Here is a 56185-nt window from a genome sequence, read left to right on the forward strand (position 1 = left end):
CGCATGCAGATCACCCGAAGCTCGATCGCGACCACCAAGGGTCCGGCCGACTGGTTCACCGGCGACGTCTACATCGACGCCGTTGCCGCAGCTCCGACCCCGTCGCGGGTCTCCGCCAACCTGGTCCACTTCATGCCGGGGGCGCGTACGCACTGGCACCGCCACTCGCTGAGCCAGACGGTGTTCGTCACCGAGGGCGTCGGTCTGTGCCAGCGGCAGGATGGGCCGGTCGAGGTCATCCGTCCCGGCGACCGCGTGCTGTTCGAGGCCGACGAGGTGCACTGGCACGGCGCCGCACCGGATCGTCTGATGGTGCATCTCGCCATCAACGAGGGCGACGACGAGCACGACGTCGTCGTGTGGATGGACCCCGTCACCGACGCGGAGTACACCGCGCACGAGTGACGATCAGCGGGGGAGACGTCCCTCGATCCGCTCCACGATGGCAGGCCAGATCTCCGACCGTGGATCGACGACGTCGAAGTGCCCGCCCGGCCCCTCCACGAGATCGATGTCGTCACCCGCGCGGCGCGCAGCGTCCGCGTACTCGCGGCCGATGTCGTTCAGATTCGGATCGTCCGATGCCGCGACCACGACGATCTGCGGAACCCCGAGTGGAAGTCGCGCTCTGGGGGAGGACTGGGCGTGAGCATCCGTGTACCGCGAGCCGAGGGCGGCACGCACCGCGCCGTCACCCAGGCCGCGGTCGTCGGCGACCTGCAAGTCGAGGACTCCGGCGAGACTCACGGCCAATGCGGGACGGGAGTCGGCGGCCCAGCGCAGCGCGAGCTGCCCTCCTGCCGAATGGCCGATGACGGCCTGCGCACCAGCGTGCTTCAGGGCCGCGGCAACATCCGCCGTCGTCGTCTCCCACCCGTGCTCGTCGGGTGTGCGGTACTCGACATTCCAGGTGGTGTAGCCGCGGTCGGCGAGATCGATGGCCGCGGCGTCGAGCGAGTCGAGTCGCCACGGTGCCCGCCAGTACCCGCCGTGGATCAGAGCGACGACGGGTCCGCCGGTGCCGCGCACCTCGGCGAACTGTTCGGGGTGCGCCCCATACGACTCGACGGTCGCCGGGTGCAGTCGGTGATGGTGAATCCTGTCGACGGCGTAGCGCAGCCCGCCGAGTCCCCGTCCGCGAATGTGGGCGTGCAGGCCCGCCGAGAGGTCCGCGGCCACGTAGCCGTAGTCGACACGCACCACACACCGGTCGCTCGCCTGCGTGCCGACGCGTCCGCCCGGGGCCGGGACCACGATCACGTCACCGGATGCCACGGAGACGTCGTCCGACACGTGGACCTCGCCGGTGGCGCCGCGCGCAGCGAGCGCGGACTGCACCAGGTCGGTCACCGTGCCGAGGTCTCGAACGGCGTCCGGGTGCAGGACGACGTCGATTCGTTCCGAGGACTCGTTCATCCCTCGAATCTACGTCCTAGGCTCGGGGGAATCGACGGAAGAGGAGCAATGGACGAGCGCGCCATCGAGAAGGACATCGTCACCGATTTCCGCGAGCGGATGAGTTACGGGGCGTACCTCGATCTCGACACTCTGCTCAGTGCGCAGAAGCCGGTGAGTGTCCCGGAGCACCACGACGAGTTGCTGTTCATCATCCAGCACCAGACCACCGAGCTGTGGTTCAAGCTCGTGCTGCACGAACTGCTCGCCGCACGCGACGCGTTCGACGCCGACGACCTCGGGTTCGCGCTGAAGTGCGTCGCTCGTGTCAAGCACATTCAGAAGACGCTGACCGAGCAGTGGTCGGTGCTCGCGACACTCACGCCCACCGAGTACGCGCAGTTCCGTGGGTTCCTGGGAAACTCGTCGGGGTTCCAGTCCGCGCAGTACCGCGCGGTGGAGTTCGTGCTGGGCAACAAGAACGCGGCGATGCTGACGGTGTTCGAATCCGACTCGGTGGCAACCGAACTGCTGACGCGGGTGCACGGCGAGCCGAGTGTGTACGACGCCCTGTGGCGGTGCCTGGCCCGCGCAGGACTCGACGTTCCGGAGAGTGCGCTGCGGCGAGATGTCACCGCGCCGTACGCGCGCAACGACGATCTGATGCCACTGATCACGCACGTCTACGAGAACCCCACCGAGAACTGGGCCGCGTACGAGGCGTTCGAGGAATTCGTCGACCTGGAGGAGAACTTTCAGCTCTGGCGGTTCCGGCACATGCGCACGGTGCTCCGTACGATCGGGCACAAGAGCGGCACCGGTGGCTCCAGTGGTGTCGGCTTCCTCCAGCGCGCCCTCGAGTTGACGTTCTTCCCCGAGTTGTTCGCCGCCCGCACCGAGATCGGACAGCCATGACCGCAGCAGACCTCGACGCACGGGACTCCCTGCGCGAGTACCGCTCTCGCTTCCACACCGACGACGCCGATCCCGTCGTGTCCTATCTCGACGGCAATTCGCTCGGTCGGCCCACGACGGCGAGCATCGAGCGTGTCTCGACGTTCATGGCGCAGGCCTGGGGTGGCCGGCTGATCCGCGGGTGGGACGAGGAATGGTTCGAGCTGCCCATCACGTTGGGCGACACGCTCGGTCGGGTGGCCCTGGGTGCAGCACCCGGGCAGACCGTCATCGGTGACTCCACCACCGTCCTGCTCTACAAGATCGCGCGCGGGGCGGCGGCGCTGAGGCCGGGCCGGACCGAGATCGTCCTCGATCGCGACAATTTCCCGACCGATCGCTACGTCCTCGAGTCCATCGCGTCCGAACTCGGCCTGACGCTGGTGTGGATCGACTCGGACCGGCGGTCGGGCGTACGGACTGCGGACATCGCCGATGTCGTCACCGAGCGAACAGCTTTCGTGCTTCTCAGTCATGTCGCCTACCGCTCGGGCTTTCTCGCGGACGCGTCCGCGGCGGCCCGTGTCGCGCACGACGTCGGCGCCCTGGTGGTACTCGACCTGTCGCACTCGGTGGGATCCGTGCCGCTCCGTCTCGACGAGTGGGGTGTCGATCTCGCCGTCGGCTGCACCTACAAGTACCTGAACGGTGGTCCCGGCTCGCCCGCGTTCGCATACGTCCGCGCGGAGCATCTGCCCGAGTTTCGGCAGCCCGTATGGGGTTGGATGGGCCGCGCCGACGCCTTCGCCATGGAGCAGGGATACGTCCCGGCCGAGGGCGTGCGACGCGTCATCAGCGGCACCCCGCCGGTGCTCGGCATGATCGCGATGCAGGACACGCTCGCCATGATCGGCGAGGTCGGCATGGACGCGATCCGCGCGAAGTCGATCGCTCTCACCGAGTACGCGCTCGAGCTGGTGCGCTCGGACCTGGTGCCACTGGGCGTGGAGATCGCCTCGCCGGAGAACGCGGACGAGCGCGGGGGACACGTCACGCTCGATCACCCCGATTTCCGCGAGGTCACGGCGCGGCTGTGGAAGCGCGGTGTCATCCCCGACTTCCGGGCCCCGAGCGGCATCAGGCTCGGCCTGAGCCCGCTCAGCACCAGCTTCGAGGAGGTGCGCCTCGGCGTTCTCGCGATCGCCGAGGAGCTCCGGCGCTGACACCTGGCACTACAACACGACCGGTCAGATGGTTATGCTCTGACGACTTTGTGGCTGAGGGGGTCCGGTGGGGGTCGAACGTGCGCGAATCGGAATGGTCGACGATCACGAACTGATCGTCCGTGGTCTGCGGGATTCCTTCGCCGATCATCCCGATCTCGAGTTCGTCGCGAGCGCCCCCACGGTCTCCGAACTGTTCGACGTCACCACGGACCTCGATCTGGTCATCCTGGACCTGCGACTGCGCGACGGGTCGTCGCCGGTGGCCAACGTCGAGGCCATCCGCGCCCGCGGTCTCGACGTGCTGGTTCTCACCTCGGGCGAGGATCCGTTCCTGGTGCGCTCCGCCGCCCGCGCCGGTGTGCTCGGTGTGGTGCGCAAGTCCCAGCCGATCGACGCGGTGGTGGACGCCGTGCGGAGTGCAGCCCGGGGCGAGATGGTGCCCACCATCGACTGGGCGGCGGCCATCGACGGGGATCCCGACCTCGCCGCGGTGGATCTGAGCCCGCAGCATCGACGGCTCCTCACGCTCTATGCGGCCGGGGAGACCGCCACGCGGGTCGCGTCGACCATGGGTATCTCACCCGAGACGGTGAACGACTATCTCGGCCGCATCCGGCTCAAGTACGCCGACGCCGGCAGGCCCGCCCCGACCAAGACCGACCTCTACAAACGGGCACTGGAGGACGGGTGGTTGCCGTTTCCTCGTCGACGCAGGAAGTCGTGACGACGGCGGAGCGCAGCGCGGCCGATCAGATCCTCACGATGTTCGGCCGCTTCATCGGCGTGGGCTACGTCTTCTACCTGCTCGTGTCGATTCCGCTCATCCGCGATCTGGAGGGGGTGTCGGCGTCCTGGTGGACTCCGGTCGGGCTCGTCCTGTTCTTCGGACCCGGACTGGCGTTGGGCGCCGCGTCGTTCGGCCGGCGGGGTCAGCGTGCGCTCCGGCCACTGGCGGCGGCCTGCGCCGTGGTCTTCCTGCTCGGGTTGCTCACGTGGCCGCTCGGATGGACGGGCGAGACCCTGCCGGACGGGAAGGCTGCCTGGTTCTCCCTCTTCCCTGCCCTGGCCTCTCTGGGGGCTGCGGTGTCGATGAGGCCGCGCTGGGCGTTCCTCCATCTCGCGGTGGCCGTCACGGGTGTCCAACTGGTCAACCACTATCTGCGTGACGCCGGTGACCGGAGTCCGTTGGTGGCAGACATCGTCTACAGCTTCGGCTTCAGCCTCATCTTCGTCGCCGCGTCGATCACGGCGTCGCGCACGGGCTTCCTTCTCGATCGCACCCGCGAGTCCACCTACGCGCAGGCCGCCAGTTCTGCCGCGGTGCAGGCGCGGACGGTCGAACGTCGACGGTTCGACGGGTTGATCCACGACAACGTCATGTCCACGCTCCTCGCCGCGTCGCGCGGTCCGATGGATCAGCGTCTCGTCGACCAGGCGAGCGTCGCGTTGGCGGAGCTCGACACGTTGCGACGGGACGCGCTGCCGGTCTCGGACTTCGAGGTGCAGGACGTGGTCGCGCACCTTCGTGCCGCGGCCGCGGCAGTGGACGCATCGGCGACACTGAGCTTCCGGTTCGAGGCCGATGCGGCGGAACGGACGGTGCCGGCCGAGACCGTCCGCACCGTGGGCGCCGCCATGGCCGAGGCGATGCGGAACAGCCTGCGGCACGCGGGCCCCGATGCCCACCGGTCGGTCGTGGCTGCGCTCTCCCCACTCGGACTCCGGGTGACGGTGACGGACGACGGCCCCGGCTTCGATCTTTCGTCGATACCGGCACATCGCCTGGGCGTCCGGGTCAGCATTCTCGACCGCATGCACCGGCTTCCGGGCGGCTCCGCCGCGCTCCGCACCGCGGTGGGTCGGGGCACCGTCGTCGAACTGCGGTGGGAGGCACAGTGAGCAGAACGAACGATGTCACGACTCTGCTGGGCATGCACACGCGTGCAGCCTTCGTGGTGGTCGCCTTCAACGTCGCCGGTGTCGTTCTGGCCGCCGCCTCGACACTCGAGGGCGTCACCGAGCCGGCGCTCGTCGCGGTGGCGGTCGTCCTGCATGCCGTGTCCGTCGCGGCACTCCTCCGCGTCCCGGGCGATCCGATCCCCTTCGGCGCGACGGCAGCTGTCACGCTCACCGGCCCGCTGTCGTGTGCGATCGTCCTCGCCGCGCTTCCTGTGCCGATCGGGAGCCCTCTGCAGATGTGGCCGATCGGGACGGCGGCCGGGATCTACACCTTCCTCTGTGTCCGTGGGCGCACGTGGTGGGCGTGGGCCGGGTTCCTCGGCATCTTCGTCGTCACGCTCGTCTGGTGCCTGCTGACCGCGCAGAGCGCGGTCGACGCCGTGCTGTACGTGCTGCCCAGCGGCGCGCTGGTGTTGATGGGCACGTTCTTCGCGTTCGCGCTGCGCTCGCCCGTCACGGACATCTTCCGGCTACGGGAGGAGTCCACGAGACAGGCAGCGGAGGAAGCCGCGGCCGCCGCGGCACTGCACGAGCGGGACCTGCAGCTGACCCGGCTCGACGAGCTGGCCCGCCCTCTCCTCACCAGGATCGCCTCGGGTGAGCCGCTGTCCGACGACGAGCGACTGAGCTGCCGTCTCCTCGAGTTCCATCTGCGGGACACCCTGCGTGCTGCCGGACTGGCCGATTCCGAGGTGAGCAGTGCGGCGCGGGCAGCGCGGAGTCGGGGAGTCGACGTGGTCCTGCTCGACGACCGCGGCGCGGACGCGACCGGCGTGGTCGATCGCGACATCGTGACCTCGGTGATCACCGCCCTCGAGAGCGACTCCACCAGCGCGGTGACGGTGCGTCTTCTTCCGCAGGACCGGGACTCGGCGGCGTCCATCCTGGTCACAGGAGCGGACGGAACGCACCGGGCCGAGTTCGACCGATCGGGCACCCGGCTGTCCTCCTGAGAGTCACGCCCCGTTCAAGTCCGTGCGGCACGGTGCGGAGCATGCAGATGTCGCGACGCTCCCTGTTCCGCTACGCCGCGCTCGGTGCCGCGGCCACGCCGTTGCTCGCCTGCAGCACCGGGCCCACCCTGGTGCGGGCGCGCCCGTCGCTGACCCACGGCGTCGCGAGCGGCGACGTCCGTGCCGATGGTGCGCTCGTCTGGGCACGGTCGGACACGCCCGCGACGATGATCGTCGACACGTCGGCCACCGACGCGTTCTCCTCCGTCACGACGACGCGGGGACCTCTCCTCACACCGCAGTCCGACGGTACCGGCGTGCTGCGCCTCACGGGTCTGCCGGCGGGACAGCGAGTGCACTACCGCGTGACGCTGGAAGGCGAGGACGGCGCCACGTCGGAGCCCGTCACCGGGGTGTTCTCCACGGCTCCCGACGGGCCGTCGAACATTCGCCTCCTGTGGGGCGGCGACACGGCGGGCCAGGGTTACGGGATCAACCCCGACATCGGCGGCATGACCATCTTCGGAGCGATGGCCGATCGGGAACCGGACCTGTTCCTGCACAGCGGCGACGTCATCTATGCCGACGGTCCGCTCGAGGAGAGTGTCACGTTGCCCGACGGCCGGGTGTGGCGGAACACGATGTCCGAGGCCAAGTCCAAGGTCGCGGAGACTCTCGACGAGTATCGCGGGCAGTACGCGTACAACCTCACCGACGACAACTACCGGCGCTTCAATTCCTCGGTCGCGCAGGTGGTGCAGTGGGACGATCACGAGACCGTCAACAACTGGTATCCCGGTGAGATTCTCGACCTCGAGCAGTACACCGTGAAAGATGTGAACCTGTTGTCGCAGCGGGCCTTGCAGGCATTTCACGAGTGGCTCCCGGTCGTTCCCGCCGAGGCCGTCGACGGGCGGGTGTACCGGAAGATCGCCTACGGTCCGCTGCTCGACGTCTTCGTCCTGGACATGCGGAGCTACAAGGATGCGAACAGTGCCAACACCGCCCCGACCGGGGAGATTCTCGGAGATGCACAGCGGCGGTGGCTGATCGACGAGCTGTCGCGCTCGAAGGCCACGTGGAAGATCATCGCCAACGACCTCCCGCTGGGACTGGTGGTGCCGGACGGGAAGACGGCGCAGGAGGGCGTCGGCAACGGTGACCCCGGTGCCCCGCTCGGCCGGGAGACCGACATCGCGCAGGTACTCACCGCGATCGACCGGAACGACGTCACCGGCACCGTGTGGCTCACCGCCGACGTGCATTACACGGCGGCGCATCGGTATTCACCCGAGCGCGCCGCCTACCAGGAGTTCCGTGAATTCTGGGAATTCGTCAGCGGGCCCCTCAACGCGGGTGCGTTCGGGCCGAACGACCTCGATCCCACCTTCGGCCCGGAGGCTGTGTTCGTGCACGCACCGCCGGAGCCGAACGCCTCACCACTCGATACCTTCCAGCACTTCGGTGAGGTGCTGATCGACGAGGACTCGCGGTCGCTGACGGTGAACCTGTGCGACGGTACCGGGGCGGTTCTCTTCACACAGGTGCTGCCGGCGCCCTGACCGCGCGATCAGATCTTCAGGCCCAACAGGTGGTAACTCAGCGCCTTGCCGTGCCCGTCCAGCTCCGCCGATCCTGTGACCCCACCGCCCAGCTGGCCTGGCAGCTCGAACACGAGTGCCGAGACGCTGTCCAGTGCCGTGCGCCGCGGCGCACGGGTGGTGCGATCGCCGTAGTGCGCGACCACCACATCGAGGGTGAGCTCACGTTCGAGCGTCTCGAAGGCCGCCCGGTCCCGTGCGAAGACCGAGAGGATGAGGGTGTCGCCTTTGTCCCCGGTGCGGACGTCGGCCAGGTCGTCGACGATCATCGTGTGCCCTCCATCAGGTGAACCTCGGTGTGTACGAGGTGCCGTGGAAGCGATGTCGATCGGATGCACAGGACCTCCGCATGAGATCGTCGTGCACCGCCTCCACCGGCAGGACCGTTGGTGTACAGACTCTCCACCTCCCACCCGACCACGTCGGCATCCTCCCGTGACCCCGCCCGCCCGGTGACGCGGAGCCGCACCTCGGTCGGTGCGGTGTCGGTGGCGAGGCCACGGAAAGCCGCTCCGGCACCGATCAATTCGACGGTCACACCGTCGGGGTCGAGTCCGTGGACGTCGGCGAGGCGCTGCGTGACGATGTCCGCGGCGAGTCGGGCGCGCTCGTACGCGCGAGGTCCCGCGTAGCTGATCTGGCCCTCGCCGATCCACCCGTCGAGGAAGCCGAGCGTCACCTTGAGCTCGTCCGGTCGGGTGCGACCGGTGGCGCCGGTGAGGGACACCCTGTCGGGGGCCGACCTGCTCGAAGGTCACCGCCCCGAAGTCGGCCGTGACGTCGGGTGTGAGGTACGTGGTGGGGTCGCCGACCTCGTAGAGCAGCTGCTCGATGGCCGTGCGCGTGGTGAGGGTCCCGCCCGTGCCGTCCACCTTGCCGAAGACGGCGTCCGCGTCGGCGGACACGTCCGCATACGGGAAGCCGAGGTCGGCCATGCCGGGAACCGGTTTGGTGACGGGGTCGGCGTAGTAACCGCCCGTCAGTTGACCGGCGCACTCGAGCAAGTGCCCCACCGCGGTCGCGGCACCGATGGTGCGGGCGTCGTCGAGGTCCCAGCCGAACTCGTGGACGAGCGGCGCGACGTACAGCGACGGGTCGGCGAGTCGGCCCGTCACGACGATGTCGGCACCGGCGCTCAGTGCCGGAAGCACCGCGTCCGCTCCGATGTAGGCGTTGGCGGACACCAACTTCTCGGGATGAGCGGAGAGGGCCTTGCCGGTCTCCCACACGAGGGGATCGAGTGTGCGGACGGCGTCGAGGACGTCGTCGCCGGTCACGGCGGCGACTCGAGCCCGACCGCCGACGAGGTCCGCGATGCGCCGCGCCGCTGCGAGGGGATGTGCTGCGCCACCGTTGGTCACCACTGTGGTTCCGCGGCGAAGCACGTGCGGCAACACCGCTCTGATGCGGGCGAGCAGGAGGGGGTCGTACCCGGTGTCGGGATCGGCGAGCCGTCTCGCGTTGCCCGCGGCGACGGTGCGTTCCCCGAGGCACTCGAAGACGAGGTAGTCGAGGTCAGCGCGATCGGCGAGGGTCACGGCCGGGTCGATGCGGTCGCCGGAGAAGCCGGAACCGGCGCCGAGGCGAATCGTCTTTTTCACAGCGAGATCGCTCCTGTCAGGAGGGCCACCACGGTCATGACGATGGTGGTGCCGAACGCCCACCCGAAGATGAAGCGCTGGTGCTTGCCCAGTTCCACCTTCGTCATGCCGATCAGCACGAACGTCGCGGCGGTCAGCGGACTGAGCGGGAAGCCGGTGGTCATCTGGCCGAGGATGGCGGCGCGGCCGGTCTCCATCGGGTCGCCGCCGAACGAGGCCGTGGTCTCGGCGAGAACCGGGAGCACACCGAAGTAGTAGGCGTCGGGCGTGAAGACCAGGCTCAGCGGCATCGATGTGATCGCGGTGATGACGGGGATGGAGGAACCGAAGGAGTCGGGGATCAAGGACACGAAGGTTTCCGCCATCGCGGTGATCATGCCGGTGCCGTTGAGGACTCCGGTGAGCACGCCCGCAGCGAGGATCATGACGACCACCATCGTGACGTTGCCGCCGTGCTTGGCGAACACTTCCTGCTGCGCCGACCACCTCGGCTTGTTGACCAGGACCGCCAGGGCGAAGGCGATGGCGAACGCCACCTGCAGCGGGGCCAACTGGAACAGGAGGATGACCAGCAGCACCAGTGTCAGCACGACGTTGAATGCCATGACGGCGGGATGCACTGTGGCGCGGACCGGCAAGTCGTCGACATGGGGCGTACCGGGGCCGGCTTTCACGGGCGTGGCGGTCTCCGTCAGGGCGCCGATCCGCTTGCTCTCCATGCGGCCGATCATGAACGCGGAGAACAGCACCCACACGATGCCCGCGGCCATGGCCGGGATGACGGGCGTGAAGATGTCGGCGCTCGTCGCGTCGAGGGCCGCCATGGCGCGCACCGTCGGGCCGCCCCACGGGATGATGTTCATGATGCCGGCGGACAGGGCGATGATGCCGGTGAGTGCGAGCGGCCGCATGCCGATGCGCTGATAGATCGGCAGCATCGCGGACACCATGATGAGAAAGGTCGAGGTGCCGTCGCCGTCGAGAGCGACCATGAGGGTGAGCACCGCGGTGCCGACAGCGATCTTGGTGGGGCTGCCTCCGGCCCACCGCACGACGCGGCGGATCGCGGGATCAAAAAGCCCCTGGTCGACCATCAGGCTGAAATACAGCACCGCGAAGGCGATCATTATCGCGACCGGCGCGACCTTGATCAGCCCCTCCGCGATCATGTCGCCCAGGTCGGCGCCGAAGCCGCCGATCAGCGCGAAACCGATGGGTACCAGCACGAGTGCGACCAACACCGACACCCGGCGGGTGAATGTCAAGGCCAGAAACGTGATGATCGTGGCGAAGCCGAGCGCGGCAACCATGTGACCTCCTCCAAGGACTTCGTCACATGTTGCTCACATCACAATTGCAAGTCCAATATCAATTGCCGATGCATTGATGGCGCCCATGCATAGACTTGGCGGGTGAACCTCAACCTGGGGATGACGCACCTTCGTTGCATCGTCGCGATTGCCGACCACGAGAGCTTCACGGCCGCAGCGTCGGCACTGGGCATGGTGCAGTCTTCGCTCAGCAGATCGGTCGCAGAGGCGGAGCGCCGACTGGACGTCACGCTGTTCGAGCGCACGACGCGCAGGGTCGTCGTGACACCCGACGGTGTCGCCGTGACGCAATACGCCCGGAAGATGGTGCAGGACTTCGACGAGGGGCTCGCGCAGATCGGCCGTTTCGTCACTGGGGATCGCGGCACCGTGTCGGTCGCCTGCCTGCCCTCGCTCGCCGCCACCTTCCTTCCGCCCTATGTGGTGCAGTTCCGCCGCGACCACCCGGATGTTCTACTCGAGATCCGTGACGGGCTGCGTCAGGAAGCGCTGACCGCCCTGCTGACCGGCACCGTGGACATGGCACTCGTCTCGGCGCCGACGACCGAACCTGGACTGGTCCACCGAACTCTCACCGCTGACTCGTTTCACTGTGCGTTCGCAGCCGGCCACCCCTTCGACGGCCGGGAGCACATCGACTGGGCGGAACTGGCCGGCGAGCCGTTCATCGCGTTCGGGTCCCAGAGCAGCATCGCCGGACCCGTCGCCCGTGCGCTCGGCGACGCCGACGTCCGCACGGGGCCGGTGATGCACGCGCAGAACGTCGGTGCGGTCGCCGGTCTGGTCGCGGCGGGTCTCGGTGTCACCGCCGTTCCGCAGTTGGTCCTGCCCATGATGGAGTTCGCGGGGCTGCGTCACGCCCCGTTGTCACCGACCGTCGAGCGGACCATCTCGCTCGTGCGGGTCGAGGGCCGACACGAGACGGCGAGCGTGAAGAACTTCGTGCGGTGCCTGACCGCGTGACCGGCTACTTGCGCCCGGCTGCCCAGCGCATGCCCCAGCCGTACTTCTTGTCCAGGTCCGCCTGGCTGCCCTGGATGTACTCGACCTCGCGCGTGACCGTGATGCCCTGGCCGGTGTTCTGGATCAGCGCGATGGAGCAGATGCGGGCGGAGTTGTTGTCGGAGTCCAGACGCACCTCCACCTGCGGGCCGCTGGTGGGGAACAGCGTGACGACGCCGTCGACCGCGGCCCAGTTCGGGGCGCCGTCGTAGATCATCGCGAAGATGAGGATCCGCGTGAAGGCGTCGGGCCGCGCGAGGTTGATGTGCATGTTCTCGCCGCCCGTGACGGACCCGGAGCGGTCGTCGCCGTCGAGCTGGATGAACGGTGCGCTCTCGAGGGCACCGAAGCTCTTGCCCAGCGCCTGGATGACGCCCTTCGACCCGTCGGCCAGCTCGTACAGGCAGCCGAGGTCGAGGTCGACGCCGCCGGTGCCGTACGACGCGGCGGCGAGCTTCGCGAGGAAGCCCTTCTTCCTCGGCTCGGGTGCGACCGCGCCCTGCGACCAGTTGAGGTTGACGCGCATCGCGCCCTGGCTCTCGCCTTTCTTGGCCAGATTCACCGTCGGCGCGGCCTTCGACAGCGTCACCTTGCTCAGATTGACACCGCCCGCTGCCGGGGCGGGGGTGGACGGCCTTTTGGTGTAGTCGATCGCCATGGGTGGGAGGCCTTTCTTCCGGAAACGGCGGTGTCCGTTTCGCGCACTTCCCTCAGCGTAGTCGCCGTGAGCGGGCCGCACCTACCGTCGACCAGTCCTGCACTGCGAGAGCAACTTCGGCCAGAAAAGTTTCTGGAGGGTACTTGGCACTCTCGGGTGGGGAGTGCTAAATTCGGTGTCACGCACAGAGGAGCCGAGCATGACGGGCTCGGTGTCCACGAGATACAGGAGGTGTGTTGCTGTGCTTCGCTTCGATCCTTTCCGTGACCTCGACGCCATAACCTCGAGCTTGCTGGGAGCCGGGTCGGGCACCGACCGTTCGCCGCGGTTCATGCCGATGGACCTGTACAAGGTCGACGACCATTACGTCCTCGACGCGGACCTCCCCGGTGTGGATCCGGGCTCGATCGACCTCGACGTCGACCGTGGAACCCTCACGGTGACGGCCCACCGTTCGGCGCCGAGCGACGACTCCCGGCAGTGGCTCACGTCAGAGCGCTTCACCGGCACCTATCGTCGCCAGCTCGCGCTGGGGGACGGCATCGACACCGAGCGCATCACCGCGTCGTACGACAACGGTGTTCTCTCCGTACACATCCCGCTGTCCGAGCGCGCCGCGCCGCGCAAGATCAGCATCGCGCAGTCCGAGAACACCGGTGAGCAGACGACACTGGAGGCCTCGGCGTCCTGACGCTGCGCTCGACTCAGCGCTGGGCACTCCCACCAGGGGGTGTCCAGCGCTGTCGTCGATTCGGGGGTCCCGCGGTACACCGCGCCCAGTAGGTTCGTCCCATGACCGACTCCACGGCAGCCGCCCATGCCCGCGCCGCGTACCGCACGTTCGAGCCCTTCCACATCTCGGCGTACTTCAATCCCGAACTCGGAGCGGCGGGCCGGGACACGGGTCTCGACGGACACGCCTGGTACGTGGGCTCGCGCGCCGAGCCGATGGCGCCCTGTGCCGCCGGGGTGGTCGCCGCCGCGTTCTACAGCTTCAACACCACGCTGATCGAGCGCTCCTGGCCCGCGGCGATCGCCGCCGGCCTCGACACCGTGGCTCGGCGCCGATGGGACGCGCTGGACACCGTCCTCGGAGGTGCGCTGGGTGAGTCGGTGTCCGACCCGGGCCTCACGTCGCTGGCCGACCGCCTGCACGGCATCGGCGACACGCTCACCTTCGCCGGCCGCCCACTGTCCGCAGCGTGGCATCAGTCGTCGGCGCCCGACGTCCCGCACCTGCAGTTGTGGCACGCCATCGCGGTTCTGCGGGAATGGCGCGGCGACGGCCACCTCGCGGCTCTCCTCGACGCAGACCTCGATCCGACGGAGGCCGGTGTCTTCCACGAGGCCCAGCACCCCGAGCCCGGTGCTCGTCGGGTGCTCGGGCGTCGCATCACCCAGCTGACGCGCGAGTGGTCGGACGAGCAGTGGGACTCGGCGGCCGAGCGTCTCGCCGCGCGCGGTCTCGTCACGACAGCCGACGGCGTCGAGACTCTGACGGACGACGGTGTCGCACTCGACCGCCACATCGAGGGCCGCACCGATGCGATGGCCGCCGCCGCGTGGCGCGGTGTCGACGACGCGGAGGAGCTCATCTCCTCCGCGCGCCCCTACGTCAAGGCCGTCATCTCCGCGGGCATCCTGCCGGGAACGAAGAAGAAGGGCTGACTTATGCCTGCAGCAGGGTCGCCGCGCTGAGGTCGTCGATCACGAGATCGGTGACGATCTTTCCCGCGAGGGCCGCTCGCAGCGCGGTGAGCTTGTACTCGCCGGCGACGATGCACACGCGTCGCGGCACGGCTTTGAGTCGGTCCAGGCGTGGGCCGCTTGCACGTTCGTTCAGCGCGATGCGGTCGTAGCTGCCGTCGGAGCGGAGGAAGACGGTGGCGATGTCGCCGACGACGCCGTCCCGGTCGAGTTCCTCGAGATCCGACTTCTCCAGGTATCCCGCGCTGTAGACGTGGCTCGGTACAGCGCCGCCGTGCACGCCGATGCTGAACACGGCGAGGTCCATCCGGTCCTGCAGGTCGAGCACGCGTTTGATGCTGCGTTCGCGCCACAGCATCTGCCGAGTCTCCGGGTAGTCGAAGAACGCGGGAACCGGAAAGCCCTGGGGGAGAGCGCCGTACGCGTCGGCGACAGTGCGGACGATGTCCGTCGCGTAGGACACTCCGGTGGTGCGCGTGTTGGCTGCGCCGTTGAGTTGAACCACGTGCGAGTTGTGGGTGCGCTTCGGGGCGAGGTGTCGACTGACCGCGCTCACCGTCGTGCCCCACGCGACGCCCATGACCATGTCGGAGGCGAAGAACGTCGTCAGCAGGCGGCCCGCGAACATGGCGACCCGGTCCAGGCGATCGACGTCGCTGACGGTCTCCGGAACAGGCACGACGTGGGCACGGACGCCGTACCGATCGGCGAAGGCGCGCTCGAGCCCGGGTGCCTGGCCGAGAGCGGTGCTGATCTTGATCTCCACGAGTCCCGACGTGCGGGCGAAGGTGATCAGCCGCGACACCGTGCTGCGGGAGACGCCCATCTCGCGGCCGATCGCGGCCATCGTCAAGTCCTGGAAGTAGTAGAGCCGCGCCGCCTGCACAGCGTCGATCGTGCGCGGATCCGTCGCGTCGGGGAGCAGGTGTTCCCCGTAGATCTGCAGCTCCGACATGAGCCCACGCTAAACCACATCTGGACCGCCGCGGTATCGCGATCCGGTCCGAGTTGCACATATGTGCACGCGGTTTGCGACAACGTGCATGTCACCTAGCATGGCTTCCAGTTGCTCTTTATGGCCTGGATCACAAACACGAGGGAGATGGCGTGACGGACAAACGCGCGAAGTGGGGGCTGCCCGCAGAGATGGCAGCCGAGTTCGCGGGAACGATGATTCTGATTCTGTTCGGTGCCGGCGTCGTGGCGCAGGTGGTCTCCGGCGGTGAGTCCGGGAGCCTCGGGGACCACGACTCGATCGCCTGGGCCTGGGGCCTGGGTGTCATGTTCGGCATCTACGTCGCCGGCCGCGCCACCGGTGCGCACCTCAATCCGGCTGTTACGCTGTCGTTCGCGTTGTTCCGGGGCTTCGCGTGGTCGAAGGTCGCGCCGTACGCGCTCGCGCAGACTCTCGGTGCCTTCGTCGCCGCGCTGCTGGTGCGGTGGAACTACAACGACATGCTGAACGCGATCGATCCCGAGCACACCACCGCGACGCAGACGATCTTCTCGACGCTGCCCGGCAACGGCACGCTGCCCGTCAGCCTCGGCTCCGCGCTGATCGACCAGATCATCGGTACCGCGATCCTGCTCTTCCTCATCGTCGCCGTGTCCGACTCGCGCAACAGCCCGCCGCTGTCCAACATGGCCCCGTTGATCGTCGGACTCATCGTCGTGGCCATCGGCTTCGCATGGGGCACCAACGCCGGCTACGCGATCAACCCGGCTCGTGACTTCGGACCCCGCCTGGCGTCGTTCATCACGGGATACGGTGGGGCATGGCGAGATCAGTACGGCAGCCTCTACTTCTGGGTGCCGATCCTCGGGCCCATCATCGGCGGCCCCATCGGCGTCCTGCTGTACGACAACCTGGTGGGTCGGTTCCTGCCGGCCGATCCCGACGGCGACGACGAGCAAGAGCCCAGCCGTCTGCCCGAGAAGTCCGCATGATCGTCCACTCCACTACCCAGGGGAACCTCTCATGACCGAAACCCGTTACGTCGCAGCGATCGATCAGGGCACCACCTCGACGCGGTGCATGATCTTCGATCACAAGGGCACCGTCGTTGCCGCCGATCAGCGTGAGCACCAGCAGATCTTCCCGCAGGCCGGCTGGGTCGAGCACGACGCCGTCGAGATCTGGAACAACGTGCGCAGTGTCTCGGCCGGAGCCCTCGCCGCTGCCGACCTCACGCCCAAGGACATCGCGGCCGTGGGCATCACCAACCAGCGTGAGACCGCGCTGGTGTGGGAGCGCGCCACCGGCAAGCCCGTCTACAACGCCATCGTCTGGCAGGACACCCGCACCGACCGCATCGTCACCAAGCTCGGCGGCGGCGACGCCACCAAGTACACCGCGAAGACCGGCCTGCCGCTCGCGACCTACTTCTCGGGCCCCAAGGTCAAGTGGATCCTCGACAACGTCGAGGGCGCGCAGGAGAAGGCCGACGCCGGCGAGCTGTGCTTCGGCAACATGGACACCTGGGTCCTGTGGAACATGACTGGCGGTGTCGACGGCGGTCTGCACTACACCGATCCCACCAATGCCTCGCGCACGCTGCTGATGGATCTCGACACCCTGTCCTGGGACGAGAGCATCTGTGCGGACATGGGCATCCCGATGTCCATGCTCCCCGAGATCCGCAGCTCCTCCGAGGTGTACGGCAACGTCCGCGAGCGCGGTTCGCTCAGCGGTGTCCCCATCGCCGGCATCCTGGGCGATCAGCAGGCCGCCACGTTCGGTCAGGCGTGCCTGTCGCCCGGTGAGGCGAAGAACACCTATGGCACAGGCAACTTCGTGCTGTTGAACACAGGCACCGACAAGGTGATGAGCAAGAACGGACTGCTCACCACGGTCTGCTACAAGATCGGCGACCAGCCGACGGTGTACGCCCTCGAGGGTTCCATCGCCGTCACCGGATCGCTCGTGCAGTGGCTGCGCGACAACCTCGGAATGATCTCCACCGCAGCAGATATCGAGACCGACGCCCGCTCCGTCGACGACAACGGCGGCGCCTACTTCGTGCCCGCGTTCTCCGGTCTGTTCGCCCCGCACTGGCGCTCCGACGCCCGCGGCGCCATCGTCGGACTCACCCGTTTCGTCAACAAGGGCCACCTGGCGCGGGCCGTTCTCGAGGCCACCGCCTACCAGACGCGCGAGGTCATCGAGGCCATGAACGCCGATTCGGGCGTCGACCTCGAGGTGCTCAAGGTCGACGGCGGTATGGTGGTGAACGAGCTGCTGATGCAGTTCCAGTCCGACATTCTGAACGTGGATGTCGTCCGGCCGGTGGTCGCCGAGACCACCGCGCTGGGCGCGGCGTACGCAGCGGGCCTGGCCGTCGGTTTCTGGGCGAGCGAGGACGAGATCCGCGAGAACTGGGCCGAGGACAAGACATGGACACCGTCCATGGATGACGCGGAGCGAGACAAGCTCTACGCCGGTTGGAAGAAAGCCGTCACACGAACACTCGATTGGGTCGATGCCGAATGAATTCCACCACAACAGCTCTCAGCCCCGAAGCACGCAAGGAAGCACTCCGTCGTCTCGCCACGGAGGAGATGGACGTTCTGGTCATCGGCGGCGGTGTCGTCGGTACCGGAGCGGCACTGGACGCGGTCACCCGTGGCCTCAAGGTCGGTCTGGTCGAGGCGCGTGACTACGCCGCCGGGACGTCCAGCAGGTCCAGCAAGCTGTTCCACGGTGGCCTGCGCTACCTTGAGCAGTTCAACTTCGCGCTGGTCTTCGAGGCGCTCAAGGAGCGGTCGCTGGTCCTCAACGACCTGTGCCCGCACCTCGCCCGCCCCGTGCCGTTCATCTACCCCCTCGAGAAGCTGATCGACCGGCCGTACGTCGGCCTCGGTATCGGCGTCTACGACGTGATGGGTGCCGGCCGCGGTGTGCCCTCGCACCACAAGCACCTGGGCAAGAAGAAGACGCTGGAATCCTTCCCGTCGGGCAAGCGCTCCGCCATCCGCGGTGCCGTGCGCTTCTACGAGGGCCAGGTCGACGACGCCCGCCACACCATGATGATCGCCCGCACCGCCGCGGCCTACGGAGCGTTGTGCGCCAACAGCACTCGCGTCACCGGCTTCCTGCGTGAGGACGACCGCGTGATCGGCGTCGTCGCGACGGACCTCGAGTCGGGGGAGTCGTTCGAGATCCACGCCAAGCAGGTCATCAACGCTGCCGGTGTGTGGACCGACGAGATCCAGGAGATGGTCGGCGGCCGCGGGCAGTTCCAGGTTCGCGCGTCCAAGGGCGTGCACCTGGTGGTGCCGCGCAACCGCATCAACAGCTCGACGGGCATCATCACCCGCACCGAGAAGTCGCTGCTGTTCGTGATCCCCTGGGGGAGCCACTGGATCATCGGCACCACCGACACCGACTGGAAGCTCGACCTGGCTCATCCCGCGGCCAGCAAGAGCGACATCGACTACATCCTCGGGCACGTCAACAAGCTGCTCCAGGATCCGCTGGACCACAAGGACGTCGTCGGTGTCTACGCCGGTCTGCGTCCGTTGCTGTACGGCGAATCCGACTCCACCAGCACGCTGTCCCGCGAGCATGCCGTCTCCAGCCCCGTACGTGGCCTCACCGTCATCGCCGGCGGCAAGTACACGACGTACCGGGTCATGGCGAAGGACGCGGTCGACTCCGCGGTGCACAACATGGAGCGCAAGGTTCCGGAGTGCGTCACGGAGAAGATTCCGCTCGTGGGTGCCGACGGGTACTACGGCGCCTGGAACGCGCGCCAGCTCGCAGCCGACCGCGCAGGGATGCGCGTCGGACGCATGGAGCACCTGCTCGGTCGCTACGGCACCCTGGTCGGTGAGGTCCTCGACCTGATCGATCAGAACCCGGAGCTCGGCAAGCCGCTGGAGAACGCACCCGACTACCTCAAGGCCGAGGCCGTCTACGCCGCGAGCCACGAGGGGGCGCAGCACCTCGACGACATCCTGACGCGGCGCATCCGCGTGTCGATCGAGTTGGCCGACCGCGGCGAGGCTGCCGCAGCCGAGGTCGCCGGACTGGTCGCACCCATCCTCGGGTGGGACGAGCAGCACGTGTCCGACGAGATCGAGCACTACCGTAAGCGCGTTGCGGCAGAGCGTGAATCGCAGGCGCAGCCGGACGACGAGACCGCCGATGCCGCACGGCTCGGGGCTCCCGACGTGCGCGTGGGCGTCGGCGGCTGACCCTCCGCACCCCGCACGACCAGAACACCCTCCCCAGTCGACTGGGGAGGGTGTTCTGCTGTCTCAGGCCGCCTCGTCCTTCCGTTCGGACTTCACCAGCTCTTTCGTCCGCACGAGGCGCAGGGCCGTCACCAGGAAGACGCCGCCCACGATGTTGAACGCCACCGTGTATCCGAACCACTCGATCCACTGCAGGTAGTCCACGTCCGCGCCGGCGTGGATCGCGCCGAAGATCAACAGCGAGTCGAGGATCGAGTGGAACAGCTGCAGCCCCGCCAACAGGAAGCCGGCCGCCATGGCAGCGATGATGCGGGCGACGTCCGACGTGGTTCCCTGCTGCATCCTGGTCAGTAGCGTCATGGTGCTGCCGCCGAGGATCGCCAGACAGATCGACTGCGTGTTCAAGGGCGCGTCGACGAAGTGGTGTGCCGCTTCGGACAGCACCATCAGCCATTGCGGGAACGCCTGCGCGACCAGCCACATCACCGCCCACCCGCCGACCAGGTTGGCCAGAAGAGTGCCGATCCAGAGCTTCGCGAGTTGTGCCGGGGTGCCGTCCTTCGAGACCACCGCGGCGATGGGCATGAGAAAGTCCTCGGTGAAGAGCTCGCTGTGCGCGAGATAGATTGCGACGAGGCCGATCCCGAACGCGAGCCCGGCGAGAAGATGGCTGCCCGTCTCGTCCAGCACCGCGAGATAGGCCATCACGCCCAGCGCCACCTCGAGTCCGCCGAACAGTCCGGTGACAATCACGGCGCGGACGGTGCGGTGCAGACGCTCGGCACCCTCGGTGACCACCGAGTCGAAGCTCTCTTCGAGCTCCTCTTCGACGGGACCGTCATTGTCGCCGTCGTTACGGCGCGCTTCTTCGCTCATCTCTCGGTGTACCCCGCACGGGCTGCCACCAGACGATCGTGGACGTTCACCCCCGCTGGGAAGGGGTGAACGTCCACGATCGAGAAGTCAGCGCTTCTTCTTGTTCACCGCGGCGGAGGCGTCGTCGGCAGCGATGTTCCCCGCGGCCTTCGTCTTCTTGTCGAGTCGCTTTTCCTTCAGCGACTTGCCCGATTTCTGTGTCATCGAGTTGCGCGGAGACTTGTCAGCCATGGTGTCAGCCCCTTGATCAAGGGAACCAGATGGCTCCGATACGGCGAACACTACGCCTGATGCAGCGTGAACAGCGCAAACGCTGACAGTGGAACGGGCTGCGCGACTGACGCGTCCTACCCCGCGAGGGGGTGGGAACGATGTTCGTCGTCGCTGATGTGGGGGCCGTGCGGGCCGCGAGCCGAGCTGTGCTCGGTGAGGTGGAGCAGATCGGTGTGGCGCCGCGAGGTGTGGTCGCGCTCCCCGGAGCGTCGACCGCGGCCGCACTTGCTCGAGCGGAAGAGCGAGCCGTCTCGGCACTCAACCATCTCGTCGCGGGCTTCTCTGCGACAGCGCGATCGCTGGATGTCGCTGCCGTCGGGTACGCCGACGCGGACTCGGCGAACGCCGCTCGGCTCGAGGGGGTCGGGCATGGAGGTCGCTGAGCTCGCGCCGCGTCGTGAGGTGGTGGCGTCGTGGGATCCCGACGCCGTCCGGATCGACGCGACGTGGATCGGTGACGGCGCCTCGGTTCTCGACTCTCGGGCGGCGGCAATCGACAGGAGCCGCGTCGATCTGCGCGAGGCGTGGCAGGGTGCGGCCGGCGATGCTGCGGTAGATCGTCTTGGTCGGGATCTTGCTGCAGCGCAACGTCGGACAGTTCAGCTTCGGGTGCTGGAGCGCGCAGTTCGCGACGGTGCATCTGCCATCGCCGTTGCTCGCGAGGCACTCCTCGACGCTGTCGTCGTGGCCGAGGCGGACGGTTGCCTCGTTGCACCGGACTGGTCGGTGGTCAGCAACGATGTCTCCCACGCGGCGATCATCGCGGCGCATGTGCAGGCGCTGATCGATGCGGACGAGTCGGCCGCACGGTCCATCGACGACGCGTCCGCTGCACTTCTCGACGGCGAACCACGGCGCTTCGTTCCCCTCGCGATCGGCCTGGCCTGGGCGGTGGAGGCGGCCGTGCACGCGATGATCGCGGCCGGAGTGCTGTCCGTCGGCGCGATGGCCTTCGCACTGGTCGACCGGTTCGGCATCGACGCGTGGGATGCGATCCACGACGCGCTGCCGGACAGCTTCTTCCAGGACTCGGGGCCTGTCGATGCGGCGGGTGTGGACGATGTGTTGAACGAGGCGACTGAACCTGGTCGAAACAGTCCCAATCGCCAGGTCGGCACCGACGACGACGTGCGTGCGCTCTACCGGCGACTTGTCGATGAGGGACGCGCGATGGACGCGGGAGTGAACCCCAAGATCCTCGAACGGTACGAATTACCCGACGGGACCAGTATTCAGTTGCGCGACGACAGCAAGTCGGGTGGGTTGACAATCGACGTGGTGGCGCGCGGAAGCAGAAGGGTGATCAAGGTGCATGTGCGATGAACGACGAACAACTCGAATTCAACCTCTTGGTCCAGTTGGACGACGACTGGATCACGTTCTGGGAATTCATGTATTACACGATCCAGTCCATCGGGCCGTCGACGACGTCGGAGCAGACGGCAGTCGTCATCAGGTCGCTCGTCGAGTCGGGGTTGATGACACTCGGCGCCCTAGCGGCCAACGAGGTCGGGTGGGAGGAATGGGACGTCGATCTGGATGAGGCCATGCGCCGCATCGCAGAGGGGCATGCAGGTGAGGTCGGCTACCTGACGGCGCCGGATCGAACGGCACTGACGATTTCCGAGGTCGTCCGGGCGTGCATCACCGAGAAGGGCGAGCGGCGCCTCGCCGAACTCGAAGCGCGCGGGTTCACGTTCGAAGGTCCCAGCGGACTGGTGTGAGATCCGGTGCAGGAATCGTCGCTGGGCGAGGGTTTCTGCACCGCATTCGTCGCAACGGTGCGCTCACCCGCGCATTCCGCGGCTCCGCGCACCTTTCAGCGCGTCGGCAGGTGACGTCACGTTCCCCTCCGGCCTGTTCTGCCGGACCTGGAGGACCGGGATCGCGCCGCGCTGTATGCCACACAGCATCTCTGGTAGGTCAGTGATCTACATCAAGAAACCGGGAGTTACTCGAGTGATCAAGGTGCATGGGCGATGAATGTCGAAGAGGTCCTGGAGTTTCGGCTGCTCAGCGAACTCGACGACGATTGGATGCCCTTCTGGGGCTCCATGGCAATGGTGACAGGATTTTGGGGGACGGACACTCCACCGGAGAAGGTCGCTGACGTCATTCGCTGGTTCGCCGAATCGGGTCTCGTGACGCTGGGCGCGCTGGCCGACAACGAGGTCGGATGGGAGGCATGGGATACCAGCATCGACGAATACATGCGACGCATCGCCGAAGGCTACGGCCGTGGTGTCGGTTACCTGACTGCACCCAACATCGGAGCGTTGATGGACACCGAGGTGGTTCGGGCGAACATCACAAAACTTGGCGAGCGTCGGCTCGCTGAGTTGGAGGCCGGAGGAATGACGTACTCGACCGCTCGGTGCCGCTACGAAAGCCCGCGCGCGCGATGATCGGGAGCGGGGGAGACCGCAACGTGTCTCGAGGTGCATCTGCCGGGAGCGTTGACGTCGCTCTGGAGTTCAGGCTCCTGTGCGATTTGGACGACGACTGGACGTCGTTGTGGAGCTTCGTCGCCAAGGTGCGCGCGTTTCGAGGATGGCACACCCCGCTCGACGAAGTGGCTGATGTCATCCGGTGGTTCGCCGACTCGGGGCTGATGACATTCGGTGCCCTCGCAGACAACGACATTGGTTGGGAAGAGCGGAAGGTCGACACCGACGAGTCCATGAGGAGGATTGCCGAGGGTTATGGCGCGAACAGCGGTTACCTGGCCGCCGCGCAAGATCTCGACCTGATGGGCTGCGAAGTCCTCCGCGCGAACATCACCGAGAAGGGTGAGCGACGCCTCGCGGAGCTCGAGGCGCAGGGCATGACGTGGGACAACACGATCGGCCCGTTCGAGACGCGCCGCGGCCTGTTGTGAAGTCCAGTGCAGAAATCGTCGCTGAACGACCATTTCCGCACCGCATTCACGCCGCCAGTGCTGATCAGTCGGCTCAGGCGTCGACATTCTCGCGCCGTGGCTAGTCGTGGACTCCTACCCCCACTGAGCGTGGGTGGAAGTCCACGATCACACGCATCGGAGACAGCCCGGGGAACGCCATGGCCCACGCGCACGTCCGACCTGGGCACACCACACGAGAGGGAAAGTCATGGTGAACACGACCGGAGGCGCACCAGTGGACCGCAGCGAGTTCCTGGAACCGCACATTCAGGAGAGGAAGGTGCTCCCCGACGGCACCACCGTTCAGGTCCGAACAGCCAGCAAGCGAGACGGACTCGTCATCGACATCGCGCCCGGTGACGGTGGGCGTATGCGCCGGGTGTCATCCACGCGATGAACGCAGAACTCGAGATGGAGCTGCTCGCCGACATCGATGACGAGTGGATGCCCTTCTGGGGGTTCCACACGATCGTCTCGTCGCTGACTCCCGAACCGGTGTCACCGGAGGACACTGCCGCCGTCATCGAGTCCCTGTTTCGGAGGGGACTCATCACACTGGGTGAGCTGGCGTGGAACGACGTGGGGTGGGAACGATGGGACGTGCCGGTGGAGGTCGCGATGAATCGGATCGCGCACGGACACAACGGGAAGTGCGGCTACCTGTCCGCACCCGGCCTGGAACATCTGATGACCACAGAAGTGGTGCGCGCCGATCTCTCTCCACTCGGCGAGCGGCGGCTTGCAACACTGAGGTCGACTGCATAAGCGGCGGATTGTGTGCAGTAATCCGTGGACAGCGCGGATTACTGCACACCATCACGGCATCGACGAATAGTCCAGATCCTGATGTCGGCCGGTGCTGGGTTCGATTGATCAGGGGTGGCGCACGCATTGAGCCATCGGGCGTTCACCTTTCCTGCCTAGCGTGGGCGTCATGGCGATGCGACGAGTGCTGCTGACCGTCTCGATGTGTATGGCTCTGGCGGCCTGCTCCACGCAGGAGACCGAGATTGCGCAGCCGCTCGACGGCTTCGACCTCCAAGCGCACCGCGGCGGCCTCGGACTGGTCACCGAGAGCACGCTCGCCTCGTTCACCAACGCCCTCGAACTCGGCGTCACCACACTCGAGATGGACACGCAGATCACCGAGGACGGCATCGCCGTCGTCACGCACGACCGAAAGGTGTCGGACGCGAAGTGCCGCGATACCCGGCCCGCGACCGACGACGATCCCGATTTTCCCTACGTCGGGAAGTACGTCAACACCCTGACGCTGGCGCAGGTGCGGACCCTGAATTGTGGTGTCACGCAGCTCGACGGCTACCCGGAACAGCGGGTGGCGACGGATGCCGGAATCCCGACCCTCGACGAGGTGCTCGCGCTGGTGAACTCGTACGACTCCACGGTGCAGCTGAACATCGAGACCAAGGTGGAGGCGGCGGCGCCCACCGAAACGGCGTCCCGTGAGCAGTTCGCCGACGTGGTGCTCGCCTCGGTCGGGGCGGCGGGACTGCTCGATCGCACGACCATTCAGAGTTTCGACTGGGGTGCACTGCGCGCTGTGAAAGAGGTCGACCCGTCGGTCCGTCTGGTGGCGCTCACGGAGCCCGACTTCCTCGAAGTAGGGGAACCGGGAGCGTCACCGTGGTTGGGCGGTCTCGACATCGACGAGTTCGACGGCGATCCGGTGGCGGCGGTGCAGTCGTTCGGCGCCCACGCTCTCTCGCCCGTCCAGGGCCGCCCGCAGAAGGGCGTCGTGGGGGATGCGGACTTCGAGCTCTACGTGACACCCGAGATGGTGGCGTCCGCGCATGCCGCCGGGATCCGCGTCGTGCCGTGGACGGTGGACGATCCCGCGACCATGGCGGCGCTGATGGACATGGGTGTCGACGGCATCATCACCGACTACCCCGACCGTCTGCGCGAGGTGATGGGGGAGCGAGGGATCGCGCTGCCGGAGCCCGCCAGGGTGCGCTGAGCCGGGTTTGTCCGGCTCGGAAATTGGTCGGGACGACTTTCGCGAAAACGCATGCGCAAGCGCTTTCCTTAGCCATAAGCTCCCGCCATCACGCGATGCGGTCGGCGTCGCAATGGGGACAAGGGAGTCCACATGTTCGAAAATCGCAGCAGAAGCACGCTCGCTCTCGGCACCTTCCTGATGGCCGGTTCGCTGGCTCTCGGCCTCACCGCGTGCGGCGGCTCCAGCTCCGACAGCGTCAAGGTCGGTCTGATCACGAAGACCGACTCCAACCCGTACTTCGTCAAGCTGCGCGAGGCGGCTCAGGCCCAGGCCGACAAGGACGGCGCCGAGCTCGTCGCTCTGGCCGGAGCCTTCGACGGCGACAACGAGGGCCAGGTCTCCGCGATCGAGAACATGGTCGGACAGGGCGTCAAGGGCATCCTGATCACCCCGAACAGCTCGACCGGCGTGCTCGACGCCATCCAGAACGCACGCGACGCCGGCGTCGTGGTCATCGCACTCGACACCGCGACCGACCCCGAGGACGCGGTCGACGCCACCTTCGCGACCGACAACAAGGCGGCCGGCGTCAGCCAGGGCAAGTGGGTCAAGGCAGCGCTCGGCTCCACGGCGCCGCAGGTCGTCATGCTCGACGGCACTGCGGGCGGCACCGTCGATTCCTTCCGTCACGAGGGCTTTCTCGAGGGCATGGGCCTGACGGACAGTTCACCGGAGATCGTCGGCCAGGAGAACACCAACGGCGACCAGACCAAGGCGCAGACCGCGATGGAGAACCTCATCCAGCGCGCCCCGCAGACCAACGCGCTTTACACCATCAACGAGCCGGCGGCCGCAGGCGCCTACCAGGCAATTCAGTCCGCGGGCAAGGCAGCGCAGGTCACGATCGGATCGATCGACGGCAGCTGCACCGGTGTCGCCGACGTCAAGTCCGGCAAGATCGGCGCGACCGTGATGCAGTTCCCCGCCAAGATGGCCGAGCAGGGCGTGCAGGCAGTCGTGGCCTTCGCCAAAGACGGCACCAAGCCGAGCGGCTTCAACGACACCGGCTCGCAGCTCATCACCGACAAGCCCGTCGACGGCCTCGAGTCCCAGGACACCACTTGGGCCGAAGCGAACTGCTGGGGCTGAGTCACTCCATGAGCACTGCCGCACCCGCGACAGCGCCGCAGTCGGTATCGAGCCGGTTCACCGCGAGCAACATTCTGCGTGAAACCGCTGCTCGGGCCGGTGGTGGCGTTGATCCTCGCGATCATCGTCTTCAGCGCGCTCTCGGACTCGTTCCTGAATCCGCAGAACGTGTCGCTGATCCTGCAACAGTCCGTCGTCGTCGGAATCCTCGCCGTCGGACAGACTCTCATCATCCTCACGTCGGGCATCGACCTCTCGATCGGCGCCGTCGCCGTGTTCGGCACCATTGTCATGGCGCAGAGCGCGGGGGCCAACGGTCCGGTCGTCGCACTCGGATCGACGCTGCTGGTGTGCGTCGCGTTCGGAGCGATCAACGGCGGCCTCGTGACTGTGCTGCGGTTGCCGCCGTTCATCGTCACGCTCGGCACGTTCACCGCAATCCAGGCAGCCACCCGGCTGCTCGCGGGTTCCGAGACGTACCGCGTCGAAGAAGGCCCGCTCACGTTCCTCGGAACATCCTTCAAGATAGGGACTTTCGCGACGACGTACGGTGTGGTCGCGATGCTGCTGGTCTACATCGTCATGTGGTACGCGTTGTCGCAGACGTCCTGGGGCAAGCATATCTACGCCGTCGGCGGTAACCCGCAGGCATCGGATCTGTCGGGTATCAAGTCCGGCCGAGTGCTGTTCTCCGTCTACATCGTCACGGGCGTCATCGCAGCCATCGCAGCGTGGGCAGCGCTGGGACGGATCCCGAACGCGGATCCGAATGCGTATCAGAACGCCAACCTCGAGACCATCACCGCGGTGGTCATCGGCGGCACGAGCCTCTTCGGTGGCCGTGGCGGCGTCGTCGGAACTCTGGTCGGCACGCTGATCGTGGGTGTGCTGCGCAACGGACTCACCCAGGCCGGTGTCGACAGTCTCTACCAGAACATCGCGACCGGCATTCTCGTGATCGTCGCGGTGGCTGTCGATCAGTTCGCACGCAGGAGGTCACAGTGAGCACCGCACCTGTTCTCGAAGCGCGCGGACTGGTCAAGAGATACGGCAACGTCACCGCCATCAACGGAGCGGACTTCGAGCTCCGGGCAGGTGAGGTGCTCGCGGTCATCGGTGACAACGGTGCCGGAAAGTCCAGTCTCATCAAGGCATTGGCCGGGGCGGTCGTCCCGGACTCGGGCGAGATCCTGATGAACGGCGAGGTCCAGTCGTTCCGCAACACGCGCGATGCGCGGGCTGCGGGGATCGAGACCGTCTACCAGGACCTCGCAGTGATTCCGGCGCTCGACATCGCCTCCAACCTGTACCTCGGTCGCGAGATCAAGCGGAAGGGCGTGATGGGCAGCCTCTTCCGCCGCCTCGACATGCCGAGGATGCGGGAGGAGGCGTCGCAGCACCTCGCCGACCTGAAGATCGGCATCAAGTCCGTGAACCAGGCGGTGGAGACGTTGTCCGGTGGACAGCGTCAGGGTGTCGCCGTCGCCCGCGCCGCGGCATTCGGTCGCGGCGTCATCATCATGGACGAGCCCACTGCTGCACTGGGCGTGCGGGAATCGGGCATGGTGATCGACCTGATCCGGTCGATCCGTGATCGCGGCATTCCCGTGGTGCTCATCTCACACGACATGCCGCATGTGTTCGAGGTGGCCGATCGCATCCACATCCATCGGTTGGGGCAGCGCGCCGGCGTCGTCGATCCGAAGCAACGGACGATGTCCGAGGTGGTGGCTCTGATGACCGGTGCGGCCGAACCCACCGAGTCGGAACGCGCTGGGCTGTAATGACGTCGACCTCGCTCGGCGTCTTCGTGGGCCTGGCGACACTCGATGTGATTCACCGGATCCAGGCACCACCGGCGGTCAACGAGAAGATCACGTCGACGGATCAGTTCGTCGCGGCGGGGGGTCCGGCAGCGAATGCTGCCGTCACCTTCGCCGCGCTGGGCGGTCGCGCGATCCTGGTGACGGCGCTCGGCGACGATCCGGTCGCCGGGCTCGTGCGTGCGGATCTCGACCGGTACGGCGTCGAGGTGATCGATGCTGCGGCGGGCACGGCAAGGCCCGTACCCGTCTCGGCGGTGTCGGTCGTCGGATCCACGGGTGATCGATCGGTGGTGTCGCTCGACGCGGTCGCGTCCGAGGTGGCACCACCGGCCGACCTGGACGCGGTGATCGCCGAGGCCGACGTCGTCCTGATCGACGGCCATCATCCCCGGATAGCGCGAGCAGCGGCGGAGAGTGCCGCTGCCCATGGCATCCGGGCGGTGGTCGACGCCGGACGATGGAAGCCGATCATGGCCGAACTCGCTCCCCGGGTCTCGGACATGGTGTGCTCCGCCGACTTCCGAATGCCCGGTACCGAGGACTCGGACGCCACCGCCGCAGCGCTGGTCGCGGCCGGCGTTCCCACCGTCGTCACGACGCATGGGGGTGCACCGATCCGGTGGTGGACCGGTGGTTCGTCCGGTTCCGTGGACGTCCCGGCCGTCACAGCGGTTGATACATTGGGTGCCGGAGATGTGTTCCACGGGGCCTATTCGTACTTCTCGACGCGAACCGAGAGGGGCATGGACGAGCGCCTCGATCGGTCGGCCCGCGTGGCCGCACTTCGCTGTTCCGTGGTGGGACCTCGGTCCTGGATGCGGGAACTTCCTTCCGACCAGACCCGAAAGCGGTGACCGTCATGAGCGGCCAGAGTGTGCAGGACGCCACGTTCGACGAGTTGGTCGAATGGGCGCGTGCACTGGCGATTCCGGGGCAGCGCCGCATGCTCGGCCTTACCGGAGCGCCCGGAGCGGGCAAGTCCACCGTCGCCGCCGATCTGGTGGAGGCGCTCGGGACCGACCTCGCAGTGCTGGCACCGATGGACGGGTTCCATCTCGCGAACGAGGTGCTCATCGACCTCGGTCGTCTCGACCGCAAGGGGGCGCACGACACGTTCGACGACGACGGCTATGCCCGTCTGATCGAGGCCGTACGTGGGCAGGGACCGGACGGGCCCATCGTGTACGCGCCGCGGTTCCGCCGGGAGATCGAGGAGTCGATCGGCTCGGCCATACCGGTGCTGCCGTCGGTCCCCCTCGTGGTGACCGAAGGAAACTACCTGTTGATGGAGATCGACGCGTGGCCTCGTGCTCACGCGCAGATCGACGAGGTGTGGTTCCTGGCTCCCGACACGGACGTCCGGCATCACCGACTGGTCCAGCGCCACGAGGCGTACGGGAAGACGCCGGAGGAGGCAGCGTTCTGGGCTCTCGGATCCGACGAACGCAACGCCGAGCTGATCACGTCGACGGCCGTGCGTGCCGATCGAGTGCTGCGCCTTCGATGATCACCTCGTCTGGGCGACCGGCCTGACATGGCAACAATGGACGACGTGGCACGCCGTGCGGGCGTGTCGGTGTCGACGGTCTCGCACGTCCTCAACGGCACACGGAAGGTGAACGAGTCGACACGGGAGCGCGTCGAGACCGCGATCACCGAGATCGGCTACCGCCGCAACGTCGTCGCGCGATCCCTCGCGGCCGGTCGGACTCACACCGTCGGCCTGTCGATCTCGGCGTTCACCAACCCCTACTTCGGCAGCCTCGTGCACACCATCGAGGCGATGCTGTCGGAGGCGGGTCTGGTCATGTTCCTCGGTGACTCGCACGACGACGTCGCCTCGGAGCGTCGGGTGGTCGACTCGCTTCTCGATCGCCAGGTCGACGGCATCATCGTCGCGCCGGCGGCCGGCGCCGAGCGCAACACCATTCCGGCGATCACCGCGACCGGCACCCCGCTCGTCCTCATAGACCGTGCGCTCGACGTGGCATGTGACCAGGTGGGTCCCGAGAACGAGGAGTCCGCTCGACAATTGACCGAGCACCTGCTCGGGCTCGGACACCGGCGTATCGCGGTGGTGCGCGGGATCGACGGCATCTCGTCGTCGGTCGAGCGCTACGCGGGATACGAACGGGCGCTGAGGGACCGCGGGCTGGAGATCGATCCGGATCTGGTTCTCGACGGTGCATCGAGCGTCGACGTGGCGGAGCGCGAGGTGCTTGCCGTGATGTCTCGATCGCCGCGACCCACCGCCGTCGTGACCATGAACAACTCGATGACGATCGGCTCGATGAAGGCGCTGCGCGGCTTGGGCTTGTCGATACCCGGAGACGTCGCGCTGGTCTGTTACGACGACTTCGAGTGGTCCGATCTCTTCGAACCCCGTCTCACCGCGTCAGCGCAGGACGTCGTGACGCTCGGCAGCACGGCGGTGGACATGTTGTTGGAGCGCATCGGCGGATACACCGGCGACCCCAGACGAGTCCACGTCCCCACCACGTTTCATCATCGCAACTCGTGCGGCTGTACCCCGGCCTGAACGACCCCACAGCCTAATTCACCCTCACCAGGACAGGACTCACCATGCCGATCGCAACCCCCGACCAGTACGTGGCGATGCTCGACCGCGCCAAGGAGGGCGGGTTCGCCTACCCCTCGATCAACGTCACCAGCTCGCAGACACTCAACGCCGCTCTGCAGGGCTTCGCCGAGGCGGAGAGCGATGGCATCATCCAGGTCTCAGTGGGGACGGCACTGTATCTGTCGGGCAACAAGGTTCAGAACCGCTTCGCCGGGTCGAAGGCGCTGGCGCTGTATGCGCACGAAGTCGCACAGCACTACTCCGTCTCGATCGCACTCCATACCGATCACTGCCCCGCGGAGAACCTGGACGACTGGGTGCGTCCGTTGCTCGCCGACTCCATCGAGCGGCGGGCCCGCGGGTTGGATCCGCTGTACCAGTCCCACATGTGGGACGGATCCGCCGTTCCGCTCGACGAGAACCTCGCCATCGCCCGTCAGCTGTTGGACGAGTCGGTCAAGGCCAACACGCTGCTCGAGATCGAGGTCGGTGTGATCGGCGGCGAGGAAGACGGCGTCTCCGCCGAGATCGACGACAAGCTGTATTCGACGGTCGACGATGCCCGCGCGACCATCGCTGCCCTGGGTGCGGGTGAGCGCGGTCGCTACCTGACGGCACTGACCTTCGGCAATGTGCACGGCGTCTACAACCCCGACTCCGTCCACCTGCGCCCCGAGATCCTCGACGAGATCCAGACCGTCATCGGCGCCGAATCGGGCAAGGACAAGCCGTTCGACCTGGTGTTCCACGGTGGGTCCGGATCCAGCGCCGAGGACATCGCGTCCGCCGTGCGCAGCGGTGTGGTGAAGATGAACATCGACACCGACACCCAGTACGCCTTCACCCGGTCGCTCGCCGGTCACATGATCAGCAAGTACGACCAGGTGCTCAAAGTCGACGGTGCCTACGGCAACAAGAAGGCCTACGACCCCCGCTCGTGGGGTAAGCCCGCCGAGACCGCCATGGCCGCACGGGTGGTCGAGGCGACGGAGATGCTGGGCTCGGCCGGCCGCTCGATTCGGTGATTCAGTCGAGCCGCATCAACCCGTAGAACCCTTCGATGTGCTCGCGCGCCAGGGTGGCGGCCTCGGCGCCGTGTCCTCGGCGTAGCGCGTCGACGATGCCGCGGTGCTCGCACCGAAGGTTCACGGCGACGGCCGACCAGTCGTCGAGCATCGGCACCGCGTCCATGACGTAGCCGTGGATGGAGTCGCGGAGCGAGGTCATCATCGCCTCGATCAAGACATTGCCGGCCAGCCCTGCGAACCGAACGTGCAGCTCGGCGTCGAGGCGGTGGAACTGATCGGGTTCCAGACTCTGGTCGTCCATCCGGTCGAGCAGTTCGTCTATGGCAGTGAGGTCCGGGGTGCGCGCCGCTGCTTCCCGTAGCGCCCACGACTCAAGGAGCACGCGCGTCTGCACCACGTCGGCGATGGGCAGGAACTGCGTGGCCATGTGCAGCCGCAGTGCCGAGCCGATGGACGTGGCGGGATCGGCCACGACGATCGCGCCCGCGTCGGGGCCGGACCCGACCGACGTCTTCACCACGCCCATCGCCTCCAGCACCCGGATGGCCTCACGAACCGAGCTGCGTCCGACGCCGAGTTCCTCCGCGAGTGCGCGCTCGGCCGGCAGCCGGTCGCCGACGCGGAGTCGGGCCGCCGCCAGGTCCTGTTCGATGCGGTGGAGAACCACCTCGTGTGCGCGCATTGTCGGAGAATAGCTGGTGTGGTCCGACCACAGGGGTTACTGTGGTCAGACCACACGCTCTGGAGGCTCCATGCGGATCGCCCTGTTCGCCACCTGTCTGGCGGACGCACTCTTCCCCGAGTCAGCGAAAGCGACTGTCTCACTGCTCGAACGGCTCGGTCACACCGTCGTCTTCCCGTCGGATCAGACATGCTGCGGCCAGATGCACGTCAACACCGGCTACCTCAAAGAGGCCGCACCCCTGGTGCGTCACCACGTCGAGGTCTTCGAGAAGTCGTCGTGGGACGTCGCCGTCGCACCATCCGGTTCCTGTGTCGGATCGGTGCGTCACCAGCACGCGATGGTCGCCCGCCGCGCCGGCGACGAGGATCTGGCCACGCGCGCCGAGGACATCGCCGGACGCACCTACGAGCTGTCCGAACTTCTCGTCGACGTCCTCGGTGTCACCGACGTCGGCGCCTACTACCCGCACCGCGTCACCTACCACCCCACGTGCCATTCGCTGAGAATGCTGCGCGTCGGCGACAAGCCCCTCGAACTGTTGCGCAACGTGCGCGGCATGACCTTGGTCGAACTGCCCCAGGCCGAGTCGTGCTGCGGCTTCGGCGGAACGTTCGCGTTGAAGAATTCGGAGACCTCGACGGCGATGTTGTCGGACAAGATGGCCAACGTCCTCTCCACCGGCGCCGAGGTGTGCAGCGCCGGGGACTCGTCGTGCCTCATGCACATCGGCGGCGGACTGTCCCGCCTGCGCACCGGCGTCAAGACCGTGCACCTTGCCGAGATCCTTGCGTCGACGGAGGCAGCATGACCACCTTCTTGGGTTCGCCCGGCATCGGTAACATTCGCGGCGAGGAGAGCTTCCCGAAGGCCGCGAAGCGCGCATTGCAGGACACGCAGATGCGGCGCAACGTCGGGGCCGCGACCAAGACCATTCGTGAGAAGCGGCTGGGAGCTGTTGCGGAGTGCGATGACTGGGAGGAACTGCGCCTCGCCGGTAGTGCCCTCAAGACCGACGTGATGTCGAGGCTGCCCGAGCTGCTGCAGCAACTCGAATCCAACGTCACCGCCCGCGGGGGAGTGGTGCACTGGGCACGCGACGCCGACGAGGCGAACCGCATCATCACGGATCTGGTCAAGGCCACGGGCAGTGACGAGGTGGTCAAGGTGAAATCCATGGCCACCCAGGAGACCGGCCTGAACGAGTACCTCGAAGCCGAGGGCATCGCCGCGATCGAGACCGACCTGGCCGAGCTCATCGTCCAGCTGGGTGACGACAAGCCCAGTCACATCCTGGTTCCCGCAATTCACCGCAACCGAGCGGAGATTCGCGAGATCTTCCTGCGGCGCATGCCCGGTGTCGACGCTGCCATCACCGACGAGCCGCGCGAATTGGCCATGGCCGCACGGGAGCATCTGCGACGGAAGTTCCTGTCGGCGAAGGTGGCCATCAGTGGCGCCAACTTCGGTGTCGCCGAGACGGGGACGCTCGCCGTCGTCGAATCCGAAGGCAACGGGCGGATGTGCCTGACGCTGCCCGACACCCTCATCACGCTGATGGGCATCGAGAAGCTGGTCCCCACGTTCGCGGACCTCGAAGTGTTCATGCAACTGCTTCCCCGCTCGTCCACGGCCGAGCGGATGAACCCGTACACGTCGATGTGGACCGGAGTGCACGAAGGCGACGGTCCCCAGAACTTCCACCTGGTGCTCATCGACAACGGCAGAACCAACGTGCTTGCCGACGAGGTGGGCCGCGCCGCCCTCAACTGCATCCGGTGCAGCGCATGCTTGAACGTGTGCCCGGTCTACGAGCGGACCGGTGGGCACGCGTACGGGTCGGTGTATCCGGGTCCGATCGGTGCGATCCTGTCGCCCCAGCTCACCGGCACTACCGGTCATGACGACCCCAATGCGTCACTGCCGTACGCGTCGTCACTGTGCGGGGCTTGTTTCGATGCGTGCCCGGTGCGTATCAACATCCCGGAGATTCTGGTGCACCTACGGGCCGAGCAGGTCGACTCCGAACGCGGCGGCATCCCCGGCGCGCGGGAGATCGCGATGCGGGCGGCAGGGTGGGCGATGAACTCGCCGAAGCGATTCGGGATGGCCGAGAAGGCTGCGGGTGTCGGACGCCTGCTGGCAGGGAAGAAGGGCCACATCGAGTCGCTTCCGTTCCCCGGATCGTTGTGGACCACCAGCCGTGACATGCCGGCCCCTCCGAAGGAAACGTTCCGCCAGTGGTGGGCACGAACGCACGAGGACGAGTCATGAACGCGAAGTCGGAGATTCTCGAGCGCATTGGTGCCGCGACCGCGGGCGGGGTTGCCGGCGTGGATGTTCCGCGCGATTACGACCGCGCTGCGTTGGTCGGCCGGGGGAACGTCGACCGCTTCGCCGAAACGGTCGACGACTACCGGGCTCAGGTATACCGGATCTCCGAGTCGGATATCGCCGGCACGGTGGCGTCGTTGCTCGGTGATGGTCGAGCGGTCGTACCCGTCGATCTGCCCTCTGCCTGGGTCGACGGCATAGCGGTGGTTTCGGACGAGGGCCTGTCGATCGACCAACTCGATGCTCTCGACGCGGTGATCACCGGCTGCGCGGTCGGGATCGCTGCCACGGGGACGATCGTGCTCGATGCGTCTGTCGCGCAGGGTCGTAGGGCGTTGACACTGGTGCCCGACCATCACATCTGCATCGTCCGCGCTGACCAGGTGGTGGACACGGTGCCGCAGGCCTTCGCGGTGCTGGACGCCACTCGGCCGCTGACCTTCATCAGCGGGCCGAGTGCGACCAGTGACATCGAGCTCAACAGGGTGGAGGGTGTCCACGGGCCTCGGCGGTTGGATGTGCTGATCGTCGAGTGACTCGCGGTCGTGGACTTCTACCCCCGCTCAGCGGTGGCAGAAGTCCACAACTAGCTGGATTCACGTCACCACTGGGGGATGACGTCGAGGATCCACACGACACCGAACTTGTCGACAAGCTTGCCGTACAACGGTGAGAACCCGACCGGCCCCAACGGCACCAACACTGTTGCCCCAGCGGACAAGCCCTCGAACGCGGCGGTGATCTCGTCCGCATCATGGCTTCACAGCGCGCTGTAGAAGGCGTTCTCACCAGCGTTGTAGGGAAGCGAGTCCTGGATGTCGTACGCCATCACGCGGAACCCGCCTGGTGTGCTGACCTCACCCCAGGCGATCTGCTCGGACTGGGTCGGTCCCTGGCCCGATTCGGTGTCGCCGTAGGGGAATGCGACCAGTTCGCCGCCGAAGACGGACTGGTAGAACTCCAACGCTTCACGTGCGTTGCCGCGGAGGTTGATGTGCAAGGCGGTGATGACGGTCATCGAGACTCCTCGAGTAGTTCGGTTCGGCAGGCTTTGCCAACCGGAACGACGATCGCAGGCCAATAGGTCAGATCCTGACCGCTTGGGCGTGCATACTCGACCCATGTCGGAACCGTCCTCACGCATGCTGACCCTGTTGTCGTTGCTGCAGGTCCGCCGCGAGTGGCCGGGTACCGAGCTGGCCGGGCGACTCGGTGTGAGCCCGCGAACGATCCGCCGCGACGTCGACCGGTTGCGCGTTCTCGGCTACAACGTTGCTGCGTTGCGCGGATCCGACGGTGGTTACCGGCTGGACGGGGGCGAAGCAGTACCGCCCCTACTTCTCGACGACGACCAGGTGGTCGCACTGACACTCGCCTTGCGGGTCGTGCCGGCCCTGGGTATCGACATCGCCGATGCCGCCGAGCGAGCCTTGGCAACCCTCCGAACTGTCATGCCTACCCGCGTCCGCAATCGGGTCGACGCGCTGGCGCTCACTGCGTTGCCTGCGACCGGAGATTCGATCGATCCCGCGGTGCTGCGCACGGTCGGAGAGGCGGCGCGCAATCACGAGGTAATTCACTTCGATTACGTTTCGACGGAACATGATTCAGAGATACCTCCGCGACGCGTGGAGCCGCACGGAGTAGTCGGAGCTGGAGGTCGCTGGTACGTCGTCGGGTGGGATTTGGACCGCGACGACTGGCGTGTGTTCCGTGTGGACCGCATGACACCGAAGATGCGAACGGGCGTGCGATTCACTCCGCGTCCGATCCCCGGCGGCTCGTCGGCCGAGTTGCTCCGTCGACGCTTCCGCGGCACGGTCTCGGGGGATTGGGCGTGCGAAGGGGAGGCGACGGTGCACCTTCCTGCGGCGGAGGTCGCTCCCTTTCTCGCGGACGGCACGGTCGAAGATCTCGGTGACGGCCGTTGTCGCATTCACACCGGCGCGTGGTCGTGGACGGGTATCGCGGCATCGTTGGCGCGGTTCAACGCAGAGTTGGAGGACTTACGTCCACCGGAGCTTGTCGACGCGGTGGAGAGAGTCAGCGAGCGCTTGCGGCGAGCGGTGGACTGAGTCGAGATGACAGCCAACCCTTGAATAAGGTTGGCCGCCGTCAGCGCCTTGAATCGATAGCGGCCGTCTGCCGGGGGCTGCAACGGCGCTCTGTGCTGCGAGATCCGTGGAGCTCAGGGGGCGCCGAGGCCATACGTGTAGCTACCGGTAGTCCAATTCATTGTCGCGTTGTATTTGTAGCCGCTCATGGTGCCATCCCCGTTATCTTCGTTCGCCGCAAAGCACTCGAAAACAGTGGTTGTTTCGGTGAGGTCATCTGTCGATCCACCGCTGACGGGCGAACACGTCACGTCGATGATCGGTCCGTCGACAAGTCCCTTTTCGACGTGACCTTCAGCCATCTGCTTGACACTCGACTCGATGCCGATAACAGACAGCGCGCGCCCAGCTCGCGCGGCGCCGTCCTTTTCTTCCTGTTCCGCTTGTATGTCAGCGATGCGTTGCGCCTCGAGACGGTCGGCGGTTTCACGAGCGTCCTGAGCAGCCTGTGCAGCTTCTTGTTGTTCTCGCACACCAGAATCATGTGAGATCTTCCATGACCCACCAGCGATCACCAGAACGATCAATACCGCGAGGCCGCTTATCGCGAGTCTTTTTCGAGATACGCGCGGTGTCCTTGTTGGCTGCTCGTTGCTGCTCGGATTCGGCAGGGACAGCCACTGGTTGCCATCCCAGTACTGTTGTCCGCCATCTGGAGTGGGGTACCAACCTGGTGTTGCGTTCTGTGGATTACTCATCGTGCATTCGCCATTCGCTCAGGAGAACTACCCTCGACAAGATCGGCGGCAGGTGCGGACGACGACGACCGCGATGCCATTTATACAGGAACAATGCTCAGAACCGTAACAATCGGTTTGCTTTACTAAGTATCGACTTCCGGGGGATTGCGTCAGACCACACCACGATCACTCGATTTTCTGTGGCGCCGTGCAGGTGACGGGGTAGTGCTGATGACGCGAAACAGTGTGACGCGCACCCCGCTGAAGGCCTTGCCCGCGAGGTAATCGAGGGTGGCTCCGCAGGCATACTGGGGGTTCGACGCGAACGGTCAGCCGTTCGACACTGCTGCGAGGGACGGTCATGCCGACTATTGCTGTCACAGGTTCGACCGGCTCGGTGGGAGGCGCTGTTGCAGCGCACCTCTCGAGGGCCGGCACGCCACAACACCTATTGGTGCGCGATCCCTCCAGAGCGCCGAAGTTGCCCGGTGCCACCGTGGGCGCCAGTTCCTACGGTGACGCGGACGCTGCCACGCAAGCCTTGGCAGGAATCGACGTGCTGTTCATGGTGTCCGGCGCCGAGAATGCGACACGGCTGGCGGATCACCGCACCTTCGTCGATGCTGCGGCGCAGGCCGGAGTTCGGCACATCGTCTACACGTCGTTCTTCAGGGCGGCGCCGGACGCGACGTTCACTCTCGCGCGCGATCACTACTTCACCGAGCAGCACATCCGTAGTTCCGGGCTGGCATACACGTTCCTACGCGACAACTTTTACAGCGACGTCATGGAACTGTTCGCCGGCGAGGACGGTGTCATCCGCGGCCCGGCGGGGGATGGACGGGTGTCCTTGGTGGCGCGCGCAGACGTTGCGCGAGTCGCGGCACGCGTTCTGACCGACCCCCAGCAACACGTGAACAAAACCTACGACCTGACCGGGCCGGAGGCGCTGTCGATGTCCGAGGTGGCCGCGACGATTGCCGACGTTCGAGGTCGTGCGGTGTCGTTCCACGACGAGACGTTGGACGAGGCGTACGAGTCACGCGCGGTATGGAACGCGCCGGACTGGCAGAACGATGCCTGGGTGTCGACGTACACCGCAATCGCCTCCGGCGAACTCAGCGCCGTGACCGACGACGTCGAGCGGGTGACCGGTCGACGTGCGATGACGCTGCGAGAGGTTCTTCAGAACGGATAGACGACCTATCCTGGGAGAGGTGTTCCTCCTCTTCGGCTTCGGCCTGAAACGCAAGTCCCTCGGCGCGGGCCATACCCGCACCTGCCAGCGCTGCCACAACACCACTCAGTGGGCTCGGATGCAGCAGTACAAGCAGTTCAGCGTCTTCTTCATCCCGCTCGCGCGCTGGAAGCGCACCGAGTTCGAGGAGTGTGGAATCTGCGGGGCGGCTGTGTACGCGTGATCTGTTGCCACATGCCGTCCGTCATCGCGACCTGACTTGCGCGGATGGATGTCGGATGTGCGTCAGCTGGACAGCTCGTCGCAGCGCGCGCTGATGAACCTGGTCATCCGCGACGTGGTCTTGTCGTCGAAGCCGATCGAGCTCACGGCGCTGGTCGCCGCGCGTACACCGGCGCACACGTCGTCCAGAACTCGCTCTACCGCTTTACGTGGAAGTCGATGGCGTGCCGCGCCGTCAACTATGTGGTCGCGCGACCACGTATTGTTCCGACCGTAGAACGTCAGTGCCATCGGATCGTTCCAGCCCATGTACGGCTGAGTGCACAGCAGGTCGTATGCCGGAGTGACTCCCCACATTCCGATGGTGTTCCGGCGAATGGAGTAATTCTTCCCGTGGAGATCTCCATTGCCGATCGCATACGAGTACACGGTGAGCCTGAGCAGTTCGAGCGCCGCCTGGCGCGCGGAACCTCCACCGAGTTCGACAGTCGAGGCGAGCGTGTCGAGCACCGTCTCGGTCTTCATCCGGTACTTCGACGATGGGTACAGCGAGTTGATCTGACACGCGTCCTCTTGCGCGAGCCTGCGATCACCGTCCCGATCGAAACGTTGGACGAGAAGTCCCGATACTCCACGGGCGTCGGTCACTATGTGCCGACGCGGTACGACGAGCCCGCAGCTCACGGCGACAGTCATGAAAAAGTTCTCGTTCTCGACCAGACGCGGAAAGCGGGTCGGCGGAGCCAGTTTCAGAATGGCTGCCCCTTGCGTCGTCGCTACGGGCGACGTGTACATCTGGGCGGACACCTTGCCTTGCACCCCGGGCAAGCTCGCGGTATCGACGTGCATCGAATCCGGCCCGGACAACTGATCGAACAACGTCCGCAAGTCCGGTGACGGGGATTCCGGATCGAAGGCGAGCGTTGCAGGCTGCAGCTCGGTTCCGTGGGGGACGACGCGCACGTCGCCGATAGTGTCCGATCCGACGCCCAGGAGAATGGTGAAGTGGTCGTCCTCCGACGTCTTCATCCCGGCGACCACACCGGAGAGACGAACACCTTCTGGGAGTAATCCTGCGAAGAAGGGCGGCACGCTCCCCGCTCCTACGCTGACGTCGACAGCGTCGGTGGGCAGCGACCAGGCAACCGGGTCCGCGCCGGGTCGCGCCAGGTAGTCATCGTCGTAGTGGAAGTTGATGTTGTCGCCGGACCTCGTCAGTGACCCTGCGCGAACGTTGCCCTTGTAGACGTCTGCTCGATCGATGTCGCGCAAGTCGGCTCCGGTGGTCATCGTTCCCCTGGTTCGACGATGGCTCCGGCGCGGGTCACAAGCGTCAGATCGCACCCCAACGCGTCAGCGACGGCGTTGACCCCGTCGAGTTGAGGCGCGTCCTTGCCGCCCTCGATAGCTTGCACAGTCGAACGGCCGACTCCGGCCAGCAGAGCGACCTCAGCTTGCGTCAGACCCAATTCGTGACGGCGTGCTGTGAAGGACCTGGCGAGATTGCTGACGTCGGTACGACGCGACTTTCGAGGAGGTGCCATGCGGGTTTCCAATGCTTGCCAGAGACAACTTAAGGTCACGTTACCGCCGATGGCGACGATTGAACAGTCTTATGTCGTTTGGAGCAAGCTTAAGGGCCGATGCGCGTAAATGGCCAGCTCGAATCCGGCTGAAGCATGCGTCAACAGGCGTAGCCTGACCCGAGGTCCTCAGACAACCAGTCCCGCACGGAACGCCATCAGCGCAGCCTCGACCCTGTTGGTGACGTGCAGCTTGTGATTGACCGCAGTGAGATGCGACTTGACCGTGGTCTCTGCCATGTAGAGCTGCCGAGCGATGTCGGCGTTCGTTGCCCCTGATGCCATGACCGACAACACTGTTCGTTCCTTGTCGGTCAGCGCTTCCAGCGTCACCGTCGGCCGTGGTGGTCGGGTAGTGGCCACGATCTTTCGGAGTGACTCTTCGGAGAACAGAGTGTTTCCGGCAGCGACGGCGCGGATCGACTGGTGGAACGTCTCCGGTGCCTCCGACTTGCTGAGGAAGCTGTGGGCTCCGGCCTCGATGGCCTGGACCACTAAGTCGTCCACGTCCATCGCCGTCATCGCGACGACCTTCGGTGGGTGTGCCGATGCCATCAGTGCTCGGGTGGCGTCGAGTCCGTCCACTCGGCGCATCTTCAGATCCATCAGGACGACGTCGGGCCGATGAGCGGCGACTGCGGCGGGTACCTCGTCACCGTCCGAGACCGATCCGACCACCACGATGTCCGTAGTGGCGGCGAAGATGTCTGCCACGCCGCGACGAACGAATGCGTCGTCGTCCACGACGAGAACGGTGATGACCGCATCGGAGTCCATGATGGGTCGACCGTATCGGGTCGCGCCGACACGCCACAGCGGACGAGGTGTTCTATGGAGTCGGACAGGGGGTGCCGAACCGAACCGGCTGAGAACACACCCGTCGAACCTGACCAGGTCATGCTGGCGAAGGGATGTCGAGATGCGCACAGTGCCGCTGGCCGAACAGATCGTGCTCGTGACGGGCGGTGCTCGCGGACTGGGTTCTGCGATCACGCGAGCGTTCCTGCAGCAAGGTACCCGCGTCGTGGTCAACTATCACCGCAGTGCAGCCGCAGCCGATGCTTTGGCATCCGAGTTCGGTCCTGATCGCGTTGTCGCGGTGCCGGCCGATGTCACGGACCGACACCAGGTCGACGCGCTGTTCGACAGGGCACGTGAACATTTCGGATCGACCGTCACCACCGTCGTCAACAACGCTTTGATCGACTTCTCGTTCAACGGTGACGACCGTGCCAAAGCCGACGAGATCGAGTGGTCGTCGTTCGACTCGCAGTTCCGCGGCAGCGTCGCCGGCGCTCTGCACACCACACAGGCAGCTGTGCCGGGCATGCGGGAGGCGGGATTCGGGCGGATCATCACGATCGGCACCAACCTCGTGCAGAACCCCGTCGTTCCGTACCACGACTACACGGCGGCGAAGGCTGCTCTGTTGGCGCTGACGCGGACCTTCTCGGCGGATCTCGGACCTGACGGCATCACCGTCAACATGGTCTCCGGTGGTCTGCTGCGAACCACGGATGCCAGCTCCGCGACCCCGCCCGCGGTGTTCGACATGATCGCCGAGAGCACCCCGCTGCGCCGGGTGACGACGCCGGCCGAGTTCGCGGATGCTGTGCTGTTCTTCGCGTCGCCGTGGGCGAGAGCGGTGACCGGACAAAACCTGGTCGTCGACGGCGGATTGGTGAAGGACTGACGCGTCAGGAGTACCAGGGGAGCCAGGCCGTCACGATGAATTCGCCACCCATCGCTGTCCACCGCACCCACCCGCCGGCGTTGTGAGCTTGCTCGGCGAGGCCGGCCAGTCCGGTTCGCGAACCCGGTACAGGTTGCGCTGTCGTCGAGATGTGGTTGCGCACAGTCAGGCTGATGCCATCGGTGTCCGCCCCACTCACTGTGATGTGGAGGGGGGAACTCGGGGCATGCTTCTGACTGTTGGTCAGAGCTTCCTGCACGATGCGGTACGCGGTATGACTGGTCAGATCGCCGACCACACCGGGATGAATGTCCTGGACCAGCGTCACCCGACACCCGGCAGAACGCGCTGCGTCGACAAGGTCCCCGATTCCCGCGATGCTTCGCCGACCAGCATCCTCTCCGCCGGTGTCGGACCCGCGGAGAACGCCGATGATGCGTTTGAGCTCGTCCAAGGACTCGTGAGCCGTCGAACGAATCAGGGCCGACGTGTTGGAGATCTTCTCCGGTCCGTCGTTGCTCCCGACCTGTAAACCGCCTGCCAGCAACGATATTCGACTGAGTCCTGCGGCCAGGGTGTCGTGCATATCGCGCGCGATGCGGGAGCGTTCCTGCTGTATCAGCATGTCCTTGTGCAGGCGCTGCGATCGCGCGGTCGCCTGATCGCGGGACTGCACGGCCACCACGAGATCGGACTTCGTACGGCGAAGCTGAGAGAGCGCCAGAACGACGGCGACGAGGACGGCAGCGACGAGCCAGGGCAGCCACCAGGGAAGCGACCACGTCGGCGGGGGAGTGCCCTCGATATGCCTGACACCCATCGTCAGGACCGAATAGTCGCGGCGGCGCCCTGCGTCGTACACGAGGGATATCGCGCAGGCCAGGTATACCGCGACTGCAGCACTGGCAAGAGTGCGACCCCGAGCGAAGACGCCCACCGCGTAGAGGGCTATCAGCGCGGCCGTCGCGTCGGTGGCGAAGAAGACCGGACCGACGACAGCCATCGCGAGGACGATCCACGGTCTGTCGTGTCGCCAGATCAACGCAATCGCGGCGGCCATGTTGAGGACGACGCCGAGCGCCACGTTCCACACCGGTGTTCCCGATGTGCCTGCGAGACCGGCAGCCATGAAGGTGCAGAACACGCTGAGCGTCACTGCGCCGACGGTCCAGGCGCGACGCCGAACCGTAGATGCAGTAGTGGTCACAGAGAAGACGGTACGGCCATGGTCCGACATGAGCCTCCGTTCTTCGGTCGCGAAGCCGACCGAAAGGAGGAGTGAGACCGGCCGAATCGACGAGGTGCCCGACGGGGTCACTGCGGTGTTCTTGGTGGGACGCACCGACCGGTGCCGGCACCACCGAAAGGACCCGCCATGACTCAGCCTCCCCAGAACCCGTACGCGCAGCCACAGCAGCCGCCGACCAAGAAGAACTGGTTCCTGCGGCACAAGATCCTCACGGCGATCGGTGCGGTCGTCGTCATCGCTGTCGGCGTCAATCTGGCGAGCGGTGGACAGGACTCGTCGACCAGTGGCACCACGTCCTCTTCGCAGGCCGCAACGGAGGGCAGCAGTGCGCCGGCCGAAGAGTCGGCACCGGGAATCGGTGCTGCGGTGAGGGACGGCAAGTTCGAGTTCACCGTGCAGAACGTCGAGCGGGGCGTAGCCAGTGTGGGGGATCAGTACACGTCGCAGACGCCGCAGGGCGAGTACGTGCTGGTCACCCTGAATGTCGCGAACATCGGCAACGAGCAGCAGCTGTTCGACACGTCGTCGCAGAAGCTACTCGACGGGCAGGGGCGCGAGTACTCGACCGACACACTCGCGACGGTGACCAACGACCCGAATCTCGGCTTCTCGCAGATCAATCCGGGCAACTCGCTCGTGGCGACACTCGTCTACGACGTGCCGGTGGGCACCGCACCGTCGGAGATCGAGCTTCATGACTCCTTGTTCTCCGGCGGAGTCACCGTCTCCGTCGCCTGATCGTCAGTTCATCTATCCGTCCCCCACGTCAGGAGTTCCCATGCCAGATTCTTCTTTGTCCCTCGTTGCAGCCCTACTCGACCGTTCCGGTTCGATGTCGTCCATCGCCGACGACACCCGTGGAGGATTCGACGCCTTCATCGAGGCCGAGCGTGGTCACGACGGCACGACCGTCGTAACGCTGGCGCAGTTCGATGATCAGTACGCGATGGTCTACGACTCGACACCGATCGACCAGGTCCCTCCGCTGTACTTGGTACCCCGCGGGATGACGGCGTTGTACGACGCGGTGGGGAAGTTCGTCACCGAGATCGGCTCGTCGCTTGCGGCCCTACCCGAGGAAGAACGGCCGGGATCGGTCACCGTGCTGGTGATGACCGACGGGCAGGAGAACTCGAGTCGAGAGTGGTCGAATCAGGCAGTTCGCGAGCTGATCGAGCAGCAGGAATTGCAGTACGGGTGGGACTTCGTGTTCCTGGGAGCCAACATGGACGCGGTGGACACTGGTTCGCAGATGGGCTTCAAGGCGGACAAGTCGCTGACCTACGACGCCTCGTCGGTGGGTGTGAGCGCGGCGTTCTCGGCGGTGGTGGATTGCCAAGATCGGAAGCGTGCGCACGAGATGCAGCAGGTGGATGGGTTTTCGGAGGTGGATCGGCGGCGGGCGGGAGGTAGCAGTCTGGGTTCACCCAGCTTGAGAAGCAATCGAGGCAAGCCACCGCACGAGTCGACTGGTATTGAGTGAACATTCGCGACGGACAGTCCTGTCATTGACAGTGACAGCCAGTAACGCCAACCTCTTTCGCCGGGACGGGGCGCTCGCCGCCGTGGAGTTCCGGGGCAAGGGCGCACATGACTGACGCCGCCCGGCACCCTCATCACGCTGATGAGCATCGAGAAGCCGGTTCCCACGTTCGCGGACCTGGAAGTGTTCATGCAGCTGCTGTCACGGCCGTTCACGGCAGAGTGCGTGAACTCTGGCAGCTGGATGCGGACCGGCGTGCGTGAAGGTGCAGAATTTCCACTTGGTGCAGGCCATCGCACGGTTCGGGGTCGGAGGTGTGCCCACGGCGGCGCGGCCTCGGTACGACTCCCTAAGCACGACGTGACCATGGATTTGACCGTCGAGCAACGCGACATCATAGATGCGGTTCGGCGCGCGCTGTTCGATGTGCAGACCAGAAGACAGTTCGGCCGACCGCTCGGTTCTTTTCAGGCATTCAAGCATCAGCATGTCGACATGTCCATTGCCGCCGCGTTGGCTGAAGCGGTTGTTCTGGACGCAGCGACGCGGCGGTGGACCGAGACGAGGCCTCGAAATTCACGGCCGTGTCCATCGCACGGGTGTTGGCATCGCGAGCGGCGTCATTTGCTGCAGAGGAATCCATATAGGTTCACGGTGGTATCGGATTCACGTGGGAGCACCCGCTACATCACTATTTTCGACGCGCGAAGAGGGTCTAGATACTACTAAGATCGATGGAATCGCACCTCGACCACATCGCTGAGTCGGTGCTGGAACAGGCGTAGAGCGGAAAACGCGAATTAGCGAGCTCGCCTTTGTCGTGGAAGCAGCCACCCTCCGGGACTCAGGCGGTGCGCACTTGACGTACTGGGGCGAGCGTGAGCGGACTACGCGGCTACCGGCTCGTCCTAGGTGGCGCTCTGAGCCCGCAAGATTGGCTTGTTCGTGCTGGCTGGGTCCGAACGATGTCAGTCGCTGCCGGCGTCGATAACAGCCCCTTAGACGGCCTGTGGTGATATACCTCGACGGCTGGCATCAGGGCAACGTAAGGACCACACATGGCGAACACTGTAGAGATCACCGACCGAGTTGAACGTCTCGAGTCCCTGGAGGAACGCTTCAAGATCTCCCTCGAGGGATTGTATGTAGTTTATGAGGGGGGTAGCTCACCGCGAGTGCGAGCCAATTTTGACGTCGTGTCCCGAGGTGACGTGCCTGACTATCTGCAGGTTCATGTTTCTGCATACAACGAGAAGGGCCAGTTGATAGGTACTGGTCACACGTATGTGAATGAGGAGGATTTCGTTGGCCTTAAATCGTGCAGCGAGGACATAAAGTGCCCGGCTATGCCGGTGAGGGTTCGTATCTACCCCAGTAAGACCTAGGAGGCACCGTGCTGCATGTAGTCAGGAAGGCGCTACTAGAGGAAGCTGCAAATTCCCCCACAATGCTGCAAGACCTCGCGGGTCTGGAGCGATATGTAGCAGAGTCGTATTCGGCCCGTTCGCTGATTGAGTTACTGCAGAATGCAGACGATGCCGGCGCGATCCGAGTTGTATTCGAAATAGTTGACGGTTCACTGATATGCGCGAATGACGGTCGCGTCTTCACGGAAAGCGATCTTGCAGCTCTGTGTAGGAGCGCATCGTCCAACAAGAGGCGCGGTCAGGGTATCGGTTACCGCGGCATCGGTTTTAAATCAATCGTGGGTGTCGCGGATACAGTACATATTCTAAGTGGCAACCTCGAGTGTAGCTTCTCCCGCGTTTTGACGAGAAGGGCGCTCTCGGTTGACCATGACGTTCCGCTTGTGCGAGTGCCTCATGAGCTTTCGGTGGTCGAGGACTCGGTAATGCATCGGGTTGGATCTCTGAGGGCCGATGGGTTCAGCACAGTATTCGTGATGCAAGGAGTCAACGCCGCGAAAGTTCGTGATGAATTTGTCCAGTTCGACGGCGACTACATGCTTTTCTTGAATTCTGTAAGGTCAGTCGTCGTCGCAGATAAAATCTCCAGAATGTACGAGGTGGAGCGTGCTTCGAACCAAGGCGAACTAACTAACGTTGTCGTTTCGTCACCAAATGGTGTGGATCGCTGGGTGCTGCTCAACGGAAGCCAGGTTACGCTGGCATTCTCAGCGGATGAGCAAGGGCCCGTTCCGCTCAGGCCCGGCGAATGCTCGGTTCACGCGTTTCTGCCGACTTTAGAGCAAACGGGATTTCTGATTCGACTAAATGCTGACTTCAGTACCGACCCATCAAGGACTCGGGTCGTCTTGGATGAGCGCACGGACGAACTTGTGCAATCCGCGGCTGGTGTAATAGCGCAGATAATCGAAGGCACGTTCGATCAACCTGAGCAGCAGTTCGCGAGCGGTTTGCTGTCGGCGTTGACTCCGAGTATCGATGACGTCAGTCTGCAGTTAGGGCGACGAACGTTGGCGTCGGATTTGATCTCAGCAGTCAGGACGCGGTTGTCGTCACTCCCAGAGAGATACGTGCTTCCACCGACATGGTTGAACAGCGAAGATGTGTCACGACTAGCGCCGCCTCCCGGTAAACGTCTGTGTCCCGTCATAAGCGGAATGGTCGATGGTTCGACGGAACGAATCGCCCGTTTCGCAGGCGTCGGGTTTCTCTCGGCAGCCGATCTAATGGCGGCAGTTGGCGCGGGCCGCGTCCGGCTGTCGCTCGAAGGCTGCGCGGATCTGCTGTCTCACGTTTCAGGCGCTGTGGTATCCACGGACGTCACCCTGCGCGATGCGGCAACGGGTGCAGTAGAGGTCGACGGCGTGCTCGTTACCGCAACCGACTTGCTGCGGGGCGACTCGCCAGCGTCGGAGCGATTTGAGCAACTTGTGGCTTCTCGTGGAACCGATGTCATTGGTCTCAAGAAACGACTAGGTCTCATGGTTGGGACTAGCCCAAAAATCGATTCGTCGAGTGTCATAGAAGGCTGGAAGACGCCCGTTCCTGTTGAAGATCCGGCAAGGCCATTCGCAGGAATCGAGCTCGGAGCGAGGGGCGAGGGCTCGCATGCCGTCAATATTGCAGTCCCAACGAGTTCGAATTCATCGGCGTGGAGGTCCGCAGAGCTTCTGGTGCTTGACTTATTGAAGGAACTTGGTTATAAAGCGTCAGACCACAGTCGTCAAAACCTGGGATACGACATACTTGCGGTAGGCCCGACGAACGAGCTATACGTGGAGGTCAAGTCGATTAGTCATCCGGGTCAGCCGTTTGCGTTGACACCGAACGAAGACTCTTTCGCGCGTGATACCGGTCTGTCATACGTGCTGGCGCTTGCTTACCGAGCGGTTGACGTTGTTTATATTCAGTTTATCCCCGATGGTCGCAACGCTTTGCAGTATGTGAAACAGTGTCGGCAGTGGGCCTGGGAGTGCAGTGAGTATACGTTTCAGCCCACGCACGAGGTTAGACTTTAGTGCGTGCTGCAAGCATGAATAACTGAGGATTGAAAGTCGCAGCGTTTTCGGCGAAGGCGCACTATCGAAATTATAGTTGTAGTCGGGAACACGCGATGTAGCAGGTGACGGATTTCGGAGTGGGTCGGCGGTGGGCGGGAAGTGGGACCACAGTACTGAGCGAACCCGGACGAGGTACCGTCCGGTTCACGAACACCGGGTTGCGAAGGAGCGATGCAGTGGGTCTTTTCGACGGGATGATGGGCAATGCCGGACGTATCGATCCGCAGGCGGCTCAGCCGAGTACGGCCGGCTCCTCGGCAACGGAGAACAGATTCCTGTTCACCAACCGTCGTCTCATCATGGTGGACAAGCAGGGCATCGCCGGCCGGGAGGTGGAGGACCATTGCGTCCTCTGCCGCGCGATCACCCACTTCTCCGTCAAGTCAGCGGCAACGTTCGATCTGGACGCCGAGCTCAAGATCTGGATCTCCGGCAACCCGGCACCCATCGAAAAGCAATTCAACAAATCCGTAGACATCTACGAGGTGCAAGGGATCCTGTCGCACTTCGTCGCAGTGTGACGCTGCCTTTCCACATGCTTCTTGATGCGCATCCGGCGACTCATACCCATGCTGCGGCCGATCTTGGAGAAGTCGTTGCAGCGACGCGGACTCGAGCTACCCGTTAGGACGAACGTGGCGAGGTGGCCGTCGCGGAACCTCCTGCGATTCCCGGAGCCGATTGAGGCGCTCGGCTGAAGGCTCTTGATGCGGGCAGAGACGGATCCATCGACTGCTGTATCCATGATTGGCGTAGAACCACAGGTCGCTCGCCGTCGCGCGGATGACCCGCGGAACGTCAGCTCGGCATCCGGCACCCGTCGTCGGGTTTCGACTCAGGCGACGTCGACTGCGACCCTATCCGTGCTCGAGGCGGGCTGTACTCAATGAGTACCGACGTCGGGCCGCTGAGACATCACGCCGCCGATCGGACGATACCGGCAACTGCGCCACAGACACCTTGAGGGCGGTCGAGTCTTCTGTGGCCGCCCGGTGGCATATCTTGGACCGAACAGTCCGTACCGAGGAGGCCTCGCTCGACCATGATGGGCATCAATTCTGTGCCCCGCTCGGAGCTCAGTGACTCGATCTGGGTCGACCTCCTCCCGTGGCTAGATCTCTATGTCTCGAGCCGTGCCGCCCTGCTGGAGCCCCTGGCTCCGGGGGAAGACTGGTGGTTGTCCGACCCGCCTACTTTCACGGCTACCGAGGTCGATCTCGAGAAAGTGCTGCTCGGGCTGGCGGAGTTGTACGTTGCCCACCACAAGCACCTCCCATTCGCCGAGGCATTCCCAACGCTGACGGGTGACCTGCCAGTGGCGGTGCTCGGACTCGAAGCTCGCGCCATCACAGTGCTCCGCCGAATGACGAGCGACACCACGCTTGGAAGTATCCTGACGCACACCGCGCAAGACATGTTCGCAATCAAGGGCACGGCAGAGCGGACAGTCACAGAGGTCGCGTTGGGCCTCGTGATGTGCTCGGTCGCGAAGGACCCACGCTCGATGCTCGACCCCGACGATGCGCAGAGCGACGAGCCGCCGGTGATCACTCAACTCGTCGACGACCTGGCGCAGCTCGCGGTGTGGCAACGGGTGAGGGGACGAGACACCGCTCCACTACTCAGTGTGGAGATCGATGCCGAGTCGCCGGAAGCGATACAGGAAGTCGCCGCGCGAATCGGTGCAGTCACAGCAAGTGACCTGCCCGACCCAGGGTCGGGAGATGCAATCGACGAGATCGAGAATCTCGTGGCACAACTGGACACGCGTGAGACGACAGCGCTACGCGAACGATTGTTGGCGCAGAATCCGATATCTATCGGCGAACTCAGTACCAAGCTGCACCTTTCGAAGTCGGCCACGAGTGTTATCGAGGCTCGTGTGAAGGAAAAGATCAACGAGGCATGCGGCTATGGCACGGCAGTTGGGTTGTTGACGGCTAGTCTGCGGGTCGAGATTCAACCGGTAGCGTCGCTACAGCGCTTGCTGATGGTTCATCCGCTTCTCTCCGCGGAGGTTCCTACTCTCGGCGTGCCACTGTGGTTAGTTCTCGATCGGCTTGACGACTCTTTCGAAGTTGCCGACGGCTGGGCCGTCTCGCCGGATGTATCTACCGCGAAGACGCGTACGCAGTCGTTACTCGAGGACCTCGAATCGCAGAACGGGGTCGTCTCGCTCGACGAGGTGGCACAAGTTGCATCAATGTCTCGCGAAGACATCGAAGCTTGGTTCTCATGGTGTGGATTGACTGTGGTCGCAGGGTCGGTTCTGACGCGGGTCCGAAAGATGGCCGACCTTCTGATTGGAACATTGGAAGCCATCGGCAAGCCACTCTCGGCCGCGGACTTGGGAAACGCCGCGCAGTCGGGGCGGCCGGATACTGCGATCCGTCGTGCGCTCGAGAAAGACGACCGTGCCATCCTGGGCGATGACGGTCTCTACCGGATGACAACCTGGTCCGCAGCCCCCGGAGGACAGCTCGAAGTATCACCGACGACGAACGACATCAACGGGGAGAACTCCCGGCCGCGCCGGGGGCCGAAGTCGCCTGATGTCACTCGCCGGCTGTATCGAGTCGGATTCGAGTGGCGGTACCGGATGGTGGCGTCAGCGGACCACCTACGCGGTTCTGGTTTCGCGCTTCCTGCGGGAGTTGCCGCCACAGTGAGGTGTGATCGGGGCGATGTAGTGGAGTTGGACAGCCGCCTAGGTACACAGATGATCCGATGGACCGGCGCGCAGCCTACATCCGGAACTATCCGCCGCTTCCTCGCGGAGCTGTCTATTGCGGCGGGCGGTACTGTTCTGCTGTGTTTCGGGCCTGACCGCACCTTCGATGTGCTCGAACTCGCCGAGGTGGACCAGGAGGCCGACCCGCTACGCCGCGCCCTCGCGCTGGTCGGGACTACTGATCCGATGGCTATCTCTGAACGCCACGTCATTCGGGTTCTGTCCGACGCGATCGGCCTGCACGGTGAGACGCGTCCGCGAAGGTTGCTCAGCGCATACGAAGACCACGGAGATGATGCTGTTGTCGCGCTCCTGGAGAAGGCATGGGTAACCAAGATGGACTATCAGAGTGAGTGAACCGACCACAATCATGGTCGTCGATACCGTCACAGCGGTCCCCGACGCGTCGCTGTCCAGAGCTATCGGTCTTCACCACACGCTCGCGTCCGCTGTCGCCGATCTGATCGACAACAGCATCGACGCCGAAGCGTCACGGGTGCTGGTCAGATTCGTGCGGGACGGGACCGTAATTACTGGTCTGCGCGTGATCGATAATGGTCGCGGCATGGATTCGAGAACCATCGACGGCGCCATGAGGTACGGCGAGCGGCGCGAATACAGCGCCTCGGATCTCGGGCACTTCGGCGTCGGAATGAAGGCAGCATCCCTCAGTCAGGCCGACTCACTGATTGTTTGGTCGCGTACAACTGGAGAACCAGCGCAGGCGCGCATGATCGAAATCCCCGATCCATCCGAAGAACAGGTGATCTCGACGGTTGATGTCGCACAGGCGGCCGCCGAGCTCGACGCAACCAAACCTCGATTTCCCTTCACTACAGGAACCATCGTCGAATGGCGTGGCATACGAACGTTCCCAAAATCAATGGATGAGAGCGAACAGGTCAGCTGGCTGGAACAGACAGTCGACGACGTTCGCAATCACCTCGGTGTCGTGTTCCACCGGCACCTCGCGCGTGGTCTGGTCATCACAGTGGACGTGTTCGACATGGCGTTCGCGCGGGCGGGTGCGCAGCGAACGGTGACTGCAATAAACCCCTTCGAATATCCGACCTCTGGTCACGGGGACTATCCGAAGTCTGCAAATATCAACCTTGCTGATGACCAGTCTACGGTGGTGCTGCACGTTTGGCCGGCACGAAGCAATTCGCCTCAGTTCAGATTGTTCGGATCGCCGGGCCGAGAGCACCAAGGTCTGTATGTCTATCGAAATGACCGCTTGCTGCAGATTGGGGGATGGAATGATGTCGTGAAACGGCAGCCAGACTTCGGTCTGGCCCGCGTCTCGATCGATCTCGACGACATGTTGGCCAAGCATGTCGCGATCAACCCAGAGAAGCTCGGTGTCCGCTTGGACGCAACCATCACAGGTTCTCTGCACGCTGTGATGACCGACGAGTACCTCGCCGATGCCCTAAGCGCCGTCCGCGCTGCGCGCAGTCACCAGCCCAAGCCGATTACGGTGGTGCAGCCTGATCACGGGCTTCCCGAAGACGTTCTCGACAGTTTCAGCGACGCCTTCACATTCGCCGACGGCCGCGATCCCGTAGGTGTCGGGTGGCGGGTGCTCGCGCGCAACGCATTCTTCGAGGTGGACCTCGAAGACCGAACTCTATGGATCAACGCGCGCTTTCGGCGAGAGCTGTTAGGACATCGAAGCCGAGACAACAACGATGCACCAGTCCTGAAGACACTTACTTTCCTGCTCGTCCAAAGCATGTTCGATGTCGAGCGGCACAGCGTGAAAAATCGAGAACAGATGCAAGCATGGCAGGACGTGTTGATCGCAGCGGTAGTCGCGCGAAGAGAGCAGCTGGGGGACAGGCAGTGAGCGTGGACGTTGACAAGGCGATAGCGCGGGAGTTCGGCGACTTCGACCCAGACGAGCTGATCGGTCCGATCAATGCTCGATTGAAATCGACTTACGTCGTAGACGATATCGTCAGCATCCTCGTCGACGAGGATGCAGTGCTCTCCCAGGCTGCGGCCGCGGCGGCGATCCGAAGGTGGGACTCGGAGGAGACACCGAGCTGGGCAGCGACAACCATCGCAAGGTCACGGGAGCGTCGAGAGCGCATCTACGACTGCCTCGGTATACCTGCTGACGGACGGCCGCTGTTGGACAGTGCTTTTCCGGCCGAGCCGGGGCCCGTCGTCATTGCGGCGCCTCGACCGTGGCATCCGTGGTATACATCCGAGCGCCGTACCCAGCGAGACTTCTACTGGCGTGCATACAAAGGTGTGCTGAGTGCGAAGTTCGACGGCCCGACTCTCGGTCGCCTCGATGACATCACCAACGAGGTTGTCGGCCGGCTCGCCGACCCGACACGCAATGAGCCCTACCAGTCGAAGGGGCTGGTTGTTGGGTACGTGCAAAGTGGGAAGACGGCAAACTTCACTGGCGTCATAGCGAAGGCTGTCGACGCGGGATACCGGTTGGTCATTGTGCTGACCGGAACAATTGAACTTTTGCGAAGTCAGACTCAGCGACGGCTCGACATGGAGCTCATTGGTAAACAGAACATTGGAGCCGATCCCGACTACTTGAACGACGCGGAATGGGCGACCGGTTTTGTGGACCACGAACTCGATCCAAATGTCACAAACAGTGTTCCGGCCATCCGACGGCTCACCGGTCAATCGTTCGATTTCCAGTCGCTTGGCAAGGGACTACCCGCGCTGACATACGAATTCGTTGATCACAGTTTACCGCTCAATGATCCGAAGAACCTATTCGCCAGCGATATCCGCATCGCCGTAGTGAAGAAGAACTCTACCGTTTTGCGCAAGCTGGTCGAAGACCTACGCCGCATCCCGACGAAACTCGATCAGATACCGACCTTGATCATTGATGACGAATCCGATCAGGCTTCGGTGAATACCCTGAACCCGGACAAGTTTGCTGCCGACTCGATAGAGCGCACAGCCATCAACGGTCGAATAGCTGACTTGCTTGAAGTGATGAAGCGCGCACAGTACATCGGTTACACAGCCACACCGTTTGCAAACGTGTTCGTCGATCCAGTCGACAGCGAGAGTATTTTCCCGAAAGATTTTATTGTCAGCCTTGACCGGCCTGGACCCTATATGGGCGGTAGAGACTTTCACGACTTCGATGATGATTACCAGGATGAAGACAAGTCACCGACAACATCGAACGAGAAAGCATTCGTGCGGGACTTGGTTGCTGGATTCGACGAGGACGGCCGTGCGGACGAACAGCGAAGAGCACTCGACTCGTTCGTGATGGCGGGCGCGATCAAACTCTTCCGCGAGTCACGGGGGGCGAAGCCATACCGTCATCACACGATGCTCGTACACGAATCTGTGAAGCAAGCCGAACACAAGGCGCTGGCAGAGGAGTTCCGCACTCTGTGGGCAACTGGCGGATACAGCCAGCCCGGCGGATTGGTGCGCTTGGAGCAACTATGGGATTCGGATTTCAGTGTCGTGAGCAACGCCCGGATGGAAGCGGGTGTAGACACTCCCGCATCGTTCACGGATCTCGAGGACTTCATCGGCGCCGCTGTCGACAAGATCGCGCAGGGTACGAGCCCGGTGATTGTCGTGAACGGCGAGTCCGAGAAGGATTACACCCAGGATGCTCTCGACTTCCAGGGTCCCGGCGTATGGAAGATCTTGGTTGGCGGTGCGAAGCTCAGCCGGGGATTCACAGTCGAGGGTCTGACGATTACCTACTACACGCGGCGCACTCCGCAAGCTGACACGTTGATGCAGATGGGCCGGTGGTTTGGCTTCAGACAGGGCTATCGTGACCTAGTTCGCTTGTTCATCGGCCGGAACGTGCCGGGCCCTTCGGGCAAGCCATTCGACATGTATGAGGCCTTCGCGACCATTGTGAAAGACGAGGACGAGTTCAGGAAAGAGCTGGAACGTTTCGCTAGGTTCAATGAATCGGGAGAGCCGATGGTGACGCCGAAGGACGTACCGCCAATGGTGTTCCAGTCGCAACCTTGGCTGAAGCCCACATCAGCGAACAAGATGTACAACGCCGAGCAGGCCTACCGTGGTGTCGGCGGCGAGGCGTTCAGCTTCACGATGCAGCCGCCACGCGGTGCTGACGGGTATAACAATGCTCGGCACTTCGGTCTTGTCGAGCCTCTGCTCGACGCTCTCGGAGAGCAAGCGGGTGAGTTTACGCTGGTCGATGAGAAGGGTGTGTCAAGGCCGTTCAACGCGAGGTACGGCGTCGTGAGTGCCGATGCTGTCTACGATATGGTGACCCAATTCGTGTGGGACAAGAACTGGACTTTCGAACCGCATCGGAACGCGATGAAGTCTGCGATAGAACGAAACTTACTGACAGACTTCGTGATTCTGCTACCTCAGCCCAAGACCAGACCGCCAGTGCACATCGCGAGCTGGCCAGTCCCGCTGCCCATCGTCAATCGCAAGCGCCAGGATCGCGAGTACCGTACGGGCTTCACTGGTACTGCAGTTCGTGAACGCGATGCAATAGAGCACATCGCTGGCAGCAAATCCAAGAACGGCGGAATGTTGGCCGAGAGTCTGCGTCGCAAGACACGTGGCGCCATGATTCTTGTCTTCGCTAGTGACCCACCCAGTCGACGGCAC

56 protein-coding genes, 2 pseudogenes and 1 riboswitch (1 of these 59 running past the window's edge) are annotated in these 56185 nt (G+C 64.8%); of the genes and pseudogenes, 43 read left to right on the plus strand and 15 right to left on the minus strand.

What is annotated here, in order from left to right:
* Positions 1-3 precede the first annotated feature (3 nt).
* Complete coding sequence (locus QE449_RS05310; RefSeq protein WP_307108360.1) at positions 4-405, plus strand: cupin domain-containing protein; 402 nt, start codon at positions 4-6, stop codon at positions 403-405.
* 3 nt (positions 406-408) lie between these two features.
* Here QE449_RS05310 and QE449_RS05315 read toward each other — a convergent pair whose 3' ends face one another.
* Positions 409-1416 (minus strand): alpha/beta hydrolase, encoded by a 1008-nt coding sequence (locus tag QE449_RS05315; protein WP_307108361.1) that lies wholly within the window; start codon positions 1414-1416, stop codon positions 409-411.
* A gap of 48 nt (positions 1417-1464) precedes the next feature.
* On the opposite strand from QE449_RS05315, the gene QE449_RS05320 reads away from it, so the two are divergent.
* The 6 genes from QE449_RS05320 (at position 1465) to QE449_RS05345 (ending at position 7989) form a co-directional block, all read left to right on the plus strand.
* Complete coding sequence (locus QE449_RS05320; RefSeq protein WP_222639007.1) at positions 1465-2310, plus strand: tryptophan 2,3-dioxygenase; 846 nt, start codon at positions 1465-1467, stop codon at positions 2308-2310.
* Positions 2307-3512, plus strand: coding sequence for a kynureninase (kynU, locus tag QE449_RS05325; protein WP_307108362.1), 1206 nt, complete (start codon positions 2307-2309; stop codon positions 3510-3512). The genes QE449_RS05320 and kynU overlap by 4 nt, the downstream gene beginning before the upstream one ends.
* A 94-nt stretch (positions 3513-3606) precedes the next feature.
* Positions 3607-4239 carry a response regulator transcription factor gene (locus tag QE449_RS05330; protein WP_051613124.1) on the plus strand — a complete coding sequence of 211 codons (633 nt, stop codon included), beginning with the start codon at positions 3607-3609 and terminating at the stop codon, positions 4237-4239.
* Positions 4236-5414: an ATP-binding protein gene (locus QE449_RS05335; protein WP_222630612.1), complete on the plus strand. Its 1179-nt coding sequence runs from the start codon at positions 4236-4238 to the stop codon at positions 5412-5414. Before QE449_RS05330 ends, QE449_RS05335 begins: the two co-directional genes overlap by 4 nt.
* A complete protein-coding gene (locus QE449_RS05340) occupies positions 5411-6427 on the plus strand; it encodes a hypothetical protein (RefSeq protein ID WP_307108363.1) in 1017 nt (338 codons plus the stop codon). The genes QE449_RS05335 and QE449_RS05340 overlap by 4 nt, the downstream gene beginning before the upstream one ends.
* A gap of 41 nt (positions 6428-6468) precedes the next feature.
* A complete protein-coding gene (locus tag QE449_RS05345; RefSeq protein WP_307108364.1) occupies positions 6469-7989 on the plus strand; it encodes an alkaline phosphatase in 1521 nt (506 codons plus the stop codon).
* Between the two features lie 8 nt (positions 7990-7997).
* Here the strand turns inward: QE449_RS05345 and QE449_RS05350 are convergent, their stop codons facing one another.
* The 3 genes and pseudogenes from QE449_RS05350 to QE449_RS05360 form a co-directional block, all read right to left on the minus strand.
* Entirely contained in the window at positions 7998-8297 is a 300-nt protein-coding gene (locus tag QE449_RS05350) for a hypothetical protein (RefSeq protein WP_056442954.1), read from the minus strand.
* Positions 8294-9617, minus strand: a pseudogene (locus tag QE449_RS05355) (acyclic terpene utilization AtuA family protein). Before QE449_RS05355 ends, QE449_RS05350 begins: the two are co-directional and overlap by 4 nt.
* A gap of 8 nt (positions 9618-9625) precedes the next feature.
* Positions 9626-10939: a CitMHS family transporter gene (locus QE449_RS05360; protein WP_307108365.1), complete on the minus strand. Its 1314-nt coding sequence runs from the start codon at positions 10937-10939 to the stop codon at positions 9626-9628.
* A 102-nt stretch (positions 10940-11041) separates the two neighbouring features.
* On the opposite strand from QE449_RS05360, the gene QE449_RS05365 reads away from it, so the two are divergent.
* Positions 11042-11923 carry a LysR family transcriptional regulator gene (locus QE449_RS05365; protein WP_235578888.1) on the plus strand — a complete coding sequence of 294 codons (882 nt, stop codon included), beginning with the start codon at positions 11042-11044 and terminating at the stop codon, positions 11921-11923.
* 4 nt (positions 11924-11927) lie between these two features.
* Here the strand turns inward: QE449_RS05365 and QE449_RS05370 are convergent, their stop codons facing one another.
* Positions 11928-12620 (minus strand): tellurium resistance protein, encoded by a 693-nt coding sequence (locus tag QE449_RS05370; protein ID WP_307108366.1) that lies wholly within the window; start codon positions 12618-12620, stop codon positions 11928-11930.
* Positions 12621-12861: 241 nt separating this feature from the next.
* On the opposite strand from QE449_RS05370, the gene QE449_RS05375 reads away from it, so the two are divergent.
* Both QE449_RS05375 and QE449_RS05380 read left to right on the plus strand, forming a co-directional pair.
* Positions 12862-13311, plus strand: a complete 450-nt coding sequence (locus QE449_RS05375; RefSeq protein WP_307108367.1) for an Hsp20/alpha crystallin family protein — start codon at positions 12862-12864, stop codon at positions 13309-13311.
* Positions 13312-13412: 101 nt separating this feature from the next.
* Complete coding sequence (locus QE449_RS05380) at positions 13413-14288, plus strand: hypothetical protein (RefSeq protein ID WP_307108368.1); 876 nt, start codon at positions 13413-13415, stop codon at positions 14286-14288.
* Between the two features lies 1 nt (position 14289).
* Here the strand turns inward: QE449_RS05380 and QE449_RS05385 are convergent, their stop codons facing one another.
* A complete protein-coding gene (locus QE449_RS05385) occupies positions 14290-15282 on the minus strand; it encodes a sugar-binding transcriptional regulator (protein ID WP_051613126.1) in 993 nt (330 codons plus the stop codon).
* Positions 15283-15473: 191 nt separating this feature from the next.
* Between QE449_RS05385 and QE449_RS05390 the strand changes: the two genes are divergently transcribed.
* From QE449_RS05390 to QE449_RS05400, 3 genes are read left to right on the plus strand one after another with little or no spacing between them, the layout of a single operon-like run.
* A complete protein-coding gene (locus tag QE449_RS05390) occupies positions 15474-16274 on the plus strand; it encodes an MIP/aquaporin family protein (protein WP_051613174.1) in 801 nt (266 codons plus the stop codon).
* Between the two features lie 31 nt (positions 16275-16305).
* The gene (gene glpK / locus QE449_RS05395) at positions 16306-17817 is read left to right on the plus strand and encodes a glycerol kinase GlpK (protein WP_056442937.1); all 1512 of its coding nucleotides are present in this window, start codon (positions 16306-16308) and stop codon (positions 17815-17817) included.
* Positions 17814-19523, plus strand: a complete 1710-nt coding sequence (locus QE449_RS05400) for a glycerol-3-phosphate dehydrogenase/oxidase (RefSeq protein WP_027504787.1) — start codon at positions 17814-17816, stop codon at positions 19521-19523. The genes glpK and QE449_RS05400 overlap by 4 nt, the downstream gene beginning before the upstream one ends.
* Before the next feature lie 63 nt (positions 19524-19586).
* On the opposite strand, the gene QE449_RS05405 is transcribed toward QE449_RS05400, so the two are convergent.
* Both QE449_RS05405 and QE449_RS05410 read right to left on the minus strand, forming a co-directional pair.
* Positions 19587-20399 carry a formate/nitrite transporter family protein gene (locus QE449_RS05405; RefSeq protein WP_307108369.1) on the minus strand — a complete coding sequence of 271 codons (813 nt, stop codon included), beginning with the start codon at positions 20397-20399 and terminating at the stop codon, positions 19587-19589.
* A gap of 87 nt (positions 20400-20486) precedes the next feature.
* On the minus strand, positions 20487-20630 hold the full coding sequence (locus QE449_RS05410) for a hypothetical protein (protein ID WP_197027742.1): 144 nt from the start codon (positions 20628-20630) through the stop codon (positions 20487-20489).
* A 140-nt stretch (positions 20631-20770) separates the two neighbouring features.
* Between QE449_RS05410 and QE449_RS05415 the strand changes: the two genes are divergently transcribed.
* The 15 genes from QE449_RS05415 to fbaA all read left to right on the plus strand — a co-directional run bounded on the left by QE449_RS05415 (position 20771) and on the right by fbaA (position 32112).
* On the plus strand, positions 20771-21055 hold the full coding sequence (locus QE449_RS05415; RefSeq protein WP_307108370.1) for a hypothetical protein: 285 nt from the start codon (positions 20771-20773) through the stop codon (positions 21053-21055).
* Entirely contained in the window at positions 21042-21995 is a 954-nt protein-coding gene (locus QE449_RS05420; protein WP_307108371.1) for a hypothetical protein, read from the plus strand. Before QE449_RS05415 ends, QE449_RS05420 begins: the two co-directional genes overlap by 14 nt.
* A complete protein-coding gene (locus tag QE449_RS05425) occupies positions 21992-22396 on the plus strand; it encodes a hypothetical protein (RefSeq protein WP_307108372.1) in 405 nt (134 codons plus the stop codon). Before QE449_RS05420 ends, QE449_RS05425 begins: the two co-directional genes overlap by 4 nt.
* A gap of 255 nt (positions 22397-22651) precedes the next feature.
* Positions 22652-23077: a hypothetical protein gene (locus QE449_RS05430; protein WP_307108373.1), complete on the plus strand. Its 426-nt coding sequence runs from the start codon at positions 22652-22654 to the stop codon at positions 23075-23077.
* Between the two features lie 86 nt (positions 23078-23163).
* Entirely contained in the window at positions 23164-23550 is a 387-nt protein-coding gene (locus QE449_RS05435) for a hypothetical protein (RefSeq protein ID WP_307108374.1), read from the plus strand.
* A 229-nt stretch (positions 23551-23779) separates the two neighbouring features.
* On the plus strand, positions 23780-23968 hold the full coding sequence (locus QE449_RS05440) for a hypothetical protein (protein WP_307108375.1): 189 nt from the start codon (positions 23780-23782) through the stop codon (positions 23966-23968).
* A complete protein-coding gene (locus tag QE449_RS05445) occupies positions 23965-24336 on the plus strand; it encodes a hypothetical protein (protein WP_307108376.1) in 372 nt (123 codons plus the stop codon). The genes QE449_RS05440 and QE449_RS05445 overlap by 4 nt, the downstream gene beginning before the upstream one ends.
* A 169-nt stretch (positions 24337-24505) precedes the next feature.
* The gene (locus tag QE449_RS05450; protein ID WP_307108377.1) at positions 24506-25549 is read left to right on the plus strand and encodes a glycerophosphodiester phosphodiesterase family protein; all 1044 of its coding nucleotides are present in this window, start codon (positions 24506-24508) and stop codon (positions 25547-25549) included.
* 132 nt (positions 25550-25681) lie between these two features.
* Positions 25682-26680, plus strand: a complete 999-nt coding sequence (locus QE449_RS05455) for a substrate-binding domain-containing protein (protein ID WP_027504793.1) — start codon at positions 25682-25684, stop codon at positions 26678-26680.
* Between the two features lie 78 nt (positions 26681-26758).
* Complete coding sequence (locus QE449_RS05460; RefSeq protein WP_307108378.1) at positions 26759-27685, plus strand: ABC transporter permease; 927 nt, start codon at positions 26759-26761, stop codon at positions 27683-27685.
* Complete coding sequence (locus QE449_RS05465) at positions 27682-28464, plus strand: ATP-binding cassette domain-containing protein (protein WP_307108379.1); 783 nt, start codon at positions 27682-27684, stop codon at positions 28462-28464. The genes QE449_RS05460 and QE449_RS05465 overlap by 4 nt, the downstream gene beginning before the upstream one ends.
* A complete protein-coding gene (locus QE449_RS05470; protein ID WP_307108380.1) occupies positions 28464-29360 on the plus strand; it encodes a PfkB family carbohydrate kinase in 897 nt (298 codons plus the stop codon). Before QE449_RS05465 ends, QE449_RS05470 begins: the two co-directional genes overlap by 1 nt.
* Before the next feature lie 5 nt (positions 29361-29365).
* Positions 29366-30013, plus strand: coding sequence for a nucleoside/nucleotide kinase family protein (locus tag QE449_RS05475; protein WP_307108381.1), 648 nt, complete (start codon positions 29366-29368; stop codon positions 30011-30013).
* 36 nt (positions 30014-30049) lie between these two features.
* Positions 30050-31045 carry a LacI family DNA-binding transcriptional regulator gene (locus tag QE449_RS05480; protein ID WP_307109682.1) on the plus strand — a complete coding sequence of 332 codons (996 nt, stop codon included), beginning with the start codon at positions 30050-30052 and terminating at the stop codon, positions 31043-31045.
* Between the two features lie 44 nt (positions 31046-31089).
* Positions 31090-32112: a class II fructose-bisphosphate aldolase gene (fbaA, locus tag QE449_RS05485; protein WP_027504799.1), complete on the plus strand. Its 1023-nt coding sequence runs from the start codon at positions 31090-31092 to the stop codon at positions 32110-32112.
* Between the two features lies 1 nt (position 32113).
* Here fbaA and QE449_RS05490 read toward each other — a convergent pair whose 3' ends face one another.
* Positions 32114-32797, minus strand: a complete 684-nt coding sequence (locus tag QE449_RS05490) for a FadR/GntR family transcriptional regulator (RefSeq protein WP_307108382.1) — start codon at positions 32795-32797, stop codon at positions 32114-32116.
* 70 nt (positions 32798-32867) lie between these two features.
* Between QE449_RS05490 and QE449_RS05495 the strand changes: the two genes are divergently transcribed.
* Genes QE449_RS05495 through QE449_RS05505 form a run of 3 tightly spaced genes read left to right on the plus strand, consistent with a single transcriptional unit; the run spans position 32868 to position 35667 of the window.
* Positions 32868-33608 carry a (Fe-S)-binding protein gene (locus tag QE449_RS05495; RefSeq protein ID WP_056073464.1) on the plus strand — a complete coding sequence of 247 codons (741 nt, stop codon included), beginning with the start codon at positions 32868-32870 and terminating at the stop codon, positions 33606-33608.
* Positions 33605-35071 carry a LutB/LldF family L-lactate oxidation iron-sulfur protein gene (locus QE449_RS05500; protein WP_307108383.1) on the plus strand — a complete coding sequence of 489 codons (1467 nt, stop codon included), beginning with the start codon at positions 33605-33607 and terminating at the stop codon, positions 35069-35071. Before QE449_RS05495 ends, QE449_RS05500 begins: the two co-directional genes overlap by 4 nt.
* Entirely contained in the window at positions 35068-35667 is a 600-nt protein-coding gene (locus tag QE449_RS05505; RefSeq protein ID WP_307108384.1) for a lactate utilization protein C, read from the plus strand. Before QE449_RS05500 ends, QE449_RS05505 begins: the two co-directional genes overlap by 4 nt.
* Positions 35668-35891: 224 nt before the next feature.
* Here the strand turns inward: QE449_RS05505 and QE449_RS05510 are convergent, their stop codons facing one another.
* Positions 35892-36149: a hypothetical protein gene (locus QE449_RS05510; protein ID WP_307108385.1), complete on the minus strand. Its 258-nt coding sequence runs from the start codon at positions 36147-36149 to the stop codon at positions 35892-35894.
* A gap of 103 nt (positions 36150-36252) precedes the next feature.
* On the opposite strand from QE449_RS05510, the gene QE449_RS05515 reads away from it, so the two are divergent.
* Positions 36253-37206, plus strand: a complete 954-nt coding sequence (locus QE449_RS05515) for a YafY family protein (protein WP_307108386.1) — start codon at positions 36253-36255, stop codon at positions 37204-37206.
* Positions 37207-37319: 113 nt separating this feature from the next.
* Here the strand turns inward: QE449_RS05515 and QE449_RS05520 are convergent, their stop codons facing one another.
* Entirely contained in the window at positions 37320-37943 is a 624-nt protein-coding gene (locus QE449_RS05520; RefSeq protein ID WP_307108387.1) for a DUF2510 domain-containing protein, read from the minus strand.
* A 343-nt stretch (positions 37944-38286) separates the two neighbouring features.
* Here QE449_RS05520 and QE449_RS05525 point away from each other — a divergent pair, with 343 nt between their 5' ends.
* Positions 38287-39123, plus strand: a complete 837-nt coding sequence (locus tag QE449_RS05525; protein ID WP_307108388.1) for an SDR family oxidoreductase — start codon at positions 38287-38289, stop codon at positions 39121-39123.
* 19 nt (positions 39124-39142) lie between these two features.
* Positions 39143-39346, plus strand: coding sequence for a zinc-ribbon domain-containing protein (locus QE449_RS05530; protein WP_307108389.1), 204 nt, complete (start codon positions 39143-39145; stop codon positions 39344-39346).
* A 62-nt stretch (positions 39347-39408) separates the two neighbouring features.
* Here QE449_RS05530 and QE449_RS05535 read toward each other — a convergent pair whose 3' ends face one another.
* The 3 genes from QE449_RS05535 to QE449_RS05545 form a co-directional block, all read right to left on the minus strand.
* A complete protein-coding gene (locus QE449_RS05535; RefSeq protein WP_307108390.1) occupies positions 39409-40635 on the minus strand; it encodes a type II toxin-antitoxin system HipA family toxin in 1227 nt (408 codons plus the stop codon).
* Entirely contained in the window at positions 40632-40889 is a 258-nt protein-coding gene (locus QE449_RS05540; RefSeq protein WP_307108391.1) for a helix-turn-helix domain-containing protein, read from the minus strand. The genes QE449_RS05535 and QE449_RS05540 overlap by 4 nt, the downstream gene beginning before the upstream one ends.
* Before the next feature lie 168 nt (positions 40890-41057).
* Positions 41058-41705: a response regulator transcription factor gene (locus QE449_RS05545; RefSeq protein WP_307108392.1), complete on the minus strand. Its 648-nt coding sequence runs from the start codon at positions 41703-41705 to the stop codon at positions 41058-41060.
* Between the two features lie 57 nt (positions 41706-41762).
* Positions 41763-41857: riboswitch (TPP riboswitch) on the plus strand.
* Here QE449_RS05545 and QE449_RS05550 point away from each other — a divergent pair.
* Positions 41857-42621 carry a 3-oxoacyl-ACP reductase gene (locus QE449_RS05550; RefSeq protein ID WP_307109683.1) on the plus strand — a complete coding sequence of 255 codons (765 nt, stop codon included), beginning with the start codon at positions 41857-41859 and terminating at the stop codon, positions 42619-42621. (Overlaps the previous riboswitch by 1 nt.)
* A gap of 4 nt (positions 42622-42625) precedes the next feature.
* On the opposite strand, the gene QE449_RS05555 is transcribed toward QE449_RS05550, so the two are convergent.
* Positions 42626-43777 (minus strand): sensor histidine kinase, encoded by a 1152-nt coding sequence (locus QE449_RS05555; RefSeq protein WP_307108393.1) that lies wholly within the window; start codon positions 43775-43777, stop codon positions 42626-42628.
* Between the two features lie 219 nt (positions 43778-43996).
* On the opposite strand from QE449_RS05555, the gene QE449_RS05560 reads away from it, so the two are divergent.
* The 8 genes and pseudogenes from QE449_RS05560 to QE449_RS05600 all read left to right on the plus strand — a co-directional run.
* Positions 43997-44608 carry a DUF4352 domain-containing protein gene (locus QE449_RS05560; RefSeq protein WP_307108394.1) on the plus strand — a complete coding sequence of 204 codons (612 nt, stop codon included), beginning with the start codon at positions 43997-43999 and terminating at the stop codon, positions 44606-44608.
* Positions 44609-44702: 94 nt separating this feature from the next.
* Positions 44703-45353: a VWA domain-containing protein gene (locus QE449_RS05565; RefSeq protein WP_307108395.1), complete on the plus strand. Its 651-nt coding sequence runs from the start codon at positions 44703-44705 to the stop codon at positions 45351-45353.
* 366 nt (positions 45354-45719) lie between these two features.
* On the plus strand, positions 45720-46082 hold the full coding sequence (locus QE449_RS05575; protein ID WP_307109684.1) for an acyl-CoA dehydrogenase family protein: 363 nt from the start codon (positions 45720-45722) through the stop codon (positions 46080-46082).
* 718 nt (positions 46083-46800) lie between these two features.
* Entirely contained in the window at positions 46801-48798 is a 1998-nt protein-coding gene (locus tag QE449_RS05580) for a DUF3883 domain-containing protein (RefSeq protein WP_307108396.1), read from the plus strand.
* Positions 48799-49034: 236 nt separating this feature from the next.
* Positions 49035-49361 (plus strand): annotated as a pseudogene (locus QE449_RS05585) (PH domain-containing protein).
* A gap of 521 nt (positions 49362-49882) precedes the next feature.
* A complete protein-coding gene (locus QE449_RS05590) occupies positions 49883-51928 on the plus strand; it encodes a hypothetical protein (RefSeq protein WP_307108397.1) in 2046 nt (681 codons plus the stop codon).
* Positions 51921-53420 (plus strand): ATP-binding protein, encoded by a 1500-nt coding sequence (locus QE449_RS05595; RefSeq protein WP_307108398.1) that lies wholly within the window; start codon positions 51921-51923, stop codon positions 53418-53420. Before QE449_RS05590 ends, QE449_RS05595 begins: the two co-directional genes overlap by 8 nt.
* A protein-coding gene (locus tag QE449_RS05600) for a Z1 domain-containing protein (RefSeq protein ID WP_307108399.1) crosses the window boundary here: on the plus strand, positions 53417-56185 show its 5' portion. Its footprint extends 147 nt past the window's final position; 2769 of the gene's 2916 nt are visible here — the first part of the coding sequence; its start codon is at positions 53417-53419; its stop codon lies beyond the right edge, outside the window. The genes QE449_RS05595 and QE449_RS05600 overlap by 4 nt, the downstream gene beginning before the upstream one ends.

The organism is Rhodococcus sp. SORGH_AS_0303, assembly GCF_030819335.1.
GTDB lineage: Bacteria > Actinomycetota > Actinomycetes > Mycobacteriales > Mycobacteriaceae > Rhodococcoides.

Excerpts from the sequence above, each read along its gene's own strand:
- QE449_RS05580 (WP_307108396.1), top strand. The coding sequence starts at position 46,801 with ATGCTGCAAGACCTCGCGGGTCTGGAGCGATATGTAGCAGAGTCGTAT.
- QE449_RS05425 (WP_307108372.1), top strand. The coding sequence starts at position 21,992 with ATGAACGACGAACAACTCGAATTCAACCTCTTGGTCCAGTTGGACGAC.
- QE449_RS05535 (WP_307108390.1), bottom strand. The coding sequence starts at position 40,635 with ATGACCACCGGAGCCGACTTGCGCGACATCGATCGAGCAGACGTCTAC.
- QE449_RS05350 (WP_056442954.1), bottom strand. The coding sequence starts at position 8,297 with ATGATCGTCGACGACCTGGCCGACGTCCGCACCGGGGACAAAGGCGAC.
- QE449_RS05440 (WP_307108375.1), top strand. The coding sequence starts at position 23,780 with ATGGTGAACACGACCGGAGGCGCACCAGTGGACCGCAGCGAGTTCCTG.
- QE449_RS05525 (WP_307108388.1), top strand. The coding sequence starts at position 38,287 with ATGCCGACTATTGCTGTCACAGGTTCGACCGGCTCGGTGGGAGGCGCT.
- QE449_RS05560 (WP_307108394.1), top strand. The coding sequence starts at position 43,997 with ATGACTCAGCCTCCCCAGAACCCGTACGCGCAGCCACAGCAGCCGCCG.
- QE449_RS05505 (WP_307108384.1), top strand. The coding sequence starts at position 35,068 with ATGAACGCGAAGTCGGAGATTCTCGAGCGCATTGGTGCCGCGACCGCG.
- fbaA (WP_027504799.1), top strand. The coding sequence starts at position 31,090 with ATGCCGATCGCAACCCCCGACCAGTACGTGGCGATGCTCGACCGCGCC.
- QE449_RS05330 (WP_051613124.1), top strand. The coding sequence starts at position 3,607 with ATGGTCGACGATCACGAACTGATCGTCCGTGGTCTGCGGGATTCCTTC.
- QE449_RS05450 (WP_307108377.1), top strand. The coding sequence starts at position 24,506 with ATGGCGATGCGACGAGTGCTGCTGACCGTCTCGATGTGTATGGCTCTG.
- glpK (WP_056442937.1), top strand. The coding sequence starts at position 16,306 with ATGACCGAAACCCGTTACGTCGCAGCGATCGATCAGGGCACCACCTCG.
- QE449_RS05380 (WP_307108368.1), top strand. The coding sequence starts at position 13,413 with ATGACCGACTCCACGGCAGCCGCCCATGCCCGCGCCGCGTACCGCACG.
- QE449_RS05420 (WP_307108371.1), top strand. The coding sequence starts at position 21,042 with ATGGAGGTCGCTGAGCTCGCGCCGCGTCGTGAGGTGGTGGCGTCGTGG.
- kynU (WP_307108362.1), top strand. The coding sequence starts at position 2,307 with ATGACCGCAGCAGACCTCGACGCACGGGACTCCCTGCGCGAGTACCGC.
- QE449_RS05565 (WP_307108395.1), top strand. The coding sequence starts at position 44,703 with ATGTCGTCCATCGCCGACGACACCCGTGGAGGATTCGACGCCTTCATC.
- QE449_RS05490 (WP_307108382.1), bottom strand. The coding sequence starts at position 32,797 with ATGCGCGCACACGAGGTGGTTCTCCACCGCATCGAACAGGACCTGGCG.
- QE449_RS05510 (WP_307108385.1), bottom strand. The coding sequence starts at position 36,149 with ATGACCGTCATCACCGCCTTGCACATCAACCTCCGCGGCAACGCACGT.
- QE449_RS05410 (WP_197027742.1), bottom strand. The coding sequence starts at position 20,630 with ATGGCTGACAAGTCTCCGCGCAACTCGATGACACAGAAATCGGGCAAG.
- QE449_RS05385 (WP_051613126.1), bottom strand. The coding sequence starts at position 15,282 with ATGTCGGAGCTGCAGATCTACGGGGAACACCTGCTCCCCGACGCGACG.
- QE449_RS05515 (WP_307108386.1), top strand. The coding sequence starts at position 36,253 with ATGTCGGAACCGTCCTCACGCATGCTGACCCTGTTGTCGTTGCTGCAG.
- QE449_RS05590 (WP_307108397.1), top strand. The coding sequence starts at position 49,883 with ATGATGGGCATCAATTCTGTGCCCCGCTCGGAGCTCAGTGACTCGATC.
- QE449_RS05470 (WP_307108380.1), top strand. The coding sequence starts at position 28,464 with ATGACGTCGACCTCGCTCGGCGTCTTCGTGGGCCTGGCGACACTCGAT.
- QE449_RS05475 (WP_307108381.1), top strand. The coding sequence starts at position 29,366 with ATGAGCGGCCAGAGTGTGCAGGACGCCACGTTCGACGAGTTGGTCGAA.
- QE449_RS05480 (WP_307109682.1), top strand. The coding sequence starts at position 30,050 with ATGGACGACGTGGCACGCCGTGCGGGCGTGTCGGTGTCGACGGTCTCG.
- QE449_RS05310 (WP_307108360.1), top strand. The coding sequence starts at position 4 with ATGCAGATCACCCGAAGCTCGATCGCGACCACCAAGGGTCCGGCCGAC.
- QE449_RS05400 (WP_027504787.1), top strand. The coding sequence starts at position 17,814 with ATGAATTCCACCACAACAGCTCTCAGCCCCGAAGCACGCAAGGAAGCA.
- QE449_RS05445 (WP_307108376.1), top strand. The coding sequence starts at position 23,965 with ATGAACGCAGAACTCGAGATGGAGCTGCTCGCCGACATCGATGACGAG.
- QE449_RS05405 (WP_307108369.1), bottom strand. The coding sequence starts at position 20,399 with ATGAGCGAAGAAGCGCGCCGTAACGACGGCGACAATGACGGTCCCGTC.
- QE449_RS05415 (WP_307108370.1), top strand. The coding sequence starts at position 20,771 with ATGTTCGTCGTCGCTGATGTGGGGGCCGTGCGGGCCGCGAGCCGAGCT.
- QE449_RS05520 (WP_307108387.1), bottom strand. The coding sequence starts at position 37,943 with ATGAGTAATCCACAGAACGCAACACCAGGTTGGTACCCCACTCCAGAT.
- QE449_RS05320 (WP_222639007.1), top strand. The coding sequence starts at position 1,465 with ATGGACGAGCGCGCCATCGAGAAGGACATCGTCACCGATTTCCGCGAG.
- QE449_RS05500 (WP_307108383.1), top strand. The coding sequence starts at position 33,605 with ATGACCACCTTCTTGGGTTCGCCCGGCATCGGTAACATTCGCGGCGAG.
- QE449_RS05390 (WP_051613174.1), top strand. The coding sequence starts at position 15,474 with ATGGCAGCCGAGTTCGCGGGAACGATGATTCTGATTCTGTTCGGTGCC.
- QE449_RS05540 (WP_307108391.1), bottom strand. The coding sequence starts at position 40,889 with ATGGCACCTCCTCGAAAGTCGCGTCGTACCGACGTCAGCAATCTCGCC.
- QE449_RS05495 (WP_056073464.1), top strand. The coding sequence starts at position 32,868 with ATGCGGATCGCCCTGTTCGCCACCTGTCTGGCGGACGCACTCTTCCCC.
- QE449_RS05345 (WP_307108364.1), top strand. The coding sequence starts at position 6,469 with ATGCAGATGTCGCGACGCTCCCTGTTCCGCTACGCCGCGCTCGGTGCC.
- QE449_RS05430 (WP_307108373.1), top strand. The coding sequence starts at position 22,652 with ATGAATGTCGAAGAGGTCCTGGAGTTTCGGCTGCTCAGCGAACTCGAC.
- QE449_RS05545 (WP_307108392.1), bottom strand. The coding sequence starts at position 41,705 with ATGGACTCCGATGCGGTCATCACCGTTCTCGTCGTGGACGACGACGCA.
- QE449_RS05575 (WP_307109684.1), top strand. The coding sequence starts at position 45,720 with ATGGATTTGACCGTCGAGCAACGCGACATCATAGATGCGGTTCGGCGC.
- QE449_RS05315 (WP_307108361.1), bottom strand. The coding sequence starts at position 1,416 with ATGAACGAGTCCTCGGAACGAATCGACGTCGTCCTGCACCCGGACGCC.
- QE449_RS05370 (WP_307108366.1), bottom strand. The coding sequence starts at position 12,620 with ATGGCGATCGACTACACCAAAAGGCCGTCCACCCCCGCCCCGGCAGCG.
- QE449_RS05455 (WP_027504793.1), top strand. The coding sequence starts at position 25,682 with ATGTTCGAAAATCGCAGCAGAAGCACGCTCGCTCTCGGCACCTTCCTG.
- QE449_RS05360 (WP_307108365.1), bottom strand. The coding sequence starts at position 10,939 with ATGGTTGCCGCGCTCGGCTTCGCCACGATCATCACGTTTCTGGCCTTG.